This window comes from Parabacteroides sp. MSK.9.14 (assembly GCF_019041495.1).
GTDB classification, from domain to species: Bacteria; Bacteroidota; Bacteroidia; order Bacteroidales; family Tannerellaceae; genus Parabacteroides; species Parabacteroides merdae.
Genome location: NZ_JAHPXO010000004.1, coordinates 113,410 through 171,080 on the forward strand (window position 1 = coordinate 113,410; position 57,671 = coordinate 171,080).

The following is a 57,671-nucleotide window of genomic DNA, read 5'->3' on the forward strand; positions in this document are numbered from 1 at the left end:
GGTGATTACGCCGCCGATCGTATCTCCTTTGGATTTCACTTCGGCGATCAAAGCCTCCATTTTTTCGGCGGTCGCCGGGTCCGGACAACGTACGGCCGTATCTTCCGCCTTGTCCAAGTCGTAATCCGTGTATGAGCCGTTAAGTTTGATGTTCCCGACCTGTGAGGTAAATGCTTGTATCCGGATACCTTTCTGGCGAAGAACCAGTTTGGCAATTGCTCCGGCTACGCAACGGGCGATCGTTTCACGTGCAGACGAACGTCCACCTCCGCGCGGGTCGCGGATTCCGTATTTGGTCTGGTAGGTGTAATCTGCATGGGAAGGACGATAAACATTCTTCATATTATCGTAGTCCGCCGAGTGCTGGTTCTTGTTCCAGATGATGAAACCGATCGGAGTCCCTGTCGTTTTTCCTTCGTAAATACCGGAAAGGAACTGTACTTCGTCGTCTTCCTTGCGTGGGGTTGTGATTTTGGACTGTCCCGGTTTACGGCGGTTCAGTTCACTTTGGATAAATGCCGTATCTAGTTCGATACCAGCAGGGCATCCGTCTATTACGCCTCCGATTCCGGGACCGTGCGACTCTCCGAAAGAGGTCAGCCTGTATATGTTTCCAAATGTATTCACCCTTGCTAAAATTGTCAATTGTCAATTCTTTAATGGCATCCGCCACATCCGCATCCACCTTCGTGGTTATGGTCGCCACAACCGCTTCCGCAGTCGTCACATCCACAACCGCATCCACCAGCCGGAGCTGTGAGGGCTGCGATTTCTTCAGCTGTCGGTTCGTGTACATCGATAACTTCACCATTGAAATGCAATGTTTCGCCAGCCAACGGATGGTTGAAGTCCATAACGACAACATCTTCTTTTACTTCCAAGACAGAACCGTTCATGCGGTTGCCGTTCGAATCCATCATCGGTACCGTGTTGCCTTCTTTGATCATTTCCGAGTCGAACTTGCCGTCTACCTCGAAAATATTCTTCGGAAGATCCAGTACGTGTTCCTCCACATATTCGCCGTATGCATCAGCCGGAGTTATGGAAAAATTAAATTTGTCGCCTACTTCCAGTCCTTTCAGAGCGTCTTCAAAAGCGGGGAGCATAGCGCCTGTACCAAAGATGAATTTCAGAGGTGTTTCAGCTGTTGCTCTTTCCATCAATTCGCGTTCTTCGCCTTCGCCTACATTCAGATCGTAAGTAACTGCAACGAACTTATTTGCTGTAATTTTCATTTGTAATTGTATTTGTGATAAATAAAATGGTGACAAATTTACGTATAATTTCCGACTTGTCTGCCCAATCTCTGGATAATTAAACAGGCAAACGGCTTTATTTCTTATCTATCGCTTTTTTCAAAGCATCCAGTGCGGAAGACAGGACGGAACGCGGACAGCCGATATTCAAACGCATATGCCCTTCACCTCCGGGACCGAACATGCTTCCGTCGTTCAGCAACAGGCCGGCTTTATCTTGGAACAAGCTTACCAGTTCAGGCTGGCTTAGTTTCAGGTCACGGCAATCCAACCATACAAGGAAAGATGCCTGAGGGGGATAGACTTTGATCTTCGGGAGTTTGGATTTGCAATATTCATCTACGAAGCGGACATTCTCAGTGATATACATCCGCATCTGTTGCAACCATTCGGCTCCGTATGTATAAGCCGCTTCTGTTGCCGTATAGGCAAAGATCGTCCCGGCATTGAATTCTCCTGCTTCCATGAAGGAATAGAACTTTTCGCGTATTTCCGCATTGGGAATGATCGAGTAGGAGGTGACGATTCCGGCAATGTTGAAAGTCTTGCTCGGAGCCATGAAAGTAATGCTGCAATTGGCGGCTGTCTCCGAAACCGTTGCAAACGGATGATGCGTATATTGCGGATAAGCCATCTCTGCATGTATTTCATCGGAGATAACGAGTATATTGTGTTTGGCACAAACCTCGGCCAACTTGACCAGTGTGTCTTTTTTCCAGACGACACCGCCTGGATTATGAGGGTTGCAAAGGATCAGGACCTTGCAATGCTCATCAATGACCGATTCGAGATTCTCGAAATCCATCTCGTAAATGTCGTCTACTGTTTTAAGCGGGTTGTAGACAACCTCACGGTGCATGTTTTCCGGAACGATGCGGAAGGGATGGTAGACCGGTGGCTGGATAATTACTTTGTCACCAGGTTTGGTGAAGCATTGCAAAACGAAACCGATTCCCTTTACGATGCCGGGAATATAACTAAGCCATTCGCGTTGGATTTTCCAGTTATGTTTATAATGTACCCACTCGATGATACTGTTATAATAGGAATCCGAATCGAATGTGTACCCGAAAATCTCATGCTCCAGACGTTTCTTGATTGCGTTGACAATAAAGTCTGGTGTCCGGAAATCCATGTCGGCTACCCAAAGTGGAACAAGGTTCTCGTTACCGAAGTCTTTCTTTAGAAGATCGTACTTGACACAATTGGTTCCACGACGTTCGATGATCTCGTCAAAGTTGTATTGTTTCATTATCTCTATAAGTTCAGTCTGTTGATCGGGGTCAAAGATACGAATTATATTTAGAAACTGTTTCGATTCCGACATTTGGGTAGTTACACAACCGGACTTTTAATTTTGTCTCGTCCTGAAATAGATTGACTGTGTATTAAAAATCCTGTTATAGGTGTCTATAAATGTAAATAACTGACACTTGTAAATGAGTCGGGTACGAAAAGTATCATAGAGTGGCAACTGCCATACTTTTATCGTTAGGCTATAAAGCCATAGAGCTTTTGACCTACGTCGAATATCTTTTTGCCCAAGGTCGAAAAGGCTTTTGCCATTAGGCAAAAAGGCTTTCGGCCTTGGGCAAAAACGTAAGAAGTTATAATTAAATCTGTACGAGACAGGGTGAAAGCAGATCTTTAAGGTGAAGCCAGTCCGAATGCCTGCCTTTACCTTAAGGATCTGCTTTTATTTTAATATATAGCAAGACGATGGTGAAGCCTACTCGCATATTCTTTCATATGAAAAGTTAGGCGGAAACAATCCAGACAGGTATTTCGGATTTGATAATGGAAGATTGGAAGGATGTGTTAAACTGCAAGCCTATCTTGTTTCTTTGCTTGAGAAATGTAAGATAAATTGATATTTTTCTTTTAATTTCTTTGGTGGTATGAATTATTGTTCTACATTTGCAGCATCAAACAATAATAAAGATGTAAGAAAAGATGATGAACAATGTATTGCATATTATTCTCGTGGTGGTCCTTCTAGTCATTAGCAGGTAAGGAGAAAGGTGTGCAAGAAATTGTGAAGTCATATAAAGATATTTCTTAAGCCTTTCTCCATACAGAGAAGGGCTTTTTTAATATAATAATATTTAGGATAAGAAAATAGGGGCGGTTCGTGAGCCGTTCGAAAACAACAAATAATATGATGAAGAATCCGTTAAGAAGTTCATACAGCACAGAGGGCAGACGCATGGCTGGGGCTCGCGCTTTGTGGCGTGCCAACGGTCTGAAAGAAGAGCAGTTCGGTAAACCGATTATAGCCATTGTGAATTCATTTACCCAGTTTGTACCCGGCCATGTCCATCTGCACGAGATCGGGCAGCAGGTAAAAGCGGAGATTGAAAAGTTGGGTTGCTTTGCTGCCGAATTCAATACGATTGCTATTGACGATGGTATCGCTATGGGACACGACGGAATGCTCTATTCGCTTCCTTCGCGTGATATTATTGCGGACAGCGTCGAGTATATGGTGAATGCCCACAAAGCCGATGCAATGGTTTGCATTAGCAATTGCGACAAGATCACTCCGGGGATGCTAATGGCATCCATGCGGCTCAATATTCCGACTATCTTTGTCTCCGGCGGTCCGATGGAAGCCGGTGAGCTGGATAACCGCCATCTGGATTTGATCGATGCCATGATCGAATCGGCCGACACTTCGGTCAGCGATGAACGGATCGCACAGGTGGAACGGAATGCCTGTCCGGGATGCGGTTGTTGTTCCGGTATGTTTACGGCCAACTCGATGAACTGTCTGAACGAAGCGATCGGTTTGGCACTTCCGGGCAACGGGACGATCGTCGCTACGCATGTGGGCCGTACGCAACTGTTCCGCGATGCTGCCCGGCAGATTGTAGAAAATGCCTATAAATACTATCGTGACGGTGATGAGTCTGTTCTTCCCCGCAGTATCGCCACCCGTCAGGCTTTCCTGAATGCCATGTCATTGGATATTGCAATGGGTGGTTCCACCAATACGGTTCTCCACTTGCTCGCCATCGCGCAGGAAGCTGAGGCGGACTTCACGATGGACGATATCGATATGCTCTCCCGCAAGACTCCTTGCCTCTGCAAGGTTGCTCCCAACACGCACACCTACCACGTCCAGGATGTGAACCGTGCCGGTGGTATCATGGGAATCATGAACGAGCTGCTGAAAAGCGGCTTGGTAGACGGGAATGTGAAGCGTGTGGACGGTATGACGCTTGCCGAAGCCGTAGATAAATTTGCTATCACCTCGCCGAATATGACGGACGAGGCTGTCAAGAAATACAAGAGTGCTCCCGCCCATCGTTTCAGCATTCGGATGGGATCGCAGGAAACCTATTATAAGGAACTGGATACCGATCGTGCCGCCGGATGTATCCGTGATATCGAGCATGCTTATTCCAAAGATGGCGGCCTGGCTGTCCTGAAAGGAAATATCGCGCTGGACGGTTGTGTGGTCAAGACGGCCGGTGTGGATGAAAGCATCTGGAAGTTTGCCGGTCCGGCGAAAGTGTTCGATTCGCAGGATGCGGCTTGCGAAGGCATCCTCGGTGGAAAAGTCGTCTCGGGCGATGTGGTGGTGATCACACACGAAGGACCGAAGGGTGGTCCGGGTATGCAGGAAATGCTTTATCCTACTTCTTATATAAAAAGCCGTCATTTAGGCAAGGAGTGCGCGCTGATCACAGACGGTCGTTTCAGTGGCGGTACTTCCGGTCTTTCTATCGGTCATATTTCTCCCGAAGCTGCGGCAGGAGGAGCGATTGGACTGGTGAAAGACGGCGATATAATCGAGATTGATATCCCTGAACGTACGATTAATGTGAAGGTAAGCGATGAAGAGTTGGCAGAACGCCGTAAAGCGGAAGAAGCCCGCGGCACAAAAGCCTTTACGCCGCCTCATCGCCAGCGTGTCGTCTCAAAAGCCTTGAGAGCTTACGGTAAGATGGTCAGTTCGGCCGATAAGGGTGGAGTGAGAGTAGTAGAAGATTAAACACAAGACTAAAATAAAGAGATATGGAGAAACAGAAGATAACCGGTTCGGAAGCTTTGCTGAAGTCACTGATAGCTGAAGGAGTAGATACGATTTTCGGTTATCCCGGCGGGCAAGCGATTCCTATTTACGATAGTTTGTACGATTACAGGGATAAATTGAAGCATGTATTGGTGCGTCATGAACAAGGGGCGACGCATGCTGCACAAGGGTATGCCCGTGTATCCGGTAAAGTAGGGGTGACGTTGGTTACTTCAGGACCCGGCGCAACAAATACCATCACCGGCATTGCCGATGCACTGATGGACAGCACTCCTATGGTGGTCATAGCCGGACAGGTCCCTTCTCCATTGCTTGGAACAGATGCTTTCCAGGAAGTCGATGTGATCGGCATTACGCAACCGATCACCAAATGGGCGTACCAGATTCGCAAGCCGGAAGAGATAGCGTGGGCTGTTTCACGTGCTTTTTATATCGCTTCTACCGGACGGCCGGGGCCTGTTGTACTCGATTTGGCAAAGGATGCTCAGGTTGGATTTGTGGATTATGAATATAAGAAAGTAGACTATATCCGCAGCTATCAGCCGGAACCGGATATCAACCAGGATCGGATTAAAGCGGCTGCCGCGTTGATCAATAAAGCGGAGAAACCGTTCTGCCTGGTCGGACAGGGGGTTTTGTTGGGAGGTGCTGAAGAGGAGCTGAAAGCATTCCTGCTGAAGAATGACATTCCTGCCGGTTCGACTGTTCTCGGTCTATCGGCGTTGCCTTCCGATTTTCCTTTGAATAAGGGTATGTTGGGTATGCACGGCAATGTCGGTCCGAATAGGAAGACCAATGAATGTGACGTGTTGATCGCCATCGGTATGCGTTTCGACGATCGTGTTACTGGCGATTTGAAGACATACGCCAAGCAGGCGAAAGTGATCCATTTGGATATCGACAACTCGGAGATCGGGAAGAATGTACCGGTCGATGTGAAGGTTCTCGGAAATGCCAAACATACCATTCCGATGATAACTGCGTTGTTGGAAGAACGGAAACGTCCGGAGTGGAATGCTGAGTTTGAGCTGGATGCACAGGAAGAGTATGAAAAGGTGATCGAGAAGGAGTTGTATCCGATGAACGGATCTTTGAAAATGGGTGAAGTCGTTCGAAAAGTGTCCGAGGCGACTGGAAACGATGCTGTTTTAGTTACGGATGTCGGACAGAACCAGATGATGGGTGTCCGCTATTTCAAATATAAACGCACTCGTAGCGTGGTTACTTCAGGTGGTCTGGGGACGATGGGCTTTGGCCTTCCCGCTGCTATGGGAGCCAAGTTCGGTGCACCTGACCGTACGGTCTGCTTCTTTACCGGTGACGGTGGGATGCAGATGACGATTCAGGAGTTGGGAACCATTATGCAGGAAAAACTGGATGTGAAAATCATCATCCTTAATAATAATTTCTTAGGAATGGTACGTCAGTGGCAGGAGTTGTTCTTCCACGAACGTTATTCGAATACGATCATGGAGAACCCGGATTTCGTGGCGATCGCGAAAGCGTACGGTATCGCTGGCCGCACCGTTGAAAAACGGGAGGAACTGGATGAGGCTATTGCCGAGATGTTGAACCATAACGGAGCGTTTGTGTTGGTCGCCAATGTGGAAACGTGTGGTATGGTATATCCGATGGTTCCTGCTGGAGGAAGCGTAACGAATATGATATTAGGAGATAAGTAAGGAGGTGAAGCTATGACAACTAAAAAATTATATACCGTTATTATCTTTTCAGAGAATACAGTAGGTCTTCTGAACCAGATTACGATTATCTTTACGCGTCGGCAGTTGAACATCGAGACGCTTTCCGTTTCACCTTCCGCCATACAGGGTATACATAAATTTACGATCACGACATTTGCCGATGAAGATATGATCGACAAGGTTGTGAAGCAGATCGACAAACGGGTGGATATCTTGAAGGCTTACTATAATACGGATGAAGATCTGGTTTTCCAGGAGATCGCCCTTTATAAGCTGAGCACCGAGCTGTTTATCAAGATGGGGACGGTCGAGGATCTGATTCGCAAATATAACGCCCGTATTCTGGAAATGAACGAAACGTGTGTCGTTCTCGAAAAGAGTGGTCATTACGATGAGACGCAAGCCCTTTTCAGGGAGTTGAGCGAAACGATCGGTGTCTTGCAGTTCATCCGTTCCGGTCGCATTGCGATCACAAAAAGCCGTGTCGAGCGTTTGAGCGATATGTTGGCCGAAATGGAACGTAAGTTGCAGGAAAAAAAATAACGTACGGGTGGTTTGCGAACTGCCCCAACAGAAAAGAATCATGGATAAAGATAAAAGCAAAATAGGGGAATTTCATTTCGTCACGGAACCGTACCTGTTGGATTTTCGTGGACGTGTAACGATACCGATGATCGGAAACTATCTGATACATGTCGCATCCAGCCATGCTGCTGAACGCGGATTCGGTTTCAACGATATGTCAGAACGGCATACGGCTTGGGTTCTTTCCCGTCTGGCGATCGAAATGATCGAATATCCAGCCATGTCCGAACCTATAACTCTTTATACCTGGGTGGATGAAGTCGGCCGTCTCTTTACCAGCCGTTGTTTCGAGCTGGTGGATGGCAACGGTAAGACATTCGGTTACGCCCGTTCTATTTGGGCGGCTATCGATGTGGAAACACGCCGGCCGACCTTGTTGGATATCGCCAGGTTGAGCGCTTATGTCACGGATCGCCCCTGCCCGATAGAAAAGCCGGGAAAGATTGCGGCTGTGGAGAATGAGACGGAAGGGGTTCCTTATTTCATTAAGTACAGCGACCTTGATATCAACGGCCACCTGAACAGTATCAAGTATATGGAACATCTTCTAGACCTGTTTGATCTTGACCTGTTCAAGACAAAAGATATCAAACGTTTCGAAATCGCCTACCAGTCTGAAGGCAAATATGGGATGAAACTCATGTTGTACAAGAGGGAGGCTGATAACGGAAAATATGATATGGCGATCTGTAATGAAGGCAAAGCGATTTGCCGTGCTGCTGTTATGTGGCATTGAACAAACATGGTATGGGCGGATGGTTTGCGAACTGTCCTGACAAAAGAATTATTTTATTAACACATTACATTTAATAGTAGAAAAAATGGCAGTAATGAATTTTGGCGGTGTTGACGAAAACGTAGTAACCCGCGAAGAATTTCCGTTGGAAAAGGCAAGAGAAGTATTGAAAGATGAAGTGATTGCAGTTATCGGTTACGGTGTTCAAGGTCCTGGACAGAGCTTGAACTTGCGTGATAATGGTTTCAACGTTATCGTAGGACAGCGCCCTGGTAAAACCTATGACAAAGCTGTTGCCGACGGCTGGGTACCGGGTGAAACACTGTTCGGTATTGAAGAAGCTTGCGAAAGAGCAACTATCATACAGGTGTTGCTTTCCGACGCCGCTCAGATCGAATGCTGGCCGCGTATCAAAAAATATCTGACTCCGGGAAAAGCGCTGTATTTCTCTCATGGTTTTGCTATCACTTACAAGGAACGTACCAATATTATCCCTCCTGCTGATGTTGACGTGATTCTAGTCGCACCGAAAGGTTCTGGTACTTCTTTGCGTCGTATGTTCCTGCAGGGACGTGGCTTGAATTCAAGCTATGCAATTTTCCAGGATGCAACCGGTAGAGCATGGGACCGTGTGATCGCTTTGGGTATCGGCGTTGGTTCAGGCTATCTGTTCGAAACGACATTCAAGAAGGAAGTTTATTCCGATCTGACTGGTGAACGTGGAACTTTGATGGGGGCTATCCAAGGTTTATTGTTGGCTCAATACGAAACATTGCGTGAAAACGGCCACGAACCTTCCGAAGCATTCAACGAAACAGTCGAAGAGCTGACTCAGTCTTTGATGCCGTTGTTTGCTGAAAACGGAATGGACTGGATGTATGCAAACTGTTCGACTACTGCACAGCGTGGCGCTTTAGACTGGATGGGGCCGTTCCACGATGCCGTTAAGCCTGTATTTGAAAAATTATACCGGGAGGTCGCCTGCGGTAACGAAGCGCAGCGTTCTATCGATACGAACAGTAAGCCGGATTATCGTGAAGGTTTGGAAAAAGAACTGGCAGCATTGCGCGAAAGCGAAATGTGGCGTGCAGGTGCAGTCGTTCGTAAATTGCGCCCGGAAAACAATTGATAGACATCGCATTTTTTATTTGGGTGCATAAAGAAAGTGGCAATTCGGTATGAATTGTCACTTTTTTTAATGAAAATGTATCATTTTGATAAGAAATCTTTGGATAGTAATCGATATCTTCGTAGCTATAAATTCGAATTTAATTGCTTAAATATTATATCATGAAGAAATTCCAAATTTTAGTAATGTTATTGTGGCTGTCTGTTTGCCTAGCAGGAGCAGTAGAGTCGAAGATTCGGTTGGTGCATGGTCCTTATTTGCAGAATCTAGGGCCTGATGAAGTGACGATCGTGTGGTTGTCGGATAAACCTTCTGTCGGTTGGGTGGAGCTGGCGCCGGATGACGATACGAACTTTTATGCTACCGAACGTCCCAAATATTATGATGCCCGTAACGGAGTAAAAAATACATCTACGATCCATACCGTGAAGATCAAAGGGCTTAAACCGGGTACGAACTACCGTTATCGTGTCTTCGTACAGGAAGTATTGAGCCATGTCGGACATAAGATCATTTATGGGAACTATGCCTCGACTGATGTTTACTCCAAAAAGCCGTTGGTGTTCAAGACGAGCGATCCTGCGGATAATTCTGTCTCATTTGCGATGGTGAACGATATACATGGCAAAAATGACCTGTTGACGAACCTAGTTTCCAAGTGTGATTTGAAAAAGACGGACTTTTTTCTTTTTAACGGTGATATGGTGTCAGTCTTCAATGAGGAAAATCATATCTTCGACGGTTTTATGGATACGGCGACCAAGCTGTTTGCCTCTGAGATTCCGATGTATTATACAAGAGGCAACCACGAAACACGTGGCGTTTTTGCAACCGAGTTCCAACGTTATTTCTCTCCAAAAGAAGAGAATATCTACTATACATTCCGGCAAGGTCCGATCTGTTTTGTCGTTTTGGATACGGGAGAGGACAAGCCGGATTCCGATATTGAATATGCCGGTATAACAGTCTACGACGAATACCGGACAGAACAGGCCGAATGGTTGCGCCGAGTATTGGATAGCAAAGAATATAAGGACGCGCCGTTTAAAATTATTGTAGCCCATATCCCACCGATCGGCGGATGGCATGGAAACTTGGAAGTGGAGCAGAAGTTCATGCCTTTGCTACGCGATGCCAAGCCGGACGTTATGTTGTGTGGTCACCTCCACCGTTTCATCCATCAGGATGCAACGGATCGTACACCGTTCCCGATTATCGTCAATTCCAATACGGCTATTTTGAAAGCGGCTGCCGATCCGAAAGAACTAAAAATACAGGTCGTAGATGTGGACGGGAAAGTGGTGGATCAATTCTCCATAAAGAAGCCTTGAAAAATGATAAGTAGATTGTTGGTTATGAATTGAAGAATTTAGATGTATTTGTCTTTTATTTTATAAGAAAATAGTGATAAAAACTTTAAATTATATTTGGATGTTTGGAAAAAGACCGTATCTTTGCAGCGTTCAAACAAAAACGGTTGAAAAGACAATATGAAACAGGTAATGCTAAATAGTCTCATTATTTCTCTAAATATTATTCTACTCTGGGAACGGAATAGGAAGTGAGACTGTGTATGCTTTACAGGGCATTAAGATATGAAAAAGCCTTTCTCGCTTCCTTGTGAGAGAGGCTTTTTTCATTCAGAAAAGATATTAATAAATTTAAGACGATAAGAACTATGTCAGACAGATTATTTATTTTCGACACGACATTGCGTGACGGTGAACAAGTGCCGGGTTGCCAGTTGAATAGTATTGAAAAGATTCAGGTAGCCAAAGCTCTGGAAGAACTGGGAGTAGACGTGATAGAAGCCGGTTTCCCCGTATCGAGTCCGGGAGATTTCAATAGCGTTGTTGAAATATCGAAAGCCGTAACGTGGCCTACAATCTGTGCGCTTACCCGTGCGGTGGAAAAAGATATTGATGTGGCTGCCGAAGCACTGAAATATGCAAAGCACGGACGTATCCATACAGGTATTGGAACGTCCGATTATCATATCAGGTATAAGTTCAATTCGAATCAGGAAGATATTTTGGAACGGGCTGTCGCTGCTGCCAAATATGCCAAGAGATATGTGGAAGACGTCGAATTTTATTGCGAAGATGCCGGACGTACTGACAACGAATATCTGGCACGTGTGGTAGAAGCGGTCATCAAAGCTGGCGCGACAGTTGTCAATATCCCTGATACGACCGGTTATTGCCTGCCGGACGAATATGGGGCGAAAATCAAATATCTGATGGATCATGTAGACGGTATCGAGAATGCTATCATTTCTACCCACTGTCATAATGATTTGGGGATGGCTACCGCCAATACTGTGCAGGGTGTCTTGAATGGTGCACGTCAGGTGGAAGTCACCATGAACGGTATAGGTGAACGTGCCGGTAATACATCCTTGGAAGAAATCGCGATGATTTTCAAGAGTCACAAAGAACGTGACATTATTACCAATATCAATACGACAAAGATTTACGGAGTCAGCCGTATGGTGTCCAGCCTGATGAACATGCCTATCCAGCCGAATAAGGCGATCGTCGGACGTAACGCGTTCGCTCATTCTTCCGGCATCCATCAGGATGGCGTTTTGAAGAATCGTGAAAGTTATGAAATCATCGATCCGAAAGATGTAGGAATCGACGATAATGCAATCGTGCTGACTGCCCGTAGCGGACGTGCGGCATTGAAACACCGTTTACAGGTATTGGGCGTCGAATTGTCTCAGGAAAAACTAGATAAGGTTTATGAAGAATTCTTGAAACTGGCTGATCGTAAGAAAGATATCAACGACGACGATATCTTGATGCTTGCTGGCAAAGACCGCACGGCCATGCATCGTATCAAGTTGGAATATTTACAGGTGACCTCCGGTGTCGGTTTGCAGTCTGTGGCCAGCATCTGCCTGAATATAGCTGGTGAGAGGTTTGAGGCCGCCGCTTCCGGCAACGGTCCTGTTGATGCTGCTATTAAGGCGGTGAAATCAATTATCCACCGTACGATGACGATTCAGGAGTTTTTGATTCAAGCGATTAATAAAGGCAGTGACGATATGGGGAAAGTACATATGCAGGTTGAGTACGAAGGAAACCGTTATTATGGTTTTGCTGCCAATACCGATATTATAGCTGCTTCTGTAGAGGCATTTATTGATGCAATTAATAAATTTGTGAAGTGAATTGATAATTATGAATACATTATTTGACAAGATTTGGGATTCCCACGTAGTGACGATGATCGAAGAGGGGCCCACACAACTTTACATCGACAGGTTGTACTGTCATGAAGTGACTAGTCCACAGGCTTTTGCCAGTATGCGTCGACGTGGTTTGAAGCCGTTTCGTCCGGAACGTATCTATTGTATGCCGGATCATAACACGCCGACACACGATCAGGATAAACCGATCGAAGATCCTGTTTCGAAGAATCAAGTCGATACGCTGGCAAAGAATGCAGCCGAATTTGGTTTGACTCATTATGGAATGATGGATGAGAGGAATGGCATTATCCATGTGGTAGGCCCGGAACGTGGACTGACCTTGCCGGGGATGACGATCGTTTGCGGTGATTCGCATACTTCTACTCATGGAGCAGTCGGTGCGGTCGCTTTCGGTATCGGAACCAGTGAAGTGGAAATGGTTATGGCTTCCCAGTGCATTTTGCAGGCAAAGCCGAAAACCATGCGTATCTGTGTGGAAGGTAATCTAGGGAAAGGGGTGACAGCAAAGGATGTCGCCCTTTATATCATGTCGAAAGTGACGACCAGCGGTGCAACCGGATATTTCATCGAGTATGCTGGTGCGGCGATCCGTAGTTTGACGATGGAGGGGCGTTTGACTTTGTGCAACCTGTCTATTGAAATGGGAGCGCGTGGTGGTATGATCGCTCCTGACGAAACGACATTCGCTTATCTTAAGGGACGTGAAAATGCTCCTGCCGGCGAAGAATGGGATAAGGCGGTTGCTTATTGGAAGACTTTGAAAAGTGGCGATGATGCTGTGTTTGACAAAGAGATTCTGTTTGATGCTGCCGATATCGAACCGATGGTGACGTATGGTACCAATCCGGGTATGGGAATGGGAGTCACCGAACATATCCCGACTGTCGAGGGTATGAACGATGTGGAGAAAGCTTCTTTTATGAAATCGATGGAGTATATGGGGTTCGAACCGGGTGAATCCTTGTTGGGCAAGAAGATCGACTATGTGTTCTTAGGCTCTTGTACCAATGGTCGTATCGAGGACTTTCGTGCTTTTGCTTCCATTGTTAAGGGACGGAAGAAAGCCGACCATGTAGTCGCCTGGCTGGTTCCCGGCTCCTGGCTGGTAGATGCGCAGATCCGTGAAGAAGGGTTAGACAAGATATTCGAAGAAGCCGGTTTCCAGTTACGTCAACCGGGATGCTCGGCTTGTCTGGCAATGAACGACGATAAGATCCCGGCAGGAAAATATGCAGTTTCGACAAGCAACCGTAACTTTGAAGGACGTCAGGGACCGGGGGCCCGTACGATTCTGGCTGGACCGCTAGTAGCTGCGGCGGCAGCCGTGACTGGGGAAATTACCGATCCGAGAACGTTTTTCTGAAATCATAAATCATAAATTTTAACATTCATGAAACAGAAATTCAATATCATTACATCAACCTGCGTTCCCCTTCCTTTAGAGAATGTGGACACGGACCAGATCATTCCTGCCCGTTTCCTGAAAGCAACCGACAAAAAAGGGTTTGGTGAAAACTTGTTCCGCGACTGGCGGTACGACAAGCAGGGAAATAAAATAGAATCGTTTGTCTTGAATGATCCGACCTACGGCGGACAGATACTGGTGGCGGGGAAAAACTTCGGCTCGGGTTCCAGTCGCGAACATGCAGCTTGGGCGATTGCCGATTATGGGTTTCGTGTAGTTGTGTCCAGTTTTTTTGCGGATATCCACAAAAACAATGAACTGAATAACTTTGTTCTCCCTGTGGTGGTTAGCGAACCTTTTTTGGCCGAGCTTTTCGACTCGATTTTTGCCGATCCGAAAACAGAAGTCGAAGTCAACCTGCCTGCCCAAACCATCACCAATAAGGCTACGGGTAAGAGCGAGCACTTCGATATCAACGCCTACAAAAAAGACTGCCTTGTGAATGGCCTCGATGACATCGATTATCTGCTTTCCAATAAGGAAAAGATTGAAGCATTTGAAAGGAGACGTTAGTTTGTTGCTTTTGGATCAAGCTAAAAGTAGCGTTATATATGAACAATTATGATAGAAATAATGGATACCACCCTGCGTGACGGGGAACAGACATCGGGAGTTTCTTTTGCGGCGCATGAGAAGTTGAGCATTGCACAGGCATTGCTTGATCTGGGTGTGAACCGTCTGGAGATCGCATCTGCACGTGTCTCGGACGGTGAGTTTGAAGCCGTGAAGCGCGTCGCTTCCTGGGCGGAACGTACCGGAAACATCCAGAAGCTCGAAGTGCTCGGCTTTGTGGATGGTGATGTTTCGTTAAACTGGATCGAAGCGGCTGGTTGCCGTGTGGTAAACTTGCTTTGCAAGGGCTCTTATAAGCACGTGACGGAACAGCTTCGTAAGACTCCCGAACAGCATTTTGCCGATATACGTTCCGTCATCAACCAGGCAATCGAACGGGGGATTGCCGTGAACATCTATCTGGAAGATTGGTCGAACGGTATTAAAAACTCTCCTGAATATGTCTTTCAAGCAGTCGATTCGCTTCGTGACTTGCCGATCCGGCGTTTCATGTTGCCTGATACGCTTGGCATCCTGAACCCTGGAAATACTTACGAATATTGTAAGGAAATGGTTACACGCTATCCGGACTTGAAGTTCGATTTTCATGCTCATAACGACTATGATCTGGCGGTAGCGAATGTCTATTCTGCTGTCCGTGCCGGTATAAAAGGACTTCATACTACATTGAACGGATTGGGAGAGCGTGCCGGGAATGCCCCGCTTAGCAGTGTGCTTGCCGTGTTGAAAGATCAGTTGGGAGTGGATACGACACTTCGGGAAGAACGGATCAATTATGCCAGCCGATTGGTGGAAACTTTCTCCGGTGTTCATATTCCGCCTAACAAACCGATTATCGGGGAACATGTCTTTACGCAATGTGCCGGTGTCCATGCTGATGGTGACAGCAAAAACAATCTGTATTGCAATGATCTGTTGCCCGAACGTTTCGGCCGTGTCCGCGAATATGCTCTTGGCAAGACTTCCGGTAAGGCGAATATCCGTAAGAACCTTGAAGCACTGGGGATCGATATCGACGAGAACTCTATGCGCAAGGTTACCGAGCGGATTATCGAACTGGGTGATAAAAAAGAAATGGTTACGACGGAGGACCTTCCGTATATCATCAGCGATGTGCTCCATCACGATACGATGGCGGACCAGCGCATCCGTATTCTGAACTATTCGCTGTCTTTGGCACAGGGACTGAAACCGGTTGCCACCTTGAAGATAGAGATTAACGGCGAAGCCTACCAGGAGTCGGCTTCCGGTGATGGACAGTACGATGCTTTCGTTCGTGCCCTGCGGAAGATATATACCGATCTGGGCCGTCCTTTCCCGATGCTGACTAATTATTCCGTTTCTATACCACCCGGCGGACGGACCGATGCCTTTGTGCAGACTATCATTAGTTGGAATTATGCAGGAGTGGACTTTAAAACACGTGGTCTCGATGCAGACCAGACGGAGGCTGCTATCAAGGCGACATTGAAGATGCTGAACAAGATAGAACAATAATGATGTGCCGATGTGCCAATGAAAGAGAATTGCGATGTAGGCTATCGGTATATTAGTACATTGGCAAATTATCACATTGATAAATTATTAATTATTGAAGTTATGAAGAAGTTAACAATCGCGCTTGTTGCGCACGACAACCGGAAGGCTGACATGGTAGAATGGGCTATTCACAATGCTGAATTTCTGTCCCATCATCATATCGTATGTACTGGGACAACCGGAAATCTGGTTCGGAAGGCGATGGAAGAAAAAGGTGTTACGGCAGATATCGCCTGTATGCATTCCGGTCCGCTGGGTGGAGATGCCGAAATTGCAGCAATGGTAGTACGAAAGGAAATAGATCTTGCCGTGTTCTTGATCGACGACTTGAACCCACAGCCGCACGAGGCCGATATCCAGATGTTGCTTCGCCAGTGCCGTGTCCATAACGTGCCTATCGCTTGTAACCGGTATAGTGCCGACTTGATGATCACAAGTACATTGTGGGATGATGAAAGCTATGTCCCAACAGAACCCAAATACGTCTATTTTAAGAGAGAATAGGAAAATTTGCCAACTAATAAATCATTTATGATATGAAATTGAATATAGCTGTACTTCCCGGTGACGGGATCGGTCCTGAAATTGCTGCACAAGGTGTGGAGGTGATGAGTGCCGTTTGTAAGAAATTCGGACATGAAGTCCGTTATGAATATGCTCTTTGCGGGGCCGATGCTATCGACAAGGTGGGAGATCCTTTTCCGGAAGAAACATATGAGATTTGTAAAGGAGCGGATGCCGTTCTTTTCTCTGCTGTAGGTGATCCGAAGTTCGACAACGATCCGACAGCTAAAGTGCGTCCTGAACAGGGATTGCTGGCTATGCGTAAGAAATTGGGCTTGTTTGCGAATATCCGGCCCGTACAAACTTTTAAGTGCCTGTTGCATAAATCACCGCTTCGTGCTGACTTGGTGGATGGTGCGGATTTCTTGTGTATCCGTGAATTGACGGGAGGCATGTATTTCGGGGAGAAATATCAGGATAACGATAAGGCCTACGATACCAATATGTACACACGCCCTGAGATCGAGCGCATCTTGAAAGTCGGTTTCGAATATGCCATGAAACGGAAAAAACATCTGACGGTGGTCGATAAGGCAAATGTCTTGGCTTCTTCGCGTTTGTGGCGCCAGATTGCACAAGAGATGGCCCCTTCTTATCCGGAGGTTCAGACCGACTATATGTATGTCGATAATGCGGCCATGCGTATGATCCAGGAACCCAAATTCTTTGATGTTATGGTAACGGAGAATACGTTTGGTGATATCCTTACTGATGAAGGTTCTTGTATCAGCGGTTCTATGGGCTTGCTCCCTTCTGCTTCGACGGGCGAAAGCACTCCTGTATTTGAACCGATCCACGGTTCGTGGCCGCAGGCTAAAGGATTGAATATCGCCAACCCGTTGGCACAGATTCTTTCGGTAGCTATGCTGTTCGAGTATTTCGGTTGTAAGGCGGAAGGAGCCTTGATCCGCGAGGCTGTGGATGCTTCTTTGGACGCTAATGTTCGTACTCCTGAAATCCAGATGGAAGGCGGTGCGAAGTATGGCACGAAAGAGGTAGGGACATGGATTGTCAATTACATTAACAATTGACAATTACATTAGCAGTTGACAATTGACAATTATTTTGGTTTTCAGCCGATTTTGGTAACGCGAAGCCTAATTGTCAATTGTTCATTGTCAATTTAAGAAGTTCCTTGATAACTTCTTTATTGTATCCCATTGATTCTGCTTTCTTGAAATCGAGGGCTGCCCGCTCCTTTTCGTATTGTGCCAGCTTGATCTTGCCTCTCAACACATAGAGGTTGGCAGTCGGTTCGCTTTCGGTAAAGACTTTTTCTATATCTGCCATTGCCCGTGCATTTTTTCCCATCATAAAATACAAATCCGCCCGTCCTTCGTAGAGGATCCAGTCGCGGGGCATCTCGCTAATCAGGTAATTGAATATCCGTTCGCTCTCGTCGTAGTTCCCACGCATCTTTTCCAAGATGGCATGGCCGAGGCGAGCACGAACCGATTTCTCGTTTACTTCCAGAATTTTGTCGAAATCCTGTTCTGCCCACATATAATTTTGTAACTGTATATAGAGCAGCCCTCGGCAATAAAGCGCCTCCTGATGTTCCGGATTTTCTATTAACAAGGTGTTGTAATCGTTCAAAGCTTTTTCTGTTTCTCCCAATTCTGTATAAAGGGAAGCCCGGTTTTCGAGAATGGTGATGTTCTTTGTATGCCCGCTTAGTGCGGAAGTGTAGGAGATGAGAGCCTTTTGCAGCTTCCCCTGTCGGCGCTGTATGGTTCCGAGGTTCGTAAGCAAGGCATAGTTCAACGGGTTAGCCGGTTCTTTGCGCATGGCCGTTTTCAGGCTCTCTTCCGCGGACACCAAATCGCCTTTATCTACGAAGTCGTAGCTTTTCTCTATTAATTCTTCGTATGATTGTGCAAAGCTGTTTCCTATAAACAGGAACAAACCTATAATAATCAAGAAAGTCCTCATTTTCTATTGTTTATATCTGTTTTCTGAGCGTTTGCAAAACTACATAATAAAATCGGTTCTTTATTCGAATAAAAAAACTTTATACCTTTGCTACAATTTCTAATACTTTTGGAATGAATGATTGTTATGTAATTAGTATGAATTTCCATAAATATAAATAATTATGATTGTAACAGCAATTGACCTTTCACATGGTCTGGAAGGTATTTTGAATTCCCTGATGACGCAAGGGGCGGCGTTGGGATGGACACTTATCAAGGCGTTTTTGGTTTTTATAGTCGGGCGTCTCCTGATTAATTTGGTGAATAAACTGATAAAACGGGTTTTATTGAAACGTGATATCGATCCTTCAGTCAAAACTTTTGTCGGAAGTTTGGTAAATGTTGTCCTGACTATTTTATTGATCATCTCGGTTGTCGGTGCTTTGGGTGTACAAACGACTTCGTTTGCTGCTCTTCTTGCTTCTGCAGGTGTTGCTGTCGGTATGGCTTTGAGCGGTAATCTGGCAAATTTTGCGGGTGGATTGATTATTCTTTTGTTCAAGCCATTCAAAGTCGGTGACTATATTGAAGCGCAAGGTACGGGCGGTACGGTGAAGGAAATCCAGATTTTTCATACGATCTTGGCAACACCTGATAATAAAATGGTGTATATCCCGAACGGTTCGCTCAGCAGTGGTGCGGTTACGAACTTTAGCCGGCAGACTACCCGCCGAGTAGATTGGACATTCGGTGTCGATTATGGTGAGGATTATGATAAAGTAAAGGCGGTGATCGAAACGATTATTGCCCGTGACTCTCGTATTCTGACTGATCCGGCTCCTTTCATTGCCTTGCATGCGTTGGCAGACAGCAGTGTGAATATTGTTGTCCGTGTATGGGTGGAAAGTCCGAATTATTGGGAAGTTTATTTTGGCATCAATCAAGCGGTTTATGCAACATTTAATGAAAAAGGCATCAACTTCCCGTTCCCGCAACTTACTGTGCATCGGGCTGATAACTGATTTGTCCTAAAAAGAAATGGGTTCGTTCAATAATCGCCCGGTTTTGTAAGGAGTCCTTTTGAAGGATAGGACTTTGGATAAAAAGATTTATCTTTGTCAATCATTATAATAATTAACAAGGACGATATAAGTATAAGATATTAAGAACTTTATTTCATTACTTTAGTATTATTATTTGATTATAAGAGAAAATGATTCCCGGCTCGTCACTTTGGTGGCGAGCCTTTTTTATTATGGCACGGATAATGGCGCTTTTGTACATTATGCCCAGATGTAAGTATCTTTTATAGTAGATTATAATTTTGTGCGACTGAACTTTTCTATCTTTGCCTCTGTTAAAGGATTAAATGATTAAACAATTTGCATATGAATAAAAAATTTACACTTTTGGCTGCGGCCTTAATGACAGTAGGAACTTTTACTGCGGCGAGTGCGGCAAGTGATGATTGGACTGTCGGTAATTATTATTACTTGAAGAGTGGTAATAAATACTTGTCTTTGGATGGTAACAAGGCTGATTCGGTAGTAGTGAAAGAAATCACTTCATTTGAGAATGTGAATAAAGCTGCTCGTGATTCCGCTCTTTGGGAAATTACGGGAATAACAGAAACTGCTGGAACAGTTTATCAATTTAAGAACAAAAAGACAAATGCTGTTTTATCTTTTGCTGCATCTCAAGATGCTAAGCCTACTTTTGCTGCTGGCGTAAGCAAATGGACGTTTACAGATGGAGGCAGTTTAAGTGCTTCACTAAGTGATGGTAAAAAAATGACATTGGCTTTAGGTGCTAATGATGGCATTGTTTTTACTGGAGGAAGTGAGCTGAAGTTGGCTGTAACTAAGCCTGACACAATGACCATGACCCCGCAGGATCTCGGCGATGGTTTCAGTACTTTTCAGTTGACATTTGGTGATAAATATGAAGGGAATATCTTTACAGGTGAAGATTTGATTGCTAATTCTGTTGGAGATAAAGGTTTTATGACTTTACAGGTGAAAGGTGATGAAGCATATTCAAATGGTGTAAAGAAGTTTTTAGGTGTTGATACACTCAAAACGACAATCAATAATCAAGAGGATGTATTTGGTGCAGGGTTTGCATTAGATTCAATTCGTAAAGTTTTGCGTCCTAATGAGCTTTGCAAGCACTTTAAGTTTGTTGTCAATTTGCAGAATGATTCTATTGCAATGTTTGTTGCAGGAGCTCCTGATTTTGATGATAATTTAGACGTTAATACAGAAGTGGGTGATACGGTTCGCGTTGTTTATGCTCAGGTTGGCAATACCAAGGTTTTAACTGTGTCTAAGTTTGGAGTGGGTGCTCAGCCTTTGCAGGGTAAACTTCCTTTGATTAATGTTTCAAAAGGAACTCCTGTTACAATCCCGACCGGTACAGGTGTTTACTTCTTACAGAAGGTAAGCGAAGGTGCTGATAACGGTAAATATTATGTGACGAAAGATGCCTTTATGGGAGGTGACAGCGTTCCTTCTATGAATTTGGCAAGAGGTCAGTGGTATATTAAAGAAAATAATGGTAAATATTCTGTTGTTGATCGTCAATCAAATTCAAGTATGATCGTAGATCAGGAAGTTTTTGCTGTACAAGGAAAAGAAAACACTTATTTGTTTGGTTCTGACTCCGTGAAAATATTTAAACAAGAGGTTAATCTGAATGATAAGTATTTAGGTTCTCTCTATTTTACGGAAGAAGAATTGAACGCTAACGGTTATGTACTGAACTTGGTTTCTGGAACAACAGGAGTAAGTAATATTTATGCATATACTACAGATTCTATCTTGAAAGGTAAAGTCGGTGATGCAAAAGATGCAGCAATCTTTAAGTTGGTAGTGGATAAAGTTGAAGAAGCTGGTGGTGCAAAGAGTTTGTTAGATACCTTGTTTGTCACTTCATATAAGTTAAGAGCAATGTTTAATAAAGATATGCTCGCAAAACAGAATGATAGTCTGAAGTTCTCATCTGTTGGAACTGCTGAATCTTTTAGATTTATTTCTGATGCTACTGCTGAAAAGTATGCTATGTTGTCTTCTACTAATCAGTATGTAGGTATGAATGTCAATACTTCTTGTGTACAGTTGTCAGAGAAAGCAGCTTACGTAAACCTTGAAGCCGTTGACGCCCCCGAATATGCTTCATTTGCAAGTGCTCACAAGCGTTTGGCTTATAACAACAATGCTTTGGCGATGAATCCGCTGAACTTCTTTGCTGAAATGAAAGATGAAGGTAATCCGATTACAAAAGCAAATTATGAAGCAGATTATTTTAGTTTGTGGGTTGAACAAGATACAGTCATTGCTGGTAAACAATTGTATTTTATTTCTTCCGGTGTCGCTAATGGTGGCAAAGCCGAAGCCAATATTCGCTATTACTTAGCTGCCAAAGATACAACAAGAGCAGGTATCGATGCCGATACTTATGCAATGTTCATCTCTCACGACTCGATTAAGACAATGAAGAACAACCCTGCTCTCTTCGCATTCAAGACTGCAGAAGAAGGCGGTTATTATCTGGAAAATCAGAAAGAGTTGAATGAGAATGGTAAGCCTTATGTAGGTGTTGTGAACGGTTTTGCCGTTATGCAGACCACTCCGAGTGCAGCATTCGAAGTACAAACTGCTTCCGCTCCGACAGCCAACGAAGAGATGAACGTCTCCGAGATCAAGGTGATCAGCAATGACGGTCAGGTTATCGTGACGAATGCTTCCGGTAAGATGATCACTTTATCTAATATCTTAGGACAGACAATCGGTGTTCGCAGAGCAAATTCTGAATACTTCTCAATGCCAGCAACATCCGGCATTGTATTGGTAACAGTCGAAGGTGACGCCACTTACAAAGTGATTGTAAAATAAGGACGATGATCTTATAAAAAAAGAAAGGCGGCCTCCTGCAAAGGGAGCCGCCTTTCTTTTTAGTAATTTTTGGAGATGTTTTTATTTCTCACCTGAAAGCTTCTTTTCCAGATAAGCCAACTTCTTAGTGGCCTTTTCCTTCTCTTTCGTCAGCTTTTCGATGTCGCTTAATACGACAGCCAGTTCATAGGTCGAGGCGATTGCTTTCTTATCCGCATCGGCAATGTAGAGGATATAAGGCTTGCCTCCCGTATATTCAACCTTGATGCGCTTCTCTTTATTGGCAAAAATGAACTTGACGGCATCTTCGCATTTTTCTCCTTGATAGGTCACGACTTCGGTCGTATTCCCTAAGTCCTTGAAATGGTAGTTCAGGCCGCCGTCGTAAGGAATGGCAGGCGTTTCGGCGAAAAGGCCGTCCTGGATACTCAACTTGATGCCGGTATGATTGATTGGCTTGCCTCCGAAATAAACACTTGCCAGGTACATCTCTCCTTTCTCGTTTACGCCAGAACGGATGTAACAACGCTGGATGTTGCGTTCGATAGTCTGTTGCTTGGAGACATAATTGCCGATTTCGTTATAGGCGGAATCCTTTTCGAAGTTAAAACCTTTCTTCAATCCTTCCAATTCCTGTTGCTTGACAGGGATCAGGCTGTCGCAAAAGGCCAAGTTGCGTTCCGCCTCCTTTTGCTCCACTTGGCGCATTAGTGTCAGACCTTCCCGGATCACCTTGAACTCTTTCGGGTATAGGATGCGGATGCTGTCGATTTCATTTTTGGCAGCAAAGAACTCATTCTGTTCATACATGCTTCTGGCATTGTCCAGCCTTGCCTGTGCATTCTTCTCGTCATTGTTACAACCGGCCAGTGCCAGGGTTGCAAGTGTTATACAGATTGCTGACTTTTTCATTATGATACTTCTTTAATTGTCTACTACTTTTATTCCCTGCAAAGATATTGGAAAAAGAGAGAATTAGCATCCCCGCAAGAATTTAATTATCTTTGCGTGTCTGTTACTTTTGGATCAAGCCAAAAGTAACAGATAAATTTGTTGATAAACAATATATATATGTATATAGAACAAGAAGACATATTAAAACATATTTCGGCGAAACCGTTTCATTTGATTTCGGAGGCGGCGGATGAATTGGGAGTTGAAGCATATGTGATAGGCGGTTATGTGCGGGATATCTTTCTGCATCGTCCTTCCAAAGATATCGATGTCGTTGCCGTCGGGAGCGGAATCGAGCTGGCGAAAGCTGTTGCCCGGAAATTGGGACGGGGAGCTTATCTGTCCGTCTTCAAGAACTTCGGTACGGCACAGGTGAAAGCCGGCGATCTGGAACTGGAGTTTGTCGGCGCCCGCAAGGAATCCTACACGCATGACAGCCGCAAGCCGATTGTCGAAGACGGGACGCTCGAAGACGACCAAAACCGCCGTGACTTTACGATCAACGCTCTGGCGCTTTGCCTGAATAAGGACCGGTATGGTGAACTGGTCGATCCTTTCGATGGCTTGACCGATATGGATAATTTGCTGATCCGTACGCCTCTCGATCCGGATATTACGTTTAGCGACGATCCGTTGCGCATGATGCGTGCCGTCCGCTTTGCCAGCCAGTTGGGATTCTTTATCGATCCCGACACTTTCGATGCGATCGAACGGAACAAGGAGCGCATCTCGATCATCTCGAAAGAGCGTATCGTGGATGAGTTGAATAAGATCGTCCTTTCGCCGAAACCTTCTGTCGGCTTCGACCTGCTGGAACGTTGCGGATTGCTGCCGCTGATTTTCCCCGAACTCTGTGCCCTGAAAGGAGTGGAGACGAAGGAAGGGATCGGGCATAAGGATAACTTCGCCCATACCTTGATGGTGCTCGACCGCCTGAGCAAGACCTCTGATAACCTGTGGTTGCGCTGGAGTGCCCTTTTTCATGATATAGCCAAGCCGGCGACGAAGCGTTTCGACCCGCGCCTGGGCTGGACGTTCCACAATCATAATTTCATTGGTGAGAAGATGATTCCCGGTATCTTCCGCAAGATGAAGCTGCCGATGAACGAGAAGATGAAATATGTCCAGAAGATGGTCAGCCTGCACATGCGCCCGATCGCCTTGTCGGATGATGAGGTGACCGATTCCGCTATACGTCGCTTGCTGTTTGATGCGGGCGACGATATAGACGACTTGATGAAACTTTGCGAAGCCGATATCACGAGCAAGAATCCCGAAAAGGTACGTCGTTTCCTAGCCAATTTCCAGAAGGTACGCAGCAAGCTCGCCGATATAGAAGAGAAAGACCGTGTCCGCAACTTCCAGCCCCCTGTGACAGGCGAGGAAATTATGGAAACATTCGGACTTCCCCCTTCCCAGCCGGTCGGTGTCCTGAAAGAAGCCATCAAGAACGCGATCCTCGACGGCGTGATCCCGAACGAATACGAAGCGGCCCATGCTTTTATGCTTCAACGGGCGGAGAAGATGGGGTTGAAACCGGTAAAGGAATGATTGAGAATAATTATAAATAGAAGAACAGATGAAGCCTGAATTTAATTACGAATCCGTCCCTTTCGATTTTTCTCATTGCTTTTGCGGGCAGTGTAAAGTGGCTGATAAATGCCTCCGTCATCAAGTTGCCCTTCGGATTCCGGAGAGCAGGTATTCCGTGCCTGTCATAAACCCGAATAATGTTTCGCCGGATGGTGAAAATTGTCGGTATTTCAAAGCTGACCGGATGGCTGTGTACGGATTGGGGATCAGCCGTATGTTTGACGACTTGAATTATCGAAAGGCGATTGCGGTCAGAAGACAGGTATATTATTATTTCGGGCGAAGCATGTTTTACCGGATTCTTCATAAAGAACGCCATGTCACGCCCTCCGAACAGGAGCATATCCGGCAGATATTCGTCAATAACGGAATCGATACCGAACCGGTTTATGATGAATATCAGGAAGAGTATAGTTGGTAAATCCTGAGTTTATATTTTTCTTATGCCAAGGAGAGCGTTTGGGCGTAGGCACGGGAAAATTGTCATATAGGCATGAGAAAACTTTCTTGTGTGCAGGGGAAAGTTTTCTCATGCCGATGAGCATTTTTTCCCATGCCTATGAGAATAAATTCTCATGATGATGAGAAAAAGTTCTCATAGGCTTGAGAACTGTGAGAATCGGGAGCGTTGTCAATCAGTAACTTAATCTAATTTATCGTTTATACCTTTCCCCGTTTCTATCTTCTTGATGAATTTTGCCGGATTGCCGGCTACCACTGTCATGGGAGGCACGTCTTTAGTCACTACGCTACCGGCTCCGACGATAGCTCCGTAGCCGATGCGTACTCCCGGAAGGATGGTTGAATTGATGCCGATCCATGCCTTGTCTTCGATTACGATCGGACGGCCGTAGGTCGCGCTGCGGTTTTCCGGGTCCGGGTCGTGGTTGATGGTGATCAGGTTGACCTTCGGACCAATGAATACATCATCGCCAATCGTGATGCCGCCGCGTCCGAAGAAGGTACAACACTGCTGGATGAAACATCCCTTCCCGATCGTGACAGGCTTACCGTAGTCGATGTAGAGCGGTGGCAGTACCGTTGTGTTCTCTTCGAGGGGTTTACCGAGAATCCGGCTCATATATTCGTGTACCTCTTCCGGAGTGCGGTAACCTGTATTCATTTCCGTAGCGGTTCGGATGGTGGCGAAAATGTCGGTGATCAACGCTTCGTAACCCGGCTCATTGGGCGAAACCATTTCACCCGATAAATCTTTTTCAAAGATAGTCTTCATGTTATTCTTTCTTTATTTCGTTTTCTGATGCAAAGGTAGGCGGGTAGTGGCGTAATGGTTTTGTTGTGTGGTTCAAAATGCTTTGTTGGAAAGTCCACAAATAAAAAGTCCCGCAACCTATGCGAGACTGATTCCCGGCTGTGTATCCTCTGTCGGAGGAATGCCGTACGTTTCTTTATAAATCTTCGAGAAGTGGGAAAGGTTTTTGAATCCTACTTCAAAGCAGATATCCGATACCTTGCGTCCCCCTTTCCGTATCAACTCGCGGGCGGCTTCGAGACGACGGCGTATCAACCATTCCCGCGGGGAAAGCGTACTGCACTTTTTAAAGTCCCGCTTCAACGTGGATAGGCTGCGGCCGGTATAATTGGCGATCTCTTCCATCGATATATCGTTCATGTAATTACTTTCGAGGAATTCCAGTATGTCGATTTTCCACGGGTCCGTAAAGTCGAAGATAGAAGCATACAGGTTCTTGCTCGTATTAAGCAACACATATATACCTTCGATCATTTTCAGTTGCAATAACTCCTCTGTCGGCTGGATGTTCGAATCGAAGTAAGGTGTCATGGATTCGAACAGACTTACGATATCGGGGCGGTTGGACGGCAGCTTGTACAAGCTTATTTCATCTCGCTTGGCATCTTTGGGTATTGCATCCCGGTCCAGACGATTGTAAAAACCACGCAAGAATTTGGAGGTAAACATCAGGAATATGGCTTTGAACTGTTCCCCGTTCCATGCCTGCTTGGTCATTTGTACACTGAAGTCCTTGCGGATAAAGGCGCAATCACCTTTATGCAGCCGGGTGGTTTTTTCTCTTTCATCAATGACCATTTCACCGGAGTACATGTAAACTAACACATGGGAATGGTTCCGATGTAAGCAACTTTTTCCTCCGTCGAAGTACATGGCCAGGAAAAAATCCGAATAGCGCAGTGTGTTGATTCCGTCCGTCATATTTTCTATTGGGCTATGAATGCAATTTCGTTTGCAACGGATAACTCGTTTCAGGAGTTTAACCTTTCGACCGTCTTTACCCCCTTCACAGCATTGATCTTCTTGGTCAGCATGTTTAACGCCGTCGTGTCGCGCACCATAACCGTGAAGTTCCCCTGGAAGATCCCGTCCACCGAGTCGATGTTCAGGGAGCGGAGCGTGACGCCCGTTTCCTTGCTGATGACGGAAGTGATGTTGGTGACAATCGCGATGTCGTCACGGCCGATGACCCGGAGCGTGACGATATATCCGTTGTCCCCCTTACCGCTCCATTTGGCCTGGATGATGCGGTAACCGAAACGGCTGAACATTTCCTGTGCGTTCGGGCAGTCCATCCGGTGGATCTTGATGCCTTGCGTGGAGACGAAACCGAACACCTCGTCGCCATAGATCGGGTTGCAGCACTTCGCCAACTTATACTCGATGCCCGTCAGGTTCTTGTCAATCACCAGGACATCCTTGTTGGTCGAGATTTCTTCTACTTCGGTTGTCGTGATGTATTCTTCGGCGCTGCGGACTTCGGTGTGGTCGTTCGTTTCCGTTTCCCGGCGGAGCTGTTCCAGGTATTCGTCGATCACTTGGTTCGGGTCGAGGCGTTCTTCGGCAATCTCGACGTAAAAGTCGGTGACAGTCTTGAAACCTTTCTTCTTGATGTAACGCATCAGGATCGGTTCCTCCATCTCGATCTTCCGGTTCTTGAAGCGGCGTTGCAGCATCTCTTTGGCAAAGTCCACCGCCTTGGCAGTCTCTTCGCGGAGTGCCTGTTTGATCTTGACCCGCGCTTTCGAGGTGACGACGATGTTCAGCCAGTCACGTTTGGGTGTCTGGGTGGGAGCGGTGACGATGGAGACCGTGTCGCCGTTGTTCAAGGTATATTTAATAGGTACATTCTTCTCGTTCACCTTTGCCGAGACACATTTGCATCCTAACTTGGTATGGATCGCGAAAGCAAAGTCGAGCACGGTCGCCCCTTTGGCCAGCTTGATCAGTTCGCCTGTCGGGGTGAAGACATAGATCTCGTCTTTGTACAAGTCCATCTTGAAATCCTGCATCAGGTCGAGCGGGTTGTTCTCTTTCGTTTCCAGGGCGGCACGGACAGTGTTCAGGAATTCGTCCAGCCCGCTTTCCGCCTTTCCTCCTTTATATTTCCAGTGAGCGGCCAGTCCCCGTTCGGCAATTTCGTCCATGCGGCGGGTACGGATCTGCACTTCCACCCATTTGTTCTGTGGTCCCATCACGGTGATATGCAGACTTTCGTAACCGTTCGTTTTCGGGATAGATATCCAGTCCTTCATGCGTTTCGGGTTCGGCTGGTACATATCGGTGATGATCGAGTAGACTTGCCAGCAGTCCGAACGCTCCTTCTCATACGGCGTGTCGAGGATGATGCGGATGGCAAACAAGTCGTATATGTCTTCGAACGGGATGTTCTGTTTCTTCAGCTTGTTGTTGATGGAGTGGATGGACTTCGTGCGTCCCTTGATGTCGAACTGCAGCCCAGCCTCCTCCAGCTTGCTTTTGATAGGGGTGATGAACTCGGCGATGTAGGCGTCGCGCGAACGTTTCGTCTCGTTTAGCTTCTGCTTGATAAAATCGTATTGCTTGCGGTCGGTATATTTCAGCGACAAGTCTTCCAGTTCGCTTTTGATCGTGTACAAGCCGAGGCGGTGGGCGAGCGGGGCGTATAGATAGGAAACTTCCGTCGCCAGCCGTTTCCGGTCCTCGTCATTCTTCAATTGTTTGCCGAGGCGCATCAGGCAAAGGCGGTCGGCGATCATGATCAGGATCACGCGTACGTCTTCGGCAAACGAGAACAGCAGTTTATGGAAGTTCTCGGAGTCGACAGCCGTATTGCGGGCGTAAAGATCCGAAGTCTTCAGCAGACGGCTGATGATCAGGGTGACATCCGCATCGAATGTAGTCTTCACTTCATCTAAAGTAATGATCTTTTTCATGACCGGACGGTAAAGCAGGAGTGCGATGACCGACGTGCGCTTCAATCCGATCTCTGTGGTGGCGATCAATGCCGTGTCGATATTGCGGAGCAGGCCGTTAATGCCGTTTTTGTCTCGTCCGTAACAATCCAAAGCCACAACCCGCTTCATCAACTCTTTCATTTTACTCAGATCTTCTTTTTTCAGGAAAGAGTACAGATGGCGTAATAATTGCTTGTACTTGGAGAAAAACTGTTTTTTCTCCTCTTCGGTAAAGAACGGTTGTATATCCATAGTCGTCTGTCTTTTTACAGCTTGTTTGTGGGCTGTCCGTAAAACATACCGTAAAAATAAGTTTTTCTCCGAATATCAGTGCAATTCTAATGGTATTTTTATACATTTGCGATATACATAGGCCGGAAGGGCCTTGTAGCGTGTCTGATTATTAACTAATTAAAAAGATATACTATGTTAAACGCAAAAGACTTAGAGTTACTGGCGGCTAAAGGAATCAGCGAAAAGCAGATTGAAGAGCAGTTGGCTTGTTTCGTGAAAGGGTTTCCTTTTCTGGAAATTACAGCTTCGGCGTCGGTCGAGAGAGGGATTATGGTAATCCCGCAGGAGAAGCAGGCTCCTTATATGGATGCCTGGGATGCTTACCTGGCAAAGAATAAGAAGATCGTGAAGTTCGTGCCGGCTTCGGGTGCGGCAAGCCGTATGTTCAAGAATCTGTATGAATTCCTGTCTGCCGACTATAACGAGCCTCAGAATGCGTTTGAGAAGAAGTTTTTTGATGACATCAGGAAGTTTGCCTTCTATGATGCCTTGAACCGGGCTTGCATCGAGAATGAAGCAAAAGATATTCCTGCACTAATCGCTCTCGGACAGTATAAGGCTGTTGTCTCCAACCTGTTGGAGTCGAAAGGACTGAACTACGGACAGCTTCCGAAAGGTCTGTTGCTTTTTCATTCTTATCCGCAGACAGCCCGTACGGCGATGGAAGAACATCTGGCCGAAGGTGCGATGTATGCGAAGAACAATGCCGGCGAAGTGAATATACATTTCACTGTGTCGCCCGAACATAAGGCGTTGTTCGAACAGTTGGTTGCTGCAAAGACGGGAGATTATGAAGAGAAATTCTCTGTCAAATACGATATCTCTTTCAGCGTACAGAAGCCGAGTACCGATACGATTGCTGCCGATATGGAAAACAATCCGTTCCGCGACAAGAACGGTAATCTGTTGTTCCGTCCGGGTGGCCACGGTGCTTTGATCGAAAACCTGAACGATGTAGATGCCGATGTGGTGTTTGTCAAGAACATCGACAATGTGGTTCCGGACAGTTTCAAATGCTCGACCGTTATCTTCAAGAAGGTGATCGCTGGTGTGCTGGTTTCTTTGCAGGAACGCATCTTCAAGTATCTGGAGCTGATCGATAGCGGCAAGTATTCGCACGACCAGGTGGAAGAGATGATTCATTTCTTGCAGGAGGAGTTGTACGTGAAGAATCCGGAAACGAAGTTGTTGGAAGATGCCGAGTTGATCCTTTATATTAAGAGTAAGCTGAACCGCCCGTTGCGTGTCTGCGGTATGGTGAAGAATGTCGGTGAGCCGGGCGGTGGCCCGTTCCTGGCTGTCAACCCGGATGGAACTGTCTCTCTGCAAATTCTCGAAAGCTCGCAGATTGATTTGAAGGATCCCGAAAAGAAAGCGATGTTCGAAAAGGGCACGCACTTCAATCCGGTGGATCTGGTATGCGCGTTGAAGAACTATAAGGGCGAGAAGTTCAACTTGCCGGATTATGTAGATAAGAATACCGGTTTTATCTCTTATAAGAGCAAGGACGGTCGCGAATTGAAAGCATTGGAATTGCCAGGTTTGTGGAATGGTGCGATGAGCGACTGGAATACAATCTTCGTCGAAGTTCCTATCGAGACCTTCAATCCGGTCAAGACGGTAAATGATCTGCTGCGGCAGGAACATCAATAAACAAAAAAGCCGTCCGAAATGAATCGGACGGCTTTTTCGTATGGCAATAGAACCACAGAGATTACACTCTTCTTTCTTTGATTCTTGCTTTCTTACCGGTAAGAGCACGCAGGTAATACAATTTAGCGCGACGTACTTTACCATACTTGTTAACCGTGATGCTTTCGATAAACGGAGATTCGATCGGGAAAATACGTTCTACACCTACGTTTTCAGACATCTTACGCACTGTGAAGCGTTTTTTGTCACCATGACCTGAGATGCGGATTACGACACCTCTGTACTGCTGGATACGTTCTTTGTTACCTTCTTTGATACGGTAAGCTACTGTAATAGTGTCACCACTCTTGAATGCAGGAAATTCCTTTTTCGTAGCAAACGCTTCGTTTACAACTTTAATTAAATCCATTGTTTTATAGCTTTTTAATTGTAATTTTTAATGAAACGCAATATAACGGGCTACTTGTCCCGACAGAGATTACGCAAAGCGGATGCAAAGTAACGAAATAATTATTTGATACGCAAGTAGCAGTCTGAAATAAATTTTACTTCAGCCACTTATCGGCAAACTTAATGTAGTTCTCCCAGTCGAAATCCGTCACATCATGCACTCCGGTACGATTGTGGTAGGCGACACGGTTCATGATCGGCATGTTGACCGTCGGCATCGTGGTCGTTTCCAGTCCTTTCATTCCGTAGAGCTTATAGACTTCTCCGGCGTATGCGGTTGAAAGAAATTCACCTTTCGGATCGGACCAGCGGTCTTCTTCGGCGCTTGCCACATAAAGGGGGCGGGGAGCGATGAGGGCCAATAGCTCGTGCTGGTCGATCGGCAGTTCACCTTCTTTCTTGTTATACCGGCGGAAGTTCTTGCAGAACCAGTGAGGGAAAGCGTGGTTGATCCGGTTGACAGTTTCACCCACCTGCCGTCTGGATAGGGCTGCTCCGCCACATCCGGATTCGTTGGAGATGACGATTGCAAAACGCGGATCGGTAGCGCCAGCCCAAAGGGAGGTTTTGCCCAAGCGGGAATGTCCCATCAGGATGATTGTGGAGGCATCGACCTGCCAGTCTGTTTCGAGGTAATCCATCACCCGACTGTAACCCCATGCCCAGGCGGCGATTGCTTGTCCGCCGTCTGCCGGAATGTCTCCTTCAGATGGATGACCGAAGAGGGCGAGAATACTTTCCGCATATCTGTCCTTGCTGTCGGGGAAGAAGTCGAAGTAATGGACGGTGGCCAACCCGTAACCGGCGTCGATGATCTTTTCCACCGGCCAGCGCGATGCTTGGTTGCCGCGTGGGCGGTCGGAATATTGCGACGGGATGATGTCCGGGTCCGAAGAAACTGTCTGATTCCCCTGGAAGTTGAAATGCAGGAATACCGGCACTTTTGTTTTGACATGGTTCGGCAGATACATCAGCAGCAGGGCTTTCCGTTCTATACCGTTATGGCTGAATGTTATTTCGATCTGTTTGCGGGTGGCGCTGCCGTTGACCGCACTGTGGTTGTCGTCCAGCTTCTTGTAGGACACATCCACCTTGTCCGCCGGCATCTTTCCGTATACCTGTTCGGTAAAGACGGACAGCAATTCCGGGCGTCTGATCTGTTCCCATTGTTGCACGGTTGTTATTTCCCGGCCGTCGCTAGTCTTTAACAGAGCGGGCAGGGTATAAGGGGGAATTTTGCTTTCGTCGTAATTCGCTTCATCGGCTTCCTGGGCATGTCCCGCTAATAGGCTGCAACTCCAAAGACACAGGAAGAATATGGCTTGTCTCATAACTGTCGTTTTTTTTATTTTTAATTTCCTTATATCTGCGAGTAAGGCAATGGTGAGAGGAGCAGACTGGTGTTTCGGGTGGCTGTATAGGCATATTCCGGCAGGTTCTTGATCCGTTGCCAGTCCGGATGTGCCCGGAATTTGTCCCAGGCGGCATTGCGTGTCGGTTCGTCCTTGTACCAGGTGAGGTACATCACCGCCGGCATGATCGGACCGGCCAGTACCTCTCCGTAGCAAACGGAGTTGATGCCGACCTTGTCGAAGACATCTATTTCATCTTTATTGAACATCGCGACTTTCCGCTGGTTGGCTTCTTCGTTGGGACTGTGATACGTCCTGAGTTCGAACAGCGTCCGGTTCTTGTCCGGCATCAGAAGGGAAGGTACTTTGTCGAAAGCTTCGCACAGGAAACTTTCGAAATTGAAGTAAGCCGGGTTGGGAGCCGTCTTGTCGAAATAAGGCTGTGCCGCTTTCCTGAATACCGTGTCGTCCCAGATGGTCCGTTTCACCTGATGATAAGTCGTGATGTCGGGATAAATGAACAGCAGTAGACGCCGTTCTTTTTCCTCTTTTTTATAAGGGACGAAAGCGCCGGCTTTGATCTTCTTCCGGTTATAGGCAGGGATCAGTGTGTCGCGGAAAAAGCCGTCCAGGCCGTCCGCATCTCCTTCCAGCGTGTAGATTCGCCATTCGTATAGCTGCTTTCCGGATGGAGCGGGTTTTTCGGAGGTTGCGGCTATCCCCTTGATGGCCGGAAGCGTAGCCAACATACCTGTCAGCTTCATAAAGTGCCTTCTTTGCATGGTTCTATAGAATTTAGATTAAAAAATAGTTAGTAAACACTTCAAAGGTAGGAAATATCAGGGTAATTTCCGTACATTTGTTTTGATTTATGATTTATGAATTATGATTTATTAGAAAGACATTGTGATCATTATTTATAAATCATAAATTATAAATCATAAATTTCAACTCTTTCGATGAAGAAAATATATATCTTTTTATTTAGTTGTGTTACCGTTCTTTCCGCTGTCGCACAGACGACGCCGAACCTTTACCGGGCAGTGGACAAGGAGAAAATGAATCACTGGGTGGACTCCGTCTTCGATGCGATGAGTTATGACGAACGTATCGGGCAACTCTTTATGGTCATCGCCAATCCGAAATCCGACACCCGCAATATGCAACGCCTGATGCGTTATGTCAATGAGATAAAGATCGGCGGCATCCTTTTCCATAAAGGTGATCCGGTCACGCAGGCCGAGGTGACGAACCGCCTGCAAAAAGCCTCCCGTGTCCCGATGCTCGTGTCGCTGGACGGCGAATGGGGACTTTCCATGCGCCTCTCCGGTACGACCCGTTTCCCGAAGAACATGATGTTGGGGGCGATTGAGGATAACAGCCTGATAACCGAATACGGCAAGGAAGTCGCCCGGCAGTGCAAGGAGATGGGAATCCATATCAATTTCGCACCCGATATGGATGTCAACAGCAATACCGACAACCCGGTGATCGGCCTCCGCTCCTTCGGCGAGAATCCTGAGGCGGTGGCTGACAAAGGGCTTGCGTATGCCCGTGGGCTGGAAGGGCAGGGCATCCTGTCTGTCGCCAAGCATTTCCCCGGACATGGCGATACCGCCGAAGATTCCCATTATACGCTGCCTGCCGTTCATCATGACCGGGCACGCCTGGACAGTGTGGAGTTGCTGCCTTTCAAACGTTACATCTATGACGGCTATGCCGGCGTGATGACCGGACACCTGTATGTCCCGGCGTTGGACAAGGCACGCAATAAGCCGGTCTCCATGTCCCGTGCCGTCGTCACCGACCTGCTGCAAAAAGAGCTCGGATTCCGAGGGTTGTGCTTTACCGACGCTTTGGCGATGAAAGGCGCTACTACCCGTAAATCCGATAACCCTTCCGTAATGGCGCTATTGGCGGGCAATGACATCCTTTTGGCTCCGACTGCGCCGATTAACGACTTTGCAGCCGTGAAGGAGGCCTTAGAAGAGGGTATTTTGGACAGGGAAGAGATAGAAGCGAAGATCATCAAGATCCTGCAATATAAATACATCGCAGGGCTGAACGACTATCGCCCGGTCGAGACGAAGGGATTGTCCGAACGCCTGAACTCTCCCCATGCCGCATGGTTGGCCGCCAAGTTGAATGAAGAAGCGATCACCCTGCTGAAGAACGAGGGCGATATCATCCCGTTGAAGCAGCTCGATAAGAAAAAGATCGCCGCCCTGTCTATCGGTGACGGGGTAGGGAACGAGTTCCAAAAGATGCTGGGGCGCTACGACTCGGTCGCCTGTTTCAGCATCAGTCGGAATGCGACGGCAGCCCAAGTGCAGAGTGTATATAAGAAATTGGAGAAATACGATGTGGTCATTTGCGGCGTGCATACGGTCCGCATTCCGGAAAGCTCGGCTCTGTGCGAGCTGGCGGCAAAGAAGGAACTGGTCTATGCCTTTTTCACCTTGCCCTATTTTTGTAAAGCATATAAACCTTCCATCCTGAAAGCCAAAGCGGTCGTAATGGCCTACGAGGGCACACCGCTTGCTCAGAAATATGCGGCGCAAGCCATCTTCGGCGGTATTGCGGTTAAAGGAAAGCTGCCGGTTTCCATCCCTACCCTCTACACGGCTGGGACGGGTGTGTTTACCGAAAAGACACGTCTCGGTTATCACGAGCCGGAAGAAGTGGAGGCAAGTCCCGAACGTTTGGACGTGATCGCCTCTATCGTGGAAGACGGTCTGGAACAGAAGGCGTTTCCCGGTTGCCAGGTGCTCGTCGCCAAAGATGGCATGATTATCTATGACAAATCGTTCGGCTATTTCGACTACGATAAGAAACAAGCTGTTGATGAAAACTCCGTCTACGACCTGGCTTCTTCCTCCAAAGCGGCGGGGACCTTGCTGGCTGTAATGAAAGCATACGATGACAAGAAGTTCACGCTGAACAATAAGATATCCGATTTTATACCCGAACTAAAGGATTCGGATAAAAAGAATTTAGCTGTCAAAGACCTCCTCTACCACCAGTCCGGGCTGACGCCGACGATCAATTTCTACCTGAACGCGATCGACAAGGATAGTTATAAAGGCAGCCTGTACAGCAATGCGAAGAACCAGACGCATCCGGTCCGTTTCGACGCCCGGACCTATGTGCGCAACGACTTCTCTTTTCTTCCCAATCTGGTATCTGCCCGGAAAAAGCCGGGCTTTACGACAGAGATCGCCCGCAACATGTATCTGCACGACTCTTTTAAAGACACCATTATCCAGGAGATCAAGGACTCGCGCCTCGGCGTGCGGGGCAAGTACAAATACAGTTGCATCAATTTCATCCTGTTGAAGATGATGGTGGAAAAGCAGATGCGGCAGCCGATGGACCGCCTGCTGCATGGCATGTTCTTCAGCAAGCTCGGAGCTTGGCATACGGCCTACAATCCGTTGCATATCCTCGACACGATGCAGATCGTCCCGACCGAAAACGACCATTTTATCCGTCGGCAACTGCTTCGTGGCTATGTGCATGATGAGGCGGCCGCTTTCCAGGGGGGCGTTTCGGGCAATGCCGGGCTTTTCTCCAACGCCAACGACTTGGCGAAAGTGCTGCAACTCTATCTGAACCAGGGAAGTTACGGAGGTGAACAATACCTATCCAAAGAAACCTGCCGTCTTTTCACCCAAAGTAAAAGTCCGACCTGTCGCCGCGGCTTAGGGTTCGACAAGCCGGTAGCCGGTGGGGGTAAAGCATCTCCTTGCGGCAGCCTGGCTCCCGCCTCCGTTTATGGGCATACCGGTTTTACCGGCACTTGCTTTTGGGTGGACCCGGATAACAACCTGCTGTATATCTTCCTGTCCAACCGTGTGAACCCGACACGGGCTAACAACAAGCTAGGTTCGCTGGATATCCGCACACGTATCCAAGACGCAATCTATAAAGCAATCAAATAATTCATAAATCATAATTCCCCCAAAGATGTTATTCGGACACGGTGACGACCACTATAATTCACAGAAAGAGGTAAAGATAAATTTCAGTTCAAATGTATGGCATGGAGCCGATCTCCGCACACTCAGGGAACACCTGAACGAGCAGTTTTATGAACTCACGCGTTATCCGGAACCGGATGCTTCTTCCCTGAAAAGATTGCTTGCCCGCTGCTATGAGGTGGAAGAGGAGAATATAGTGGTTACGAACGGTTCCATCACGGCATTCTATCTGCTGGCGCAAACCTGGAAAGGGGCGAAATCCGCTATTGCCGTTCCCTCTTTTGCGGAGTATGAAGACGCTTGCCGCCTGCACGGGCATGAAGTCAGTTTCTTTCCGACCTCGTGCAACCTGTCCGGCCTCTCGCTGGAAGGACAGGATTTCTGCTGGATCTGTAACCCGAATAATCCGGACGGCAGACTGATCCGCCGGGCCGAACTGCTGGCATTGATCGAGGCGAACCGGCAGACCGTCTTTATCATCGACCAGGCATACGTCGCTTTCACGACGGAAAGGTTGCTGGAACCTTCGGATGTCTGCAACCATCCGAACCTGATCCTGATACAATCTATTTCGAAAGCGCATAATATACCGGGACTCCGTATCGGCTACCTGATTGCTTCTCCGGATAAGGTCGAGCAGATAAACCGGTACATCATTCCCTGGTCTGTCAATGCAATTGCTGTGGAAGCCGGTAAATACATCTTGACGCATCCAGAGCAATATATCCTGCCCATCTGTGAATGGCAACGCGAGACAGCCAGCCTGATCGACCGGCTGAATGAACTGGGCGACTTGGAAGCATTACCGACATCCGTAACTTTCTTCTTGGTCCGCCTGAAAAAAGGGACGGCTGCTGGGTTGAAACAGTATCTGTGGGATCGTCATGGTCTGCTGATCCGCGACGCCTCTAATTTCCGCAGCCTGGATGAAACCTATATCCGTATATCGGCACAGACAGCAGCCGAGAACCAAGTACTCGTTGATGCGATACGGGAATGGCTTTCCATCTTGCCTTGATATCGGCTTGCCTTTCACCTTGATGTTATTTCGAGGGATTGTTTCTCGTTCATGAAGATGCCTGAAATATTTGTAAGCTGACAAGATTGGAAAAGTTAGCAGGTAGGAGGAACATTACCTTTGCGAAGTAAAAACAGAAAAATAACATGCAAAAACGGCAGTAAAATAGGTGAAACCGGGCGGTTTTTATTGTCCGGCACGGTACTTTAGTTGCCGGACACCCCCATGTTGCCATCCTTAACACCCGGATGTACCGGCTCTCTACACCCGGATGTAAAGGATGGCAACATGGGGGTGTTTACGGATTTATGTACTTGTCTTTGCTAAAAAAAGAGATAGCTTTTGTGGAATGAAGAACCGTATTCCGCCAATTTAATACCTGTTATATTCGTTTTTACATTTGTTTATTCGATTATTTTATATGCTTTTTCAAAAGTGATAGAAGGCAATGTGTTGGTTTTCAATTGTATGACAAAAACGTCCTGTTTCAGAAGTGATAGAGAAGTGATAGAGGAAAACGTCCTGTATCACTGCCTCTGACGCTTGAATATGAATAGCTATAACCTTTGTAGTGATAGAGTGATAGAGGATTTCTTTGCTGAAGATCATGCTGATAAATTACTGCATGTTCGATTGCGCCTACTGCATCAATCGCCGCAGCAACGATATTCCCCGTGCCACATTGACGGTGACGGAACTGGTGAACCTCACGGTCGAGTTTTACCACCGTAACTATATCGAAGGGCTTTTCCTGAGTTCCCGGAAAATATGGATAAGTCAGCAAGATTGGAAAAGTTATCAGGCGGAAAGGAGGGTACCTTTGCGAAGTAAAACAGAAAAAGAACATGCAACAACGAACAACGACAAGAGAAGAGTATCTGAAACGGGTGAACCTGGTGATTGAGTATATCAATAATCATTTGGGGGATGATATAGACCTGAACCAACTGGCTGAAATGTCGCATTTGTCCCCGTACCATTTTCATCGGGTGATGAGTGCGTTTTTAGGAGAGCCGTTGGGAGCGTTCATCGTGCGGAAACGGATTGAGACTGCAGCTCATCTGCTTCGCTACACGGATATATCTGTCGGGGATATCGCTTACCGTATCGGGTATGGTGCACCTTCTTCGTTGTCGAAGGCTTTCAGGCAGTTCTATTCTATTTCACCTAACGAATATAGAAACAATAAAGAGTACACGATTATGAGACCAGAAAAGATATGGCCCGACTTGCAGTTGGAGGCTGAAATAAGGGAAATCCCTGTTCGTAATGTGATTTATATCCGTCTGACGGGAGATTATCGCCTGAATGATTATGGCGGAACTTGGATGCGGTTGTATGCGTTTGCCCACGAGCATAACCTGCCGACCCAAGATCCTTGTCCGCTTTGCATCTACCACGACGATCCGAAGGTAACATCAGAAGATAAATTGCGTACGGATGTTTGCATGGTCATGCCTGAACCTGTTCTGCCGAAAGGCGAAGTTGGTGCCAAGCAGATTCCGACCGGTCGCTATGCATCCTTTATTTATAAGGGATCATATGAATATCTGCAAGCCGTTTACGATACGATCTATGCAAAGAAATTGCCAGAGATGGGCTGTACACTCCGTGACGAGCCGAGTTATGAACGCTATCTGAACGACCCACGCAATACGAAGCCTGAAAACCTGCTGACAGAAATCTGTATTCCGGTACAGTGATCCTTTCAAGAAGGTAGGATTACTTTTCTTTTGGGAGCGAAGAAATAGTAAAAGATTATTCTTACTTTTGTCAAGAAATCCCGGTAACAATTATGGACGAAAAAGTGCTCGAAAAACTGAAAGTACTGGCTGAATCGGCCAAGTACGATGTATCTTGCGCTTCCAGCGGAACGTCGCGAAAGAACAAGAGCGGCGGGATCGGAAGTGCGGCAGGGTGGGGCATTTGTCATAGCTTTGCCGAGGATGGCCGTTGCATTTCTTTACTGAAGATCATGCTGACAAATTACTGTATGTTCGATTGCGCCTACTGCATCAATCGCCGCAGTAACGATATTCCCCGTGCCACATTGACGGTGACGGAACTGGTGAACCTCACAATCGAATTTTACCGCCGTAACTATATCGAAGGGCTTTTCTTGAGTTCCGGAGTCGTGCGCAATGCCGATTACACGATGGAGCGCCTCGTCAGGGTAGTAAAAGACCTCCGGACAGTATACCGGTTTAACGGCTATATCCACTTGAAAAGTATTCCCGGCGCCAGCCAGGAACTAGTGAATGAAGCCGGACTCTATGCCGACCGTATGAGTGTGAATATCGAGATCCCGAACGAGAAGAGTCTTCAGCTATTGGCTCCTGAAAAGGATTTCCAGAGCGTCTTTCAGCCGATGCGTTATATTCAGCAAGGTGTTTTGCAAAGTGCCGAAGAACGGAAACGTTTTCGCCATGCTCCGCGTTTTGTGCCTGCCGGGCAGAGCACGCAGATGATTGTCGGGGCGACACCCGATTCGGATAAGGATATCCTTCGTCTCTCATCCGCCCTCTATCAGCGTCCGACGATGAAGCGTGTCTATTATTCCGGTTTTATCCCTGTCAATGAATACGATAATCGGTTGCCGGCCTTGAAGCAACCGCCGTTGGTTCGGGAGAACCGTCTGTATCAGGCGGACTGGCTCTTGCGCTTCTATCAGTTCAAAGTGGATGAGATCGTGAACGATGCCTATCCTGACCTCGACCTGGAAGTCGATCCGAAGCTCGGTTGGGCGTTGCGCCATCCGGAGCAGTTCCCGGTCGATATCAATAAGGCGGATTATGAGATGCTTCTTCGCATACCCGGTATCGGGGTGAAGTCGGCGAAATTGATCGTCGTCTCCCGCCGATATTCCCGTCTGGGGACGGGGCAATTGAAGAAGATGGGTGTCGTGATGAAGAAAGCCCAGTATTTCATTACATGCCACGAGTTGCCAGTCCGCACGATTAACGAAGTGTCACCTGAGGTGGTCCGTCAAATCCTTATCCGGAAAGCGGGACGTAAGAGTACCGACGATCGTCAGCTTATCCTCCAATTTAAGGAAGAATCATGACGGTATTCGTGTACGATAAGACCTTTGAAGGGCTGCTGACCGCTGTTTTTGACGCTTATTCACGTCGCAGCTTTCCCGATCTGCTGTTAGCAGAAGGAGAACCTTTTCCCTTGTTTTATGATGAGGCAGTGACGATCTGTACGGACGATGCTAAGGTGGATCGTGTTTGGAAAGGTTTGCAGAAGCGGCTTTCCGCTATGGCTTTGTCTGTGATTACCGTTACTTGGCTATCTGAACTGCCAGAAACGGACATGCTGCTTTTTCGCTATATCCGCAAGGCGATCGATGCCCCGCGTACGGTCGAGCTGAACTTTGGAGACCCTGATGTTCTCGAAGTCTCCAAGGTATGGAAAAAGGTGACGAACGAGCGCCTGCGTGTCATCCAGTTCCTCCGTTTCCAAAAAGCGGTGGACGGGACCTTCTTTGCCGCCGTCAAACCTGTATATAACGTACTTCCTCTCACTCTTGCGCACCTGAAAGACCGCTTTGCCGATCAGCGCTGGTTGCTTTATGACCTGAAACGCGAGTATGGTTACTATTACGATCTGAAAGAGGCCACCGAAGTTCGTTTCGAAGAGAAGGATGCCCACCTTCTTTCCGGTCTGCTCGGTGAGGAACTGATGGATGCCGATGAGAAACTTTTCCAGCAGATGTGGAAAACTTACTTCAAGTCTATTGCTATCAAGGAACGTCTCAATCCCAAGTTACACCGCCAGCATATGCCTGCCCGGTTTTGGAAGTATATGCCGGAAAAGTTGTAAGTCAGGATGCGTTACTCCTTCTTTTCGGTGGAAAAGATTATGCGTTTAGGACATTGTTCGAAATGCACAGTACGGACTGGCAAAACAATAGTGTACTTCTGTACTCCGGCAGCTCACCTATAGATGTCTTTACTTGTTTTGGAACTCTTCCTGCGAATAGATAGTCTTCCCCCGTTGACTGATAGTCCACTTTCCGTTTATGCGGCGTACATTCTTTGTATCGTCGTCCTCTACGTTCCAAGCATATCCACCGGATGGGAGTGAGCGCCTATCCAGTATCTCGTTTTTATCTCCCGAAGAGAAGAACAGTTCGACTTGGGTGGAATCCGGACTGAAAACGATGAAAGCAGACTGGCTGCCGTCGACAGCTTTCATCCGGATACCCTTTTCGAACACACGGATGCAATCTTGCTGCACTTCGCTCCATTGGTAGCCGGCCGAACCGATACAGCCGTGTTTGTCCCGGTCGCCGCCAACCCTGTTTCTTCTTCCGGGGACAACCACAATCTTTTGCGCTTTCATCCCTGTCTTATATTTCCCGCTATGATATACGATAGCCGTATCATCGAGCAAGATACCATTCGTTACGACCCTTTCTGTATCCAACGTACTGAAAGAAAGTGTGTCACCCTCCTCGGAAACGACTGTAAGCGTATTTATGGTTGCATCGCAGATAACTCCTTTTACCATCGAAGCTTTTGGTGAACAGGCAAAAGTAATGCCGGTACATAAAGCGATTGCCGCAAGATTCAATTTATTCATGTTTCTGTTCTTAATTGAAGTAGTACAGGAAGATTGCAACACCTTCCAGCGCTTTCTTCGGTTGGTCCTTGATCTCGATGGCAAACTTGATCTCAGCCTTGGCCACGCCACGCAGATTTGTCAAAGTCTGTAGTTTGGCGATCAGGCGGATACTTTGTCCGGTCAATACGGGCTGTCCGAATTTCATCTTGTCCATGCCGTAATTAATCATCATCTTTAGGTTGTTCACCTCGATGATCTGGTTCCAGAGGTGAGGAAGGAGTGACAGCGTCAGGTAGCCGTGGGCAATTGTGCTGTGGAACGGGCTTTCCACTTTGGCGCGCTCTGGGTCTACGTGAATCCACTGGTGATCCAGGGTCGCATCGGCAAAAAGGTTGATGCGTTCTTGTGTCAGTTCTACATAATCTGAAATCCCTATTTGCTGGCCTACCAGCTTTTCAAAGTCTTCGTACGAGTTGATAACTACTTTTCCCATTATTTTTTTGTTTAGTGATTTATGATCTTATACGTCCGCCGTCAGGTAACTGCGATCTGTTTTTATCGCCGGTTACAGGGGTGTCTCTGCAATTTTCGCAATAATTCCTGGAATAAACAAATATTTTGGCAAGATTGGACAATACGTAGGCGCAGACGGGATTATTACCGACTTTGCAACTTAACTCTGTTTATATTGTTGATTTTATATAGACGGAGTGAAGTTATAATCTTATTTAAGTCTTATGAGGAAGATAAAAAGAGTCATAGGGTACACGTTGGGGATCGCAATGGTGCTGATTGCCGCTATATTCCTGCTTAATCTTCATCTGACCAAACGCCTCGAACGGTATCTTCGGAAAGAACTGATCCATCGGACGGCCGAGGCTACGGATGGCTTTTATAGGCTTTCTTTCGATAATCTTTCTATCAGTTTCTTCAAAGGTGAACTGACGCTTGAGGGAATAAAGCTATGTCCCGACTCGGCGGTTTTCCGGGATTGGGAAAGAAAGGACAGCCTGCCGTCTACCTATGTGACGGCTGAGGTCGGCATGGTCGATTTTAAAGGATTGAATCTTACGTGGCGTTGGAGTTACAAGCAGTTGCATTTTGACTCATTTGAAATTAGGAATCCTGATATACAGGTGTTTAATCCTTACTATTCAACGCGGGCGGAGGTGAAAGAAAGGAAGGAGGCGGAGACCAAGACCTTGTATGAGGTGGTTTCTCCTTATATTAATGTATTGACTGTCCGGATGCTGAATCTGGAGAACGCCAGTGTTTCCTATTCCGTGGAGAATCCTGTTTCTCCGATTGTCTATGCCCTGAATGATGTCAGTTTCCATGCGTATGGTTTTCGTTTGGATGAGAATTCGTCTGAGAGTGGGAAGTTGCTTTATTGTGATAATTTCGATTTCATTACTAAGCGGTCGCAGACGCTATTGGCCAATAATGACTTTCGTCTGCAAACGGATCGGATCCTGCTGAGTACGGAAGATTCTATTATTTCTATCTCTAATATTACGCTTACACCCCAAGGTGAATTGTGGGGGGAACAGAAAAAGCGGCCCGACGGCTACCTGAATGCGTTGATCAGAGCCATTGAAGTGAAAGGAATACAGTTCCGTCGTGAAAATGCGCTGAATTACCTCACGGCTCGCTCGTTAGATATCATTTCTTCGGATATACAAGCCTTTAATCTGGCGGGGGAAAGCCTGCCGTCTGCTAAAAAAACGGAGAAGAAAAGCTTGAATGAGGCGGAGGCGGATTCTTTGGTCCGTTCCCTGTCTCTTTATGAATTGATCTCGCCTGTCTTACATACGGTTTCTATTGGTACGGTCGGTATCGGGCAGGCAAAGTTGCAATATTCTTTTGCGGTTAAAGATAAGATCGAGATGTATAAACTGGCGAACTTCGATTTCCAGGCAAACGATTTCCGGATAGATTCCGTATCGGAGGCTCAACGCGGGTTCTGGTATTCGCGTGGTTTCTCGTTTGAAGCGACTGGTATTGAGGGGCTGATGACGGCACGAAACCACCGGTTTACGGTGAAGCGCATGACATTGGACACGGAAAGCGGGGATTTCAACCTGGAACGAATCAGGTTATATCCCTTGTCGGTTTGCGGACAGAATGATTATATGGCAGGAAGCATTGATACGGTTGGAATCCGCGGTTTGTTATACGACAAGGGGATCAGTGCGCGGTTGCTGAAAATAGACCGCCCGAATCTGCGTTATGTGCTGTTTTCTTCCTTCAATAAGAAAGATGTGAAGTCGGTAAAGCCGGCAAACAGCCGTGTCGATGTGGAGTCGATCTTGAATCCTTTCCTCCGTTATTTCTCTGTTAAACGGTTGAGTCTGAATCATGCATATGTGACGATCGATGATAAAAGCATGTCCGATCCGGTTACTTATAAACTGAATGATTTTAATTTCTTTGCAACCGGCATTTGGGTGAACCGGCAGACGGGGAAGGGGAGTGGACTGTTTTTCGATTACGGAAATATGGGATTTAATTTTAGCCGGTTCGATAACTATTTGCCGGGAAAAGAATATCGTTTGTCTGTGCGGAAAGGGCAATTTTCGACCGTAAAAGGAATTCTGGAATTACAGGATATCAAACTGCTCCCACAAAATACGATGGAGAAGAAGGCAAAGACATATATCCGGTTTTCTTCACCGGGACTTCGTATAGGCGGGCTGAAACGGATACCTGAAAGGCTGGACCGGAATATTCGGGTAGCATCGTTCCGGGTAGATTCGCCTGATGTCCAAGTGTGCAGATCGGACGGAAGTGGCATGTCGGCTTCACTTAAAGGCCTGGCATTGGAAGGGGTTTCCTGGGATAGCACTTTGTTGAAGTTGGGTTCGGTTCACATGGAAAGTCCTGTGGCGGATATTTATTCCGGTCATTTTCTCGATACTCTACAAAATCAAACGAAGTTAGGTTCGGTTGATTTATATACAGCTTTGGAAAAAGTTGCCGGACGAATCTTTTTAGGTCGCTTTAGCTTGAAGGATGCGAACATCCGTTATGCCTATTATGGGAAGAGCGATTCTTTGCAACATCAGAAGTTAGATACGACTAACCTGTTTATTGAGGGGCTGGCTGTTGATACTCGTCTCCGTACATATAAATTGGATGATATTCGTTTCTCTACCCGTAACCTGGAGCTTCCTCTGGATAACGGTTTTTACACGTTAAAGGTAGGTGCTGTGGATTTGACCGGATCAAGTGTAGTCATTGACCGTATTCGTCTTATATCTCCTTATCCTAAAATGCAGTTTGCTTATTTGCAGCCGCATCATAAAGATTGGTTTGATGTGAGTGTCGGGCAGGTTGCGCTGGCAGGTATCGATCTGTCCACTTATTTATCGGAGAAGGTGCTTCGGATAGCTGATGTACAGGTATCGGATGCTGTATTACAGAATTTTAAGAACCAGAAAATACCGATACCCCGGCGTATTGTTCCGATGATCTATACCGGATTACAGAAGGCTCCGGTTAAGCTGGATTTCCAAAGAGTGGGCATAAAGAACTTTTCCGTTGTTTACGAAGAGCTGGCAAAGAAGGGAACGGTTCCCGGAAAACTGTTTTTTACGGATATGAACGGAACGTTTACCGGTTTTACAAATATCGTCTCCCGTCCTGACCAATACATCGTGCTGGATGCTGATGGCAAGTTGATGGGGAAAGGAAACTTTACGGCTACTTGGAAGTTACCGGTCGATTCACTGAATGATCGTTTCTTGCTGAATGCCCGCCTAGACAGTTTTGACCTTACGGCGTTGAACGAATTGCTGGTTCCCCTGGCTTCGGCGGAGGTACAAAGTGGATGGGTTCGAGAGATGGCTTTCAGTACAGAGGCATCCAGCAAAGGAGCTACAGTGGAGATGGTTTTTCTATATAATGGCTTAAAAGCTGCTTTACTGAAAGAAAAAGATGGTGTACTAACCGATAAGAAGTTTCTGACCGGTCTTGTCAACCGTGTATTAAAACAGAATAATCCGGATAAAACAGGAAAAGGTTTTAACAAACCGCGTCATTCGAGTGTTTCAATAATAAGGGATCCTTATCATTCCACTTTCAATTATTTGTGGCAGATATTAAGACCACCGTTGATTGAATCGGTCGGTATGTCCAAAAAGAAGCAGGATACAGCCAAAGAAATTATGACTTTTTTTGCAAAAGTGAAGAACTTCTTCCGGGGAAAAAAGAACGTTTCAGGAAAAAACATTTCAGAAGGGGAAGGAAAGGATGTTTTATTATTGGAATTTGAACCTATAAATAATTAAGAATATGGATTACATTATAACTCATTATCCGGATAATAAACGTTTTGAAACACAGGTGGATGGCGTGGTAGCTTTTGTACAGTATCGTTTATCTGGGGATAAACTGGATATTATCCACACGATTGTTCCGCCCGCTATCGGAGGGAGAGGAATTGCTGCCGCTTTAGTAAAATACGCTTATGATTACGCGATCGAGAATGGTATGAAGCCGTCGGCAACCTGTAGCTATGCGGTCACTTGGTTGCATCGCCATCCCGACTATGCCGGATGAAGGCGTTCAGTCTTTGATCTCTATTCCCAGCATCCGTATCAGCTCCAATGCTTGTAAAGAGGAAACGGAAGATCCTCTCAGCTCGCTGTTGGCAAGATTTGTGATGCGGATACCGGATATTTCCGAGTTCGACAGGTCGATTCCTTTCAAGGATGTATGGTAAAACTCCGCTTCCATCAGGTTACAGGCATCGAATGAGACATTCGTCAATTGGCAGTCTTCTATTCCGGCTCCCTGCAGGTTGGATCGGGTAATTTGTATATATCGCATTTTACTCATTGATAGATTCATGTATTCTCCCCGGCACTCTTCAAAAGTGATATAATTGAATATCCCGTCCGACATATTGGTTCCCATTAATTTACAACCGATAAATTCTACCCGGTGAAATCCACAACCTGTTAGGTTTACATTCGACAGATCGCAATTTTTAAACACGACATCGCTAAATTGGGATTTCTGTATACAGCATGTTCCGAAGCTGCAATTGGAGAAAACACAAGACTGCACTGAAAGGTTACTTTTCTTTATTCCTTCTATACGCAAGCTTTTAAAGGAATACTCGATTAGGTCCTCATCGTTCTTTTCTAACACTGTCTGTATATTTGTACTTTCATGAAGAGCGTTTGCCAAACGGGGGTGTGTAATTCTCATATGCTGTCTGTTTTTATAAAAATGAGAGGATAAAAGTACATATTTTGTCCGTATGAATAGAAAACGAGGATATATCATTTGATATATCCTCGTTTTTGTAGTCGGGATGAGAAGACTCGAACTTCCGACCTCCACGTCCCGAACGTGGCGCGCTAGCCAACTGTGCTACATCCCGTTTTTGATTACGGCTGCAAAGGTACAACTAATTTTTAAACTGCAAATAGTTTTGCTGTTTTTTTTCGAAAAAAATATACTTTTTTCTGTATCTTCCTTGAAATACATTTTCTTTGAATATTTTCCATTGAAACATTTGGAGTGTAATAAATAATGTTTACCTTTGCACTCGTTAAACAAAACAACGGTGCCATAGCTCAGTTGGTAGAGCAAAGGACTGAAAATCCTTGTGTCCCCGGTTCGATTCCTGGTGGCACCACTTTTTAAGAAAGAAAAACGATGTAAATCCCTGAATTTCAAAGAAGTTCGGGGATTTTTCTTTTCCAAGAATAGGCAAAATTAGTGGGATTGAAGCAAACCATACGTCCTTATTCAAGGGACTGTTTTCAAAAGCCCGGAATGTTCCACTGCGAAGTATTTACTTCATTCTTTTACAGCACGTTGCACTGTTTTACATAACAGGGTTCTCGGTTCGATTTCCTAACTTTGTATCATTAAAAATTGAGCCGTATGGAAAGAAAAAGATTCAGCGTGTTGTTCTTCATCAAGCGTAGCAAACTGTTAAAAAACGGGGAAGCACCCGTGCGTGTGCGTGTCACTTATGACCGCCTATACGTGGAACTTCAACTAAAGCGGAGCGTAAAAGTCCCACTTTGGTCGCAGGAAAAAGAGAAATCGACAGGCAAAGACCGAAACTCCGTAGAACTTAACCATTACATTGACGCCCTGCGTGTGAAATTCTATCAGATTTACCAAGATTTGGAACTGGAGGGAAAGATTATCTCCGCACGTGCCATAGTGAACCGCTATCAGGGAAAGGACGAAACTTTCAAGACATTGCATAATGTATTCAAGGAACATAACGACAACTGCCGGAAGCTAATCGGGACGGACTATGCCGACATCACCGTAAGACGTTACGACAATTGCCTTAAATACCTCATGGAACTGGTTAGACGGGATTACAAGGTAGATGATATGTTACTGCGTGAGGTAAACGGGGAACTGGTACGCAAATTCGATTTATACCTAAAGACGGAGAAGCATTGCGCACAGAATACCGTTATCCGGTACATGAAATGTTTTAAGAAAGTGATAAACCTTGCCATTGCCAACGAGTGGCTGACAAAGAACCCGTTTGCCGGAATCAAGTTTCACGAGGTGGAGGTAAACAAACAGTTCCTAAGCCAAGCCGAGATAAACCGGATATGGCAGAAAGAGTTCAGGATTGAACGGCTGGAACTGGTACGGGATGTTTTTATCTTCTGCGTATATACCGGGCTGGCATTCATAGACGTGTATAACTTGCGCCCCGAACACATTTCAGAGGACAGCAACGGCAACCTGTGGATAGTGAAACCCCGTGAAAAAACAAACAATATCTGCAACATCCCGCTTTTGAGCATTCCCAAACAGATACTTGAAAAGTATAAGGATAACCCCTACTGCATGGATAAAGGAACTTTGTTGCCCGTTCCCTGCAATCAGAAGATGAACAGCTACCTGAAAGAGATTGCCGACTTATGCGGTATTAAAAAGAACCTGACCACGCACACAGCCCGGCACAGTTTCGCTTCGGTTATCGCACTGGCTAACAACGTGTCACTGCCGAACGTGGCTAAAATGCTGGGGCATTCATCCACCCGAATGACGCAGCATTATGCGAAAGTATTAGACCAAACGATACTAAGGGATATGCAAGCCGTTGAGAAACAGCTATCCATATAACCACGAAGAAGCCAGCAACACAGTTTTCAAGAAAACGTGATTGCTGGCTTTCAATCAATCAAACAATATAGAAAACAAGACAGCTATATTTCAATACTTCAATATTTCAAGAAAGCAAGAAAACAAGATTTCATTTCTGATAGAACCTTTCCAACAAATCCATGATGTCACTTTCCTGGTAGATGATTTTTCCCGGAAGCTGCACGTAGCCCAGCAACCCCGTGTCCCTGTAATCCTGCAACGTCCGTTTGCTGATGCAAAGCCGCCTGCACACTTCATCGCCCGTCAGGTAATGTTCACCGTTCAATACCGGGCGATAGTTCATTACCACGTACTCCACGTTTTCCAGCACCCTGTCAAGGGAAGAAAACAGTACCAGCGTGGTTTCGGAATCTTTCGTTATCAAATCCATACGCCTACTTTTTAGAATTGTCCTTTACTTGGCTAAGCAGAAATGTTTCCACGTCCGAAGCCTTGTAGTAAATCTTGCCGTTTATCTGCGAGTAAGGCAGTTTCCCCGTGTCACGGTAGGTCTGCATCGTCCGGGCTGAAACGTTCAGCAGGCGGCAGGTCTCGCAGTTATCCAGCCATTTGTCACGCTTCCTGCGTAAAGGCACGCAGAGCGCATCCACACGACCCACAAAATTTTCAAACCTCTGTTTCCATAGTTCAAAGGTTTTCTTTTCAATCGTCACTATTTCCATAACCGATATATTTATTCTTGTCAATACTCCGTTTTTCTTCACTGGTGCAAATATATAAGGCTGAATGACTGGTTGTTTATCTCTGTCCGTAAATGACCTTGCGTGTCCGAAAATGTCCACCGCCAACCCAAAAGCAACATGAAAGAAACGAACCGATAACAAGAACTCCGGCTTTTCCCCTCTCCCTAAATAAGTAAGGTAATGAACACAAAGCCGTTTTCTATTTGCCGACATTAATTTGGCGCAGAGCGAAGCAAAGCGATTCCAAACGGCTGACGCTTTGTTTTTTACCGATTTTTCTTATTTTATTTGTGGTGCTAATTCAAAAAACAAGCACCTATGAACAATCCTTTCGAAGAAATTTTCAAGCGGCTGGAGAACATCGAAAAGATGATTGCTCCGGTCATGGGCACACAGCCCGAAGAACGGCAGGACGGAAAAGAGCCTGTGTTAGTCAAAATATCCGTTGCCAGCGGCATAACCGGGTATTCGGTCAATTACCTGTATCATTTAGCCAGCAAGGGGATGATACCGTGTGTCAAGCGTGGGCGTACCCTGCGTTTCGACATGGAGGAACTCAAAAAGTGGATGCAGCAGCAGTATGTCCCGGCTTCTAACAGACTTCCCGATGAAAAAGAAAAGAAGTGATGAAACACGGCATATCGAGGGCTGGCAGTCAAAGAACGAGCGCATCGAAAGCCTGTTGAACGTCCTGTATGATTTCCGGTTCAACACCGTAAAGAGCCGGACGGAATACCGGGTTGCGGGTTCTTCGGGCTTGTACCAGCCCGTTACAAAATTCGTCCTGAACTCGTTCAGGCGCAGGCTGGATGCGACCGCTGGTATCGTCACCTCTGCCGAGAACATCCGTACCATACTGGAAAGCGACTTCGCAAGAAAGGTACATCCCATACGGGAATACTTCAACGCCCTGCCGCTTCTCAACCCAACCGAACACGGGCATATCGGCAGGCTTCTGAACACGGTACAGGTAGCCAACCCCGGCAAATGGGAGGAATATTTCACGAAATGGCTTGTCGGTGTGGTAGCCAACGCCATGAACGACACGGGGTGTCAGAACCATACTTGTTTGGTGTTGACCGGGGACAGGCAGGGACAGTTCAAATCATGGTGGCTGGACAACCTTTGCCCGACACCGCTTAAGAACTACCTGTTCACCGGGAAGATAGACCCGCAGGGCAAAGACATCCTGACACTGATAGCCGAATACCTGTTCATCAACATTGACGACCAGCTAAAGGAACTCAACAAGCAGAACGAGAACGCATTGAAGAACCTTATCACTACCCCGGCGGTGAAGTACCGCAGACCGTATGATGTTTACATAGAGGAATACCCCCACCTCGCCAGCTTCATGGCTTCGGTAAACGGCAACGAGTTCCTGACCGACCCGACAGGCAGCAGACGTTTTTTGCCGTTCGAGGTGCTGCACATAGACAAGCCCACGGCAGAAAGTATTCACATGGATAACGTCTATTCCGAAATCATGTACCTGTACCGTCAGGGCGTGCGCTACTGGTTCAATGATATGGAGATTAGAGAATTGCATTTAGCAAATGCGGGATTTGAGGTGCAGACGGTCGAGTTTGAAATGCTGACACAATATTTTGAGAAGCCGACAGAGGAGGAAGAACCCTTGTTCTTTATGACAACGGCACAAATACTGGCACGTTTACGGGATATATGCGCCATGCAGCTATCTGAAAAACGGCTGGGGGAAGCGTTGCGCAAAGCCGGGTTCAAACGAGTGCAAAAACGTATCAACAAACAGAATTATTCGGTATATGGGTACAGAATAAAGCCTATTCCTGCATCCTATACAAATGACGATTACGGATAGGCAGCCATGCAGTAATTACTGCAAAGTATCATACTGTTATTCAAGCTATTAAAAATCAATCCGTTATACAATATGCAGTAAGCAGTAAGATAAAATCCAAAACTTTTTGGAAAACCGGAAAAAAGAAAAACAAGAAAAGAGCAAGCAGGAATATAAGGCTGTATTTCTATTTCCTTTTGAAGAAATAACTTACTTATCTTACTGCATAAGAGATAATCCGCTGAAAAAAAAAGAATTATGTGCAGAAACATAGCAACTTTTCTTCTTACTGACTTCTTACTGTGCTACTGCAATTTATCAACACCAAAAAAATAAAGATTATGACCTACAAGGAAGCCAACAATATCAGTATCAAGGATTACCTGAACTCTTTGGGAATCCAGCCCGTCACGGAAAAGGGAAGCTACGGAATGTACCGCAGCCCCTTACGGGAGGACAACACGCCAAGTTTCAAAGTGGATTATAACGCCAATCTATGGTGTGACTACGGAACTGGCGAGGGCGGGACGCTCATCGACCTTGTGATGAAGCAGAACGGGTGCAACGCCTACGGTGCTATCTGCCGACTGGAGCAGGGCGACACTACCTCTTTTTCCTTTCACGGGAAAGACCTGCCCGAAAGGGACACGAAAAGGCAGGCAGCCAGTCCGATAGAAATACGCAGAATACAGCCGTTACAGAATCCGGCACTCATGCGCTACTTGCAGGAAAGGGGGATTTCCCCCGGAACGGCAGCCCCATACGTGCAGGAAATGTATTACCGCATCGGTGGAAAGCCTTATTTTGCGCTGGCGTTCAGGAATGATTCAGGAGGTTACGAGCTTCGCAATCCCCGTTTCAAGGGCAGCACATCGAAAGACATCACCCATATAAGGCAAAAGGGAGAGCCGAGAGATACCTGTTTCGTGTTCGAGGGCTTTATGGACTATCTTTCATTCCTCACTATCCGGCAGCGGGAAAGCCCGGGTATGCCCTGTACCGACTGGCAAGACTACGTTATCCTGAACTCCACCACCAACACGGATAAAGCCTTATATCCGCTGGCTGATTACGGGCATATACACTGTATGCTTGACAATGATGAGGCAGGCAGGAAAGCGGTTGAAGCCATAAGGCAGGAATACAAATGGCGTGTGCGTGACGCATCACACCTGTACAGCGGTCACAATGACCTGAACGACTATCTGCGTAGCCTTAAAGTGAAGCAATCCCAAGATTTGACAGTTACCGATAAGCCCCAGCCGGAGCATGATAACAGACAAAATCCGGGTGAAAAAAGAAAGAGAGGGCTAAGGATGTGACCTGCAAGGCTGGCGGCATGAACTGACGGCAGGCTGTGTGATTAGGGAGAGCAAGGTTATGTTTCGGTAAACCGAAACACCTTGCTTTGCTTGACAGCAAAGAAAATTTCTCCCGTTGGTCGCAATTTTTAAGATACCACCTAAAAGCAAAAACACATGACAGGAATAAGGAACAAACCGGGAGGTCGCCCGGCAAAAAGCCGGATAGACAAGCAGAACCGGGTAGTCAGCACGAAACTGACCGAGTTACAGTTCTACGCAATCAGGAAGCGAGCCACCGAAGCCGGGCTGCACGTCAGCGAGTACGTCCGGCAGGCTGTCGTTTCGGCAGAGGTAACGCCCCGGCTGAACAGGCAGGATGCGGACACTATCCGCAAGCTGGCGGGCGAAGCCAACAACATCAACCAACTGGCGCACCGGGCGAATGCCGGAGGGTTCGCACTGGTAGCGGTGGAACTGGTGAAACTCAAGAACAGGATTGTCGAAATCATAAACCAGTTGTCGGATGATTGGAAAAATAAGAAAGGGAAACGGATTTAAAGGCTGCGTGAACTATGTACTCGGCAAGGAACAGGCAACCTTGCTTCATGCCGAGGGAGTGTTGGCGGAAAGCAACCGGGACATCATACGCAGTTTCTTTCTGCAAGCCGGGATGAACCCCGACCTGAAAAAGCCAGTCGGACATATTGCGCTAAGCTATTCCCCGGTGGACGCACCCAAGCTGACAGACGGGAAAATGGTACAGTTTGCGCAGGAGTACATACGTGAAATGAAAATCACCGATACGCAGTACATCATCGTGCGCCACCAAGACCGGGAACATCCGCACGTGCATATCGTGTTCAACCGCATAGACAACAACGGCAAGACCATTTCGGACAGAAACGACATGTACCGCAACGAGCAGGTATGCAAGAAGCTGAAAGCCAAACACGGGCTTTATTTCGCTAAAGGCAAGGAGCATGTAAAGCAGCACCGTTTAAGAGAGCCGGACAAATCCAAATACGAGATTTACAATGCCGTAAAGGATGAAATCGGGAAATCAAGGAACTGGCAGCAGTTACAAACCCGGCTGGCAGAAAAGGGTATCGGGATTTATTTCAAGTACAGGGGACAGACTGGCGAAGTGCAGGGCGTATCCTTTTCCAAAGGTGAATACACGTTCAAGGGTTCGGAGATAGACCGCAGTTTCAGTTTCTCCAAGCTGGATAAATGTTTCGGGGATGCGGAACTGAACACTACCGAAAGCAACCGACAAACGGTTTCCGCACCTGTTCAGGAGCCAGCGCAGACACCGGGCAAAGCCGACAGTCCGCTACTGGCAGGCTTGGGCGGTCTGTTCTCCGCCTCGTCCTCTCCGGCTGATGAAACGCCCGACAATCCCAGTGAAAGAAAAAAGAAGAAAAAGAAACGACACTTAAAATTATAGGAACATGGAAAATAACTTAATTTTGGAGGGGCTTCTCTCCATGGTTACGGAACTGAAAGAACGGCAGGAGAAGCAGGTAACGCCAGCCAGCCGGGAGGAAACGATTAACCGACTGGACGTTATCGAACAGCGCATTTCGGAAATGCAAGGTAAATCCGGCATTACTGAAAACATGGTGCAGGAGATTCTAAACCAAATCGGCTGTATCGGAAAAGGGCAGTCCGAGAACCAAAAACAAGACCTTGAAGATATAAAGGGGCTTATCGTGACCTCGCACCGATATTTCAAGGAGCGGTTAAAGGTGTTGTTCCCGGCTGATGATACACCGACCGGAGAAACAACGCCCGTTTCATGGCATGACAAACTGATATACCGGGTAACTCCCTACCTGAAGCCCAAGTTCTTTCTTCTTTCAGCAGGTTTTATTATCTGTATCACTTCGCTAATCTTGAATATTCGTTTTACGGAACGGATGCAGCGGTTACAGGACAATGATATAAAATACCGCTATATCCTGATGAAAGGAAAGGCAGACGGCAGCAGCCTTGATTTGCTGGAAACGAAGTTCAGCAGGGAACGGGACAACGCTTTCATCCGAAGCCTGACCGATTCAGTGAAAGGCTTTGAATACCGCAGCAGGAAGCAGGCGGAAGCGTTGGAACGGGCAAGGCTGTTAAATGAGCAAGCCGAGCAGCTAAGGGAGAAAGCCGACAAATTAGGCAAGCCATAAAACAAAAGCGAAGCCGGAGCAGAACCGCCCCGGCTTTTTAATTCACTTCTTTTTCTTCGTGCAGTGTTCTTTCTCGAACTGGCGTAGCGTGGTGACGCTGAATCTCTCCTTGATGAACTCCCGGACATCAGAAGCCTTGTAGTACACTTTTCCGCTGATTGTGAAGTACGGCAGCGCACCGATAGCCCGGTAGCGTTGCAGGGTCTTGATACTTACTTTGAACAACAGGCACAAGTCCTGATTATCCAGCAGGTTGTCATCTTCGGGCAGCACCCTGTCGGCATTGCGCAGTACCCGTACATCCTTGCAGAGTTCTTCCAGTTTGGCGTACAGCTTCTGCATCCATACGCTGAAATCGTCATTATCTATATACATGATTGCTTCATTTTTCTGATTATACATTATGGTCTGTCAATCGATTGATGAAGCAAAGTTCAGAAAACAGGCGCAAAGAAGTTACGGGGGAACTAATGGAATCCCCTATAAATAAATCATAAGCCGTTGGTTATCTGTACCCTTTCTTGTCATGTTCCTTTTTGATAAGTTCTGCCAATCCATTAAGAAACCCGGTCAGTTTGCCCGGCTTTCGTCTTATCACGTCCTCATGTTTTTGGTAACAGTCGCCTATCCTGATGTTGAACAGCCATTCAAAGGCTTTCGCCAAGTCCACCAAGTAGGCGGGCTTGCCGTTCTGATACACGATGTCTTTGGAGAGGAACAGACCGCTTACCATTTCCATGATGTTGATAAGGGTTGTCTTGTCAGCAAGATAGAGAGGGGAAAGGGCTTGTTTGTTGGTGCGTTGCTGCAACTGTTCCGGGTACTTGATGCGCCATTCGATAAGACGAATTTCTGTGTTCAAAAGTCCTATCGCTTCATCAATTAGATGCAGATAGGGCATTTTTTTCTTGCTCAAACCGTACACGATACGATTTAAGACGGTGCAAGCCAAAGGAAAAATAACGTAGTAAAACGTTGTAATCCTGTTCATTGATGCTAAAATTGGCTACATGAATAGCCAACTCTTCAATAGCTTCTGTAAACTCCGATACAGAAACTTTACGTTGTGAATATTCCGACAATAAGCGGAAAAATCGCTGTTCTAAAATTAGATTCATGTATGTATTCATATAGAAAAACAAGCCTTAGCGAGAGTTAGGAAAAGGCTTATTTCAATTCATAATATTGTAATCCGCAAGTTGTTATGTTTTGGGTATTTAGAAAAATAGTTTATAGCAAAGTAATCCCGATAAAAATAGCACTAAAAGGCATATTGTAAGAAATATATATATCCTAAACAGATATATTTGGTCTGATTGCTCCTTTTCTATGGTTTTTTTACGAATTTCTTCTATCTTTTCAATGGAAACATTGGATAAATCAGCATTTTTACCTTTGCCTACAAGGTATTTGTGATGTTCTTTCATCCTGTCTCTATTCAACTTGCGAAGCTCACGGTTCTCTTTGTCCCGTTGTAGCATATCATTTATACAACCTAATGTTCCCATTTTCCAGTTAATATTTAATGTCCAAACCTTGATGTATCAATTTCTTTTTGTAATTCCCTAAAGATACGTTCCAAATCATATCCATGCGAATTGGAAATTTGGAAACATCCGCTTTCTATGGGGCTATTAACCTGAGGAGCAGTTATCACCGTGTCATTGAAAACAAAAGCGATGTACTTTCCTACACTCTTTGTTGTGGCTTCTCTCCATATAGGCAATTTATCTTGGAGGAAGACACCGGTAATGACCGAGTGTCCAAAAGCATCAGTTTCCAAACGTAAAGTATCGAAATCCTTAACAGTAAGGAAAGGTGTTTGTGAAAGGCTGTCTGTAGTCTG

The 57,671-nt window shown here is 46.4% G+C and carries 53 protein-coding genes, 2 tRNA genes and 1 pseudogene (2 of these 56 only partly in view); 34 read left to right on the forward strand and 22 right to left on the reverse strand.

Going from position 1 to position 57,671, the window contains the following annotated elements; genetic code table 11:
- From aroC to KTG12_RS03685, 3 genes are all read right to left on the reverse strand, one after another.
- Positions 1–627, reverse strand: partial view of a chorismate synthase gene (aroC, locus tag KTG12_RS03675; RefSeq protein WP_046451674.1) — the 5' portion only. 444 nt of this gene lie to the left of the window's left edge; only the first 627 of its 1,071 coding nucleotides appear in the window; the start codon lies at positions 625–627; its stop codon lies off the left edge, out of view.
- A 29-nt stretch (positions 628–656) separates the two neighbouring features.
- Positions 657–1,235 (reverse strand): peptidylprolyl isomerase, encoded by a 579-nt coding sequence (locus tag KTG12_RS03680; RefSeq protein WP_022321315.1) that lies wholly within the window; start codon positions 1,233–1,235, stop codon positions 657–659.
- 97 nt (positions 1,236–1,332) lie between these two features.
- The gene (locus KTG12_RS03685) at positions 1,333–2,508 is read right to left on the reverse strand and encodes a MalY/PatB family protein (protein WP_036658535.1); all 1,176 of its coding nucleotides are present in this window, start codon (positions 2,506–2,508) and stop codon (positions 1,333–1,335) included.
- 909 nt (positions 2,509–3,417) lie between these two features.
- Between KTG12_RS03685 and ilvD the strand changes: the two genes are divergently transcribed.
- From ilvD to leuB, 12 genes are all read left to right on the forward strand, one after another.
- Entirely contained in the window at positions 3,418–5,253 is a 1,836-nt protein-coding gene (gene ilvD / locus KTG12_RS03690) for a dihydroxy-acid dehydratase (RefSeq protein ID WP_138272737.1), read from the forward strand.
- A 23-nt stretch (positions 5,254–5,276) separates the two neighbouring features.
- Complete coding sequence (gene ilvB / locus KTG12_RS03695; RefSeq protein ID WP_138272717.1) at positions 5,277–6,977, forward strand: biosynthetic-type acetolactate synthase large subunit; 1,701 nt, start codon at positions 5,277–5,279, stop codon at positions 6,975–6,977.
- Between the two features lie 12 nt (positions 6,978–6,989).
- The gene (gene ilvN, locus KTG12_RS03700) at positions 6,990–7,541 is read left to right on the forward strand and encodes an acetolactate synthase small subunit (RefSeq protein ID WP_005645821.1); all 552 of its coding nucleotides are present in this window, start codon (positions 6,990–6,992) and stop codon (positions 7,539–7,541) included.
- A gap of 40 nt (positions 7,542–7,581) precedes the next feature.
- Positions 7,582–8,319 (forward strand): acyl-[acyl-carrier-protein] thioesterase, encoded by a 738-nt coding sequence (locus KTG12_RS03705; RefSeq protein ID WP_005634869.1) that lies wholly within the window; start codon positions 7,582–7,584, stop codon positions 8,317–8,319.
- Positions 8,320–8,404: 85 nt separating this feature from the next.
- Positions 8,405–9,448: a ketol-acid reductoisomerase gene (gene ilvC / locus KTG12_RS03710; RefSeq protein ID WP_005634871.1), complete on the forward strand. Its 1,044-nt coding sequence runs from the start codon at positions 8,405–8,407 to the stop codon at positions 9,446–9,448.
- Between the two features lie 161 nt (positions 9,449–9,609).
- Positions 9,610–10,779 carry a metallophosphoesterase gene (locus KTG12_RS03715; protein ID WP_138272716.1) on the forward strand — a complete coding sequence of 390 codons (1,170 nt, stop codon included), beginning with the start codon at positions 9,610–9,612 and terminating at the stop codon, positions 10,777–10,779.
- A gap of 347 nt (positions 10,780–11,126) precedes the next feature.
- The gene (locus KTG12_RS03720) at positions 11,127–12,623 is read left to right on the forward strand and encodes a 2-isopropylmalate synthase (RefSeq protein WP_005645827.1); all 1,497 of its coding nucleotides are present in this window, start codon (positions 11,127–11,129) and stop codon (positions 12,621–12,623) included.
- Positions 12,624–12,633: 10 nt separating this feature from the next.
- Positions 12,634–14,028 (forward strand): 3-isopropylmalate dehydratase large subunit, encoded by a 1,395-nt coding sequence (gene leuC / locus KTG12_RS03725; RefSeq protein ID WP_046451678.1) that lies wholly within the window; start codon positions 12,634–12,636, stop codon positions 14,026–14,028.
- A 27-nt stretch (positions 14,029–14,055) separates the two neighbouring features.
- Positions 14,056–14,643: a 3-isopropylmalate dehydratase small subunit gene (gene leuD / locus KTG12_RS03730; RefSeq protein ID WP_005634883.1), complete on the forward strand. Its 588-nt coding sequence runs from the start codon at positions 14,056–14,058 to the stop codon at positions 14,641–14,643.
- 48 nt (positions 14,644–14,691) lie between these two features.
- Positions 14,692–16,200, forward strand: coding sequence for an alpha-isopropylmalate synthase regulatory domain-containing protein (locus KTG12_RS03735; protein WP_005634885.1), 1,509 nt, complete (start codon positions 14,692–14,694; stop codon positions 16,198–16,200).
- Between the two features lie 102 nt (positions 16,201–16,302).
- Positions 16,303–16,746 (forward strand): methylglyoxal synthase, encoded by a 444-nt coding sequence (locus tag KTG12_RS03740; RefSeq protein ID WP_005651320.1) that lies wholly within the window; start codon positions 16,303–16,305, stop codon positions 16,744–16,746.
- A gap of 32 nt (positions 16,747–16,778) precedes the next feature.
- Positions 16,779–17,837, forward strand: coding sequence for a 3-isopropylmalate dehydrogenase (gene leuB, locus KTG12_RS03745; protein WP_005645830.1), 1,059 nt, complete (start codon positions 16,779–16,781; stop codon positions 17,835–17,837).
- 73 nt (positions 17,838–17,910) lie between these two features.
- Here leuB and KTG12_RS03750 read toward each other — a convergent pair whose 3' ends face one another.
- Positions 17,911–18,738 carry a tetratricopeptide repeat protein gene (locus KTG12_RS03750; protein WP_138272714.1) on the reverse strand — a complete coding sequence of 276 codons (828 nt, stop codon included), beginning with the start codon at positions 18,736–18,738 and terminating at the stop codon, positions 17,911–17,913.
- Between the two features lie 220 nt (positions 18,739–18,958).
- Between KTG12_RS03750 and KTG12_RS03755 the strand changes: the two genes are divergently transcribed.
- Both KTG12_RS03755 and KTG12_RS03760 read left to right on the forward strand, forming a co-directional pair.
- Positions 18,959–19,741: a mechanosensitive ion channel family protein gene (locus KTG12_RS03755; protein ID WP_227225832.1), complete on the forward strand. Its 783-nt coding sequence runs from the start codon at positions 18,959–18,961 to the stop codon at positions 19,739–19,741.
- A gap of 366 nt (positions 19,742–20,107) precedes the next feature.
- Positions 20,108–22,612, forward strand: a complete 2,505-nt coding sequence (locus KTG12_RS03760; RefSeq protein WP_155143642.1) for a DUF6383 domain-containing protein — start codon at positions 20,108–20,110, stop codon at positions 22,610–22,612.
- Positions 22,613–22,693: 81 nt separating this feature from the next.
- Here the strand turns inward: KTG12_RS03760 and KTG12_RS03765 are convergent, their stop codons facing one another.
- Entirely contained in the window at positions 22,694–23,524 is an 831-nt protein-coding gene (locus tag KTG12_RS03765) for a hypothetical protein (RefSeq protein ID WP_005645833.1), read from the reverse strand.
- Positions 23,525–23,683: 159 nt separating this feature from the next.
- Here KTG12_RS03765 and KTG12_RS03770 point away from each other — a divergent pair, with 159 nt between their 5' ends.
- Both KTG12_RS03770 and KTG12_RS03775 read left to right on the forward strand, forming a co-directional pair.
- A complete protein-coding gene (locus KTG12_RS03770) occupies positions 23,684–25,117 on the forward strand; it encodes a CCA tRNA nucleotidyltransferase (RefSeq protein WP_022321324.1) in 1,434 nt (477 codons plus the stop codon).
- 28 nt (positions 25,118–25,145) lie between these two features.
- Entirely contained in the window at positions 25,146–25,580 is a 435-nt protein-coding gene (locus tag KTG12_RS03775; RefSeq protein ID WP_005634904.1) for a DUF6078 family protein, read from the forward strand.
- A gap of 222 nt (positions 25,581–25,802) precedes the next feature.
- Here KTG12_RS03775 and KTG12_RS03780 read toward each other — a convergent pair whose 3' ends face one another.
- The 3 genes from KTG12_RS03780 to KTG12_RS03790 all read right to left on the reverse strand — a co-directional run bounded on the left by KTG12_RS03780 (position 25,803) and on the right by KTG12_RS03790 (position 29,620).
- Positions 25,803–26,393, reverse strand: coding sequence for a DapH/DapD/GlmU-related protein (locus KTG12_RS03780; protein WP_155143644.1), 591 nt, complete (start codon positions 26,391–26,393; stop codon positions 25,803–25,805).
- Between the two features lie 117 nt (positions 26,394–26,510).
- A complete protein-coding gene (locus KTG12_RS03785) occupies positions 26,511–27,353 on the reverse strand; it encodes an AraC family transcriptional regulator (RefSeq protein WP_022321326.1) in 843 nt (280 codons plus the stop codon).
- Between the two features lie 50 nt (positions 27,354–27,403).
- Positions 27,404–29,620, reverse strand: a complete 2,217-nt coding sequence (locus KTG12_RS03790; protein WP_005645838.1) for a bifunctional (p)ppGpp synthetase/guanosine-3',5'-bis(diphosphate) 3'-pyrophosphohydrolase — start codon at positions 29,618–29,620, stop codon at positions 27,404–27,406.
- A 174-nt stretch (positions 29,621–29,794) separates the two neighbouring features.
- Between KTG12_RS03790 and KTG12_RS03795 the strand changes: the two genes are divergently transcribed.
- On the forward strand, positions 29,795–31,315 hold the full coding sequence (locus KTG12_RS03795) for a DUF4301 family protein (RefSeq protein ID WP_022321328.1): 1,521 nt from the start codon (positions 29,795–29,797) through the stop codon (positions 31,313–31,315).
- Positions 31,316–31,376: 61 nt separating this feature from the next.
- Here KTG12_RS03795 and rplS read toward each other — a convergent pair whose 3' ends face one another.
- The 3 genes from rplS to KTG12_RS03810 all read right to left on the reverse strand — a co-directional run bounded on the left by rplS (position 31,377) and on the right by KTG12_RS03810 (position 33,881).
- Positions 31,377–31,724, reverse strand: coding sequence for a 50S ribosomal protein L19 (gene rplS / locus KTG12_RS03800; protein ID WP_005634912.1), 348 nt, complete (start codon positions 31,722–31,724; stop codon positions 31,377–31,379).
- A gap of 136 nt (positions 31,725–31,860) precedes the next feature.
- Entirely contained in the window at positions 31,861–33,096 is a 1,236-nt protein-coding gene (locus KTG12_RS03805) for an acetylxylan esterase (protein WP_155143646.1), read from the reverse strand.
- Positions 33,097–33,125: 29 nt separating this feature from the next.
- Positions 33,126–33,881 (reverse strand): NIPSNAP family protein, encoded by a 756-nt coding sequence (locus tag KTG12_RS03810; protein WP_240142603.1) that lies wholly within the window; start codon positions 33,879–33,881, stop codon positions 33,126–33,128.
- Positions 33,882–34,076: 195 nt separating this feature from the next.
- On the opposite strand from KTG12_RS03810, the gene KTG12_RS03815 reads away from it, so the two are divergent.
- The 6 genes and pseudogenes from KTG12_RS03815 to KTG12_RS03840 all read left to right on the forward strand — a co-directional run bounded on the left by KTG12_RS03815 (position 34,077) and on the right by KTG12_RS03840 (position 41,940).
- On the forward strand, positions 34,077–37,058 hold the full coding sequence (locus KTG12_RS03815) for a glycoside hydrolase family 3 N-terminal domain-containing protein (RefSeq protein ID WP_022321332.1): 2,982 nt from the start codon (positions 34,077–34,079) through the stop codon (positions 37,056–37,058).
- Positions 37,059–37,083: 25 nt separating this feature from the next.
- Positions 37,084–38,115, forward strand: coding sequence for an aminotransferase class I/II-fold pyridoxal phosphate-dependent enzyme (locus tag KTG12_RS03820; protein WP_155143647.1), 1,032 nt, complete (start codon positions 37,084–37,086; stop codon positions 38,113–38,115).
- A 589-nt stretch (positions 38,116–38,704) separates the two neighbouring features.
- Positions 38,705–38,875: pseudogene (locus KTG12_RS03825) on the forward strand (radical SAM protein); the annotation flags it as partial.
- Positions 38,876–38,960: 85 nt separating this feature from the next.
- Positions 38,961–39,818, forward strand: a complete 858-nt coding sequence (locus KTG12_RS03830; RefSeq protein ID WP_022321283.1) for a GyrI-like domain-containing protein — start codon at positions 38,961–38,963, stop codon at positions 39,816–39,818.
- 92 nt (positions 39,819–39,910) lie between these two features.
- On the forward strand, positions 39,911–41,179 hold the full coding sequence (locus KTG12_RS03835; protein ID WP_046452724.1) for a putative DNA modification/repair radical SAM protein: 1,269 nt from the start codon (positions 39,911–39,913) through the stop codon (positions 41,177–41,179).
- The gene (locus KTG12_RS03840; RefSeq protein WP_122203830.1) at positions 41,176–41,940 is read left to right on the forward strand and encodes a TIGR03915 family putative DNA repair protein; all 765 of its coding nucleotides are present in this window, start codon (positions 41,176–41,178) and stop codon (positions 41,938–41,940) included. Before KTG12_RS03835 ends, KTG12_RS03840 begins: the two co-directional genes overlap by 4 nt.
- A 129-nt stretch (positions 41,941–42,069) precedes the next feature.
- Here the strand turns inward: KTG12_RS03840 and KTG12_RS03845 are convergent, their stop codons facing one another.
- Positions 42,070–42,702 carry a hypothetical protein gene (locus KTG12_RS03845; RefSeq protein ID WP_138272705.1) on the reverse strand — a complete coding sequence of 211 codons (633 nt, stop codon included), beginning with the start codon at positions 42,700–42,702 and terminating at the stop codon, positions 42,070–42,072.
- 10 nt (positions 42,703–42,712) lie between these two features.
- Positions 42,713–43,177, reverse strand: a complete 465-nt coding sequence (locus KTG12_RS03850; RefSeq protein WP_005634922.1) for a MaoC family dehydratase — start codon at positions 43,175–43,177, stop codon at positions 42,713–42,715.
- 244 nt (positions 43,178–43,421) lie between these two features.
- Here KTG12_RS03850 and KTG12_RS03855 point away from each other — a divergent pair, with 244 nt between their 5' ends.
- Both KTG12_RS03855 and KTG12_RS03860 read left to right on the forward strand, forming a co-directional pair.
- The gene (locus tag KTG12_RS03855; protein ID WP_138272704.1) at positions 43,422–46,973 is read left to right on the forward strand and encodes a hypothetical protein; all 3,552 of its coding nucleotides are present in this window, start codon (positions 43,422–43,424) and stop codon (positions 46,971–46,973) included.
- A gap of 4 nt (positions 46,974–46,977) precedes the next feature.
- Positions 46,978–47,244 carry a GNAT family N-acetyltransferase gene (locus tag KTG12_RS03860; protein WP_005634924.1) on the forward strand — a complete coding sequence of 89 codons (267 nt, stop codon included), beginning with the start codon at positions 46,978–46,980 and terminating at the stop codon, positions 47,242–47,244.
- Positions 47,245–47,250: 6 nt separating this feature from the next.
- On the opposite strand, the gene KTG12_RS03865 is transcribed toward KTG12_RS03860, so the two are convergent.
- Both KTG12_RS03865 and KTG12_RS03870 read right to left on the reverse strand, forming a co-directional pair.
- Positions 47,251–47,898, reverse strand: a complete 648-nt coding sequence (locus KTG12_RS03865) for a pentapeptide repeat-containing protein (RefSeq protein WP_138272703.1) — start codon at positions 47,896–47,898, stop codon at positions 47,251–47,253.
- Between the two features lie 101 nt (positions 47,899–47,999).
- Positions 48,000–48,073, reverse strand: a tRNA-Pro gene (locus KTG12_RS03870).
- A gap of 185 nt (positions 48,074–48,258) precedes the next feature.
- Between KTG12_RS03870 and KTG12_RS03875 the strand changes: the two genes are divergently transcribed.
- Both KTG12_RS03875 and KTG12_RS03880 read left to right on the forward strand, forming a co-directional pair.
- Positions 48,259–48,331, forward strand: a tRNA-Phe gene (locus KTG12_RS03875).
- A 251-nt stretch (positions 48,332–48,582) separates the two neighbouring features.
- Positions 48,583–49,800, forward strand: coding sequence for a site-specific integrase (locus KTG12_RS03880; protein ID WP_216945407.1), 1,218 nt, complete (start codon positions 48,583–48,585; stop codon positions 49,798–49,800).
- Positions 49,801–49,930: 130 nt separating this feature from the next.
- On the opposite strand, the gene KTG12_RS03885 is transcribed toward KTG12_RS03880, so the two are convergent.
- Complete coding sequence (locus tag KTG12_RS03885) at positions 49,931–50,212, reverse strand: helix-turn-helix domain-containing protein (protein WP_122370488.1); 282 nt, start codon at positions 50,210–50,212, stop codon at positions 49,931–49,933.
- A 4-nt stretch (positions 50,213–50,216) separates the two neighbouring features.
- Complete coding sequence (locus KTG12_RS03890) at positions 50,217–50,504, reverse strand: helix-turn-helix domain-containing protein (RefSeq protein WP_122370490.1); 288 nt, start codon at positions 50,502–50,504, stop codon at positions 50,217–50,219.
- A 339-nt stretch (positions 50,505–50,843) separates the two neighbouring features.
- Between KTG12_RS03890 and KTG12_RS03895 the strand changes: the two genes are divergently transcribed.
- The 7 genes from KTG12_RS03895 (at position 50,844) to KTG12_RS03925 (ending at position 55,825) form a co-directional block, all read left to right on the forward strand.
- Positions 50,844–51,152, forward strand: coding sequence for a helix-turn-helix domain-containing protein (locus tag KTG12_RS03895; protein ID WP_057316767.1), 309 nt, complete (start codon positions 50,844–50,846; stop codon positions 51,150–51,152).
- Entirely contained in the window at positions 51,133–52,365 is a 1,233-nt protein-coding gene (locus KTG12_RS03900; RefSeq protein WP_122370486.1) for a VapE domain-containing protein, read from the forward strand. The genes KTG12_RS03895 and KTG12_RS03900 overlap by 20 nt, the downstream gene beginning before the upstream one ends.
- Before the next feature lie 106 nt (positions 52,366–52,471).
- On the forward strand, positions 52,472–52,618 hold the full coding sequence (locus KTG12_RS03905; protein ID WP_216945408.1) for a hypothetical protein: 147 nt from the start codon (positions 52,472–52,474) through the stop codon (positions 52,616–52,618).
- A gap of 67 nt (positions 52,619–52,685) precedes the next feature.
- A complete protein-coding gene (locus KTG12_RS03910) occupies positions 52,686–53,666 on the forward strand; it encodes a toprim domain-containing protein (protein WP_122370484.1) in 981 nt (326 codons plus the stop codon).
- A gap of 156 nt (positions 53,667–53,822) precedes the next feature.
- Positions 53,823–54,206, forward strand: a complete 384-nt coding sequence (locus KTG12_RS03915) for a MobC family plasmid mobilization relaxosome protein (RefSeq protein WP_042985792.1) — start codon at positions 53,823–53,825, stop codon at positions 54,204–54,206.
- Positions 54,172–55,095, forward strand: a complete 924-nt coding sequence (locus tag KTG12_RS03920; RefSeq protein WP_118421360.1) for a relaxase/mobilization nuclease domain-containing protein — start codon at positions 54,172–54,174, stop codon at positions 55,093–55,095. The genes KTG12_RS03915 and KTG12_RS03920 overlap by 35 nt, the downstream gene beginning before the upstream one ends.
- A 4-nt stretch (positions 55,096–55,099) precedes the next feature.
- Positions 55,100–55,825: a hypothetical protein gene (locus KTG12_RS03925; protein ID WP_216945409.1), complete on the forward strand. Its 726-nt coding sequence runs from the start codon at positions 55,100–55,102 to the stop codon at positions 55,823–55,825.
- A 42-nt stretch (positions 55,826–55,867) separates the two neighbouring features.
- Here the strand turns inward: KTG12_RS03925 and KTG12_RS03930 are convergent, their stop codons facing one another.
- The 5 genes from KTG12_RS03930 to KTG12_RS03945 form a co-directional block, all read right to left on the reverse strand.
- Positions 55,868–56,200, reverse strand: a complete 333-nt coding sequence (locus tag KTG12_RS03930; RefSeq protein WP_005645903.1) for a helix-turn-helix domain-containing protein — start codon at positions 56,198–56,200, stop codon at positions 55,868–55,870.
- A gap of 130 nt (positions 56,201–56,330) precedes the next feature.
- Positions 56,331–56,750, reverse strand: coding sequence for an RteC domain-containing protein (locus tag KTG12_RS03935; RefSeq protein ID WP_182425197.1), 420 nt, complete (start codon positions 56,748–56,750; stop codon positions 56,331–56,333).
- A complete protein-coding gene (locus KTG12_RS21650; protein ID WP_182425196.1) occupies positions 56,704–56,943 on the reverse strand; it encodes a hypothetical protein in 240 nt (79 codons plus the stop codon). Before KTG12_RS21650 ends, KTG12_RS03935 begins: the two co-directional genes overlap by 47 nt.
- 99 nt (positions 56,944–57,042) lie before the next feature.
- A complete protein-coding gene (locus tag KTG12_RS03940; protein WP_118399731.1) occupies positions 57,043–57,333 on the reverse strand; it encodes a hypothetical protein in 291 nt (96 codons plus the stop codon).
- Positions 57,334–57,347: 14 nt separating this feature from the next.
- On the reverse strand, positions 57,348–57,671 hold the 3' portion of the coding sequence (locus tag KTG12_RS03945) for a hypothetical protein (protein ID WP_118399732.1). Its footprint extends 99 nt past the window's final position; the window shows 324 of its 423 coding nt (coding positions 100–423); its start codon lies off the right edge, out of view; its stop codon occupies positions 57,348–57,350.

Excerpts from the sequence above, each read along its gene's own strand:
- KTG12_RS03680 (WP_022321315.1), bottom strand. The coding sequence starts at position 1,235 with ATGAAAATTACAGCAAATAAGTTCGTTGCAGTTACTTACGATCTGAAT.
- KTG12_RS03685 (WP_036658535.1), bottom strand. The coding sequence starts at position 2,508 with ATGAAACAATACAACTTTGACGAGATCATCGAACGTCGTGGAACCAAT.
- ilvD (WP_138272737.1), top strand. The coding sequence starts at position 3,418 with ATGAAGAATCCGTTAAGAAGTTCATACAGCACAGAGGGCAGACGCATG.
- ilvB (WP_138272717.1), top strand. The coding sequence starts at position 5,277 with ATGGAGAAACAGAAGATAACCGGTTCGGAAGCTTTGCTGAAGTCACTG.
- ilvN (WP_005645821.1), top strand. The coding sequence starts at position 6,990 with ATGACAACTAAAAAATTATATACCGTTATTATCTTTTCAGAGAATACA.
- KTG12_RS03705 (WP_005634869.1), top strand. The coding sequence starts at position 7,582 with ATGGATAAAGATAAAAGCAAAATAGGGGAATTTCATTTCGTCACGGAA.
- ilvC (WP_005634871.1), top strand. The coding sequence starts at position 8,405 with ATGGCAGTAATGAATTTTGGCGGTGTTGACGAAAACGTAGTAACCCGC.
- KTG12_RS03715 (WP_138272716.1), top strand. The coding sequence starts at position 9,610 with ATGAAGAAATTCCAAATTTTAGTAATGTTATTGTGGCTGTCTGTTTGC.
- KTG12_RS03720 (WP_005645827.1), top strand. The coding sequence starts at position 11,127 with ATGTCAGACAGATTATTTATTTTCGACACGACATTGCGTGACGGTGAA.
- leuC (WP_046451678.1), top strand. The coding sequence starts at position 12,634 with ATGAATACATTATTTGACAAGATTTGGGATTCCCACGTAGTGACGATG.
- leuD (WP_005634883.1), top strand. The coding sequence starts at position 14,056 with ATGAAACAGAAATTCAATATCATTACATCAACCTGCGTTCCCCTTCCT.
- KTG12_RS03735 (WP_005634885.1), top strand. The coding sequence starts at position 14,692 with ATGATAGAAATAATGGATACCACCCTGCGTGACGGGGAACAGACATCG.
- KTG12_RS03740 (WP_005651320.1), top strand. The coding sequence starts at position 16,303 with ATGAAGAAGTTAACAATCGCGCTTGTTGCGCACGACAACCGGAAGGCT.
- leuB (WP_005645830.1), top strand. The coding sequence starts at position 16,779 with ATGAAATTGAATATAGCTGTACTTCCCGGTGACGGGATCGGTCCTGAA.
- KTG12_RS03750 (WP_138272714.1), bottom strand. The coding sequence starts at position 18,738 with ATGAGGACTTTCTTGATTATTATAGGTTTGTTCCTGTTTATAGGAAAC.
- KTG12_RS03755 (WP_227225832.1), top strand. The coding sequence starts at position 18,959 with ATGACGCAAGGGGCGGCGTTGGGATGGACACTTATCAAGGCGTTTTTG.
- KTG12_RS03760 (WP_155143642.1), top strand. The coding sequence starts at position 20,108 with ATGAATAAAAAATTTACACTTTTGGCTGCGGCCTTAATGACAGTAGGA.
- KTG12_RS03765 (WP_005645833.1), bottom strand. The coding sequence starts at position 23,524 with ATGAAAAAGTCAGCAATCTGTATAACACTTGCAACCCTGGCACTGGCC.
- KTG12_RS03770 (WP_022321324.1), top strand. The coding sequence starts at position 23,684 with ATGTATATAGAACAAGAAGACATATTAAAACATATTTCGGCGAAACCG.
- KTG12_RS03775 (WP_005634904.1), top strand. The coding sequence starts at position 25,146 with ATGAAGCCTGAATTTAATTACGAATCCGTCCCTTTCGATTTTTCTCAT.
- KTG12_RS03780 (WP_155143644.1), bottom strand. The coding sequence starts at position 26,393 with ATGAAGACTATCTTTGAAAAAGATTTATCGGGTGAAATGGTTTCGCCC.
- KTG12_RS03785 (WP_022321326.1), bottom strand. The coding sequence starts at position 27,353 with ATGACGGACGGAATCAACACACTGCGCTATTCGGATTTTTTCCTGGCC.
- KTG12_RS03790 (WP_005645838.1), bottom strand. The coding sequence starts at position 29,620 with ATGGATATACAACCGTTCTTTACCGAAGAGGAGAAAAAACAGTTTTTC.
- KTG12_RS03795 (WP_022321328.1), top strand. The coding sequence starts at position 29,795 with ATGTTAAACGCAAAAGACTTAGAGTTACTGGCGGCTAAAGGAATCAGC.
- rplS (WP_005634912.1), bottom strand. The coding sequence starts at position 31,724 with ATGGATTTAATTAAAGTTGTAAACGAAGCGTTTGCTACGAAAAAGGAA.
- KTG12_RS03805 (WP_155143646.1), bottom strand. The coding sequence starts at position 33,096 with ATGAGACAAGCCATATTCTTCCTGTGTCTTTGGAGTTGCAGCCTATTA.
- KTG12_RS03810 (WP_240142603.1), bottom strand. The coding sequence starts at position 33,881 with ATGAAGCTGACAGGTATGTTGGCTACGCTTCCGGCCATCAAGGGGATA.
- KTG12_RS03815 (WP_022321332.1), top strand. The coding sequence starts at position 34,077 with ATGAAGAAAATATATATCTTTTTATTTAGTTGTGTTACCGTTCTTTCC.
- KTG12_RS03820 (WP_155143647.1), top strand. The coding sequence starts at position 37,084 with ATGTTATTCGGACACGGTGACGACCACTATAATTCACAGAAAGAGGTA.
- KTG12_RS03830 (WP_022321283.1), top strand. The coding sequence starts at position 38,961 with ATGCAACAACGAACAACGACAAGAGAAGAGTATCTGAAACGGGTGAAC.
- KTG12_RS03835 (WP_046452724.1), top strand. The coding sequence starts at position 39,911 with ATGGACGAAAAAGTGCTCGAAAAACTGAAAGTACTGGCTGAATCGGCC.
- KTG12_RS03840 (WP_122203830.1), top strand. The coding sequence starts at position 41,176 with ATGACGGTATTCGTGTACGATAAGACCTTTGAAGGGCTGCTGACCGCT.
- KTG12_RS03845 (WP_138272705.1), bottom strand. The coding sequence starts at position 42,702 with ATGAATAAATTGAATCTTGCGGCAATCGCTTTATGTACCGGCATTACT.
- KTG12_RS03850 (WP_005634922.1), bottom strand. The coding sequence starts at position 43,177 with ATGGGAAAAGTAGTTATCAACTCGTACGAAGACTTTGAAAAGCTGGTA.
- KTG12_RS03855 (WP_138272704.1), top strand. The coding sequence starts at position 43,422 with ATGAGGAAGATAAAAAGAGTCATAGGGTACACGTTGGGGATCGCAATG.
- KTG12_RS03860 (WP_005634924.1), top strand. The coding sequence starts at position 46,978 with ATGGATTACATTATAACTCATTATCCGGATAATAAACGTTTTGAAACA.
- KTG12_RS03865 (WP_138272703.1), bottom strand. The coding sequence starts at position 47,898 with ATGAGAATTACACACCCCCGTTTGGCAAACGCTCTTCATGAAAGTACA.
- KTG12_RS03880 (WP_216945407.1), top strand. The coding sequence starts at position 48,583 with ATGGAAAGAAAAAGATTCAGCGTGTTGTTCTTCATCAAGCGTAGCAAA.
- KTG12_RS03885 (WP_122370488.1), bottom strand. The coding sequence starts at position 50,212 with ATGGATTTGATAACGAAAGATTCCGAAACCACGCTGGTACTGTTTTCT.
- KTG12_RS03890 (WP_122370490.1), bottom strand. The coding sequence starts at position 50,504 with ATGGAAATAGTGACGATTGAAAAGAAAACCTTTGAACTATGGAAACAG.
- KTG12_RS03895 (WP_057316767.1), top strand. The coding sequence starts at position 50,844 with ATGAACAATCCTTTCGAAGAAATTTTCAAGCGGCTGGAGAACATCGAA.
- KTG12_RS03900 (WP_122370486.1), top strand. The coding sequence starts at position 51,133 with ATGAAAAAGAAAAGAAGTGATGAAACACGGCATATCGAGGGCTGGCAG.
- KTG12_RS03910 (WP_122370484.1), top strand. The coding sequence starts at position 52,686 with ATGACCTACAAGGAAGCCAACAATATCAGTATCAAGGATTACCTGAAC.
- KTG12_RS03915 (WP_042985792.1), top strand. The coding sequence starts at position 53,823 with ATGACAGGAATAAGGAACAAACCGGGAGGTCGCCCGGCAAAAAGCCGG.
- KTG12_RS03920 (WP_118421360.1), top strand. The coding sequence starts at position 54,172 with ATGATTGGAAAAATAAGAAAGGGAAACGGATTTAAAGGCTGCGTGAAC.
- KTG12_RS03925 (WP_216945409.1), top strand. The coding sequence starts at position 55,100 with ATGGAAAATAACTTAATTTTGGAGGGGCTTCTCTCCATGGTTACGGAA.
- KTG12_RS03930 (WP_005645903.1), bottom strand. The coding sequence starts at position 56,200 with ATGTATATAGATAATGACGATTTCAGCGTATGGATGCAGAAGCTGTAC.
- KTG12_RS21650 (WP_182425196.1), bottom strand. The coding sequence starts at position 56,943 with ATGAATCTAATTTTAGAACAGCGATTTTTCCGCTTATTGTCGGAATAT.
- KTG12_RS03940 (WP_118399731.1), bottom strand. The coding sequence starts at position 57,333 with ATGGGAACATTAGGTTGTATAAATGATATGCTACAACGGGACAAAGAG.